Source organism: Vibrio sp. DNB22_10_4, from assembly GCF_052879755.1.
Window position 1 is genome coordinate 1 of sequence record NZ_JBNNXW010000020.1, and the last position, 54,479, is coordinate 54,479.

At 48.1% G+C, this 54,479-nt stretch carries 46 protein-coding genes and 1 pseudogene; 13 read left to right on the top strand and 34 right to left on the bottom strand.

The window, feature by feature from the left end; genetic code table 11:
* The 6 genes and pseudogenes from rpsF to kefG all read right to left on the bottom strand — a co-directional run.
* Positions 1–86, bottom strand: a pseudogene (gene rpsF, locus ACVA6Q_RS22920) (30S ribosomal protein S6); the annotation flags it as partial.
* Between the two features lie 199 nt (positions 87–285).
* Entirely contained in the window at positions 286–1,227 is a 942-nt protein-coding gene (locus ACVA6Q_RS22925) for an isoaspartyl peptidase/L-asparaginase family protein (protein WP_446649033.1), read from the bottom strand.
* An 86-nt stretch (positions 1,228–1,313) separates the two neighbouring features.
* On the bottom strand, positions 1,314–1,880 hold the full coding sequence (gene slyD, locus ACVA6Q_RS22930; protein WP_446649034.1) for a peptidylprolyl isomerase: 567 nt from the start codon (positions 1,878–1,880) through the stop codon (positions 1,314–1,316).
* 118 nt (positions 1,881–1,998) lie between these two features.
* The gene (locus ACVA6Q_RS22935; RefSeq protein WP_338165463.1) at positions 1,999–2,202 is read right to left on the bottom strand and encodes a YheV family putative zinc ribbon protein; all 204 of its coding nucleotides are present in this window, start codon (positions 2,200–2,202) and stop codon (positions 1,999–2,001) included.
* A 32-nt stretch (positions 2,203–2,234) separates the two neighbouring features.
* Positions 2,235–4,031 (bottom strand): glutathione-regulated potassium-efflux system protein KefB, encoded by a 1,797-nt coding sequence (kefB, locus tag ACVA6Q_RS22940; protein WP_446649035.1) that lies wholly within the window; start codon positions 4,029–4,031, stop codon positions 2,235–2,237.
* On the bottom strand, positions 4,015–4,629 hold the full coding sequence (kefG, locus tag ACVA6Q_RS22945) for a glutathione-regulated potassium-efflux system ancillary protein KefG (protein ID WP_446649036.1): 615 nt from the start codon (positions 4,627–4,629) through the stop codon (positions 4,015–4,017). The genes kefB and kefG overlap by 17 nt, the downstream gene beginning before the upstream one ends.
* 300 nt (positions 4,630–4,929) lie before the next feature.
* On the opposite strand from kefG, the gene ACVA6Q_RS22950 reads away from it, so the two are divergent.
* The gene (locus ACVA6Q_RS22950) at positions 4,930–6,852 is read left to right on the top strand and encodes an ABC transporter ATP-binding protein (RefSeq protein WP_446649037.1); all 1,923 of its coding nucleotides are present in this window, start codon (positions 4,930–4,932) and stop codon (positions 6,850–6,852) included.
* Positions 6,849–7,328 carry a TIGR02444 family protein gene (locus tag ACVA6Q_RS22955; RefSeq protein ID WP_353497734.1) on the top strand — a complete coding sequence of 160 codons (480 nt, stop codon included), beginning with the start codon at positions 6,849–6,851 and terminating at the stop codon, positions 7,326–7,328. Before ACVA6Q_RS22950 ends, ACVA6Q_RS22955 begins: the two co-directional genes overlap by 4 nt.
* On the opposite strand, the gene ACVA6Q_RS22960 is transcribed toward ACVA6Q_RS22955, so the two are convergent.
* Positions 7,318–7,914: a LysE family translocator gene (locus tag ACVA6Q_RS22960; RefSeq protein ID WP_353497733.1), complete on the bottom strand. Its 597-nt coding sequence runs from the start codon at positions 7,912–7,914 to the stop codon at positions 7,318–7,320. The genes ACVA6Q_RS22955 and ACVA6Q_RS22960 overlap by 11 nt on opposite strands.
* A gap of 128 nt (positions 7,915–8,042) precedes the next feature.
* Between ACVA6Q_RS22960 and ACVA6Q_RS22965 the strand changes: the two genes are divergently transcribed.
* From ACVA6Q_RS22965 to crp, 5 genes are all read left to right on the top strand, one after another.
* Positions 8,043–9,431, top strand: a complete 1,389-nt coding sequence (locus tag ACVA6Q_RS22965; RefSeq protein WP_446649038.1) for an aminotransferase-like domain-containing protein — start codon at positions 8,043–8,045, stop codon at positions 9,429–9,431.
* Entirely contained in the window at positions 9,428–10,405 is a 978-nt protein-coding gene (locus ACVA6Q_RS22970) for a hydrolase (RefSeq protein WP_446649039.1), read from the top strand. Before ACVA6Q_RS22965 ends, ACVA6Q_RS22970 begins: the two co-directional genes overlap by 4 nt.
* Positions 10,406–10,478: 73 nt before the next feature.
* On the top strand, positions 10,479–10,691 hold the full coding sequence (locus tag ACVA6Q_RS22975; protein ID WP_353497730.1) for a YheU family protein: 213 nt from the start codon (positions 10,479–10,481) through the stop codon (positions 10,689–10,691).
* 127 nt (positions 10,692–10,818) lie between these two features.
* Positions 10,819–11,688, top strand: coding sequence for a phosphoribulokinase (locus ACVA6Q_RS22980; RefSeq protein ID WP_353497729.1), 870 nt, complete (start codon positions 10,819–10,821; stop codon positions 11,686–11,688).
* A 243-nt stretch (positions 11,689–11,931) separates the two neighbouring features.
* Positions 11,932–12,564 carry a cAMP-activated global transcriptional regulator CRP gene (gene crp / locus ACVA6Q_RS22985; protein WP_004410522.1) on the top strand — a complete coding sequence of 211 codons (633 nt, stop codon included), beginning with the start codon at positions 11,932–11,934 and terminating at the stop codon, positions 12,562–12,564.
* 211 nt (positions 12,565–12,775) lie between these two features.
* Here crp and ACVA6Q_RS22990 read toward each other — a convergent pair whose 3' ends face one another.
* The 18 genes from ACVA6Q_RS22990 to pilM form a co-directional block, all read right to left on the bottom strand.
* Positions 12,776–13,567, bottom strand: coding sequence for a 2-oxoadipate dioxygenase/decarboxylase family protein (locus ACVA6Q_RS22990; RefSeq protein ID WP_446649040.1), 792 nt, complete (start codon positions 13,565–13,567; stop codon positions 12,776–12,778).
* Between the two features lie 10 nt (positions 13,568–13,577).
* Positions 13,578–15,044, bottom strand: a complete 1,467-nt coding sequence (astD, locus tag ACVA6Q_RS22995; protein ID WP_446649041.1) for a succinylglutamate-semialdehyde dehydrogenase — start codon at positions 15,042–15,044, stop codon at positions 13,578–13,580.
* A 77-nt stretch (positions 15,045–15,121) separates the two neighbouring features.
* Complete coding sequence (gene astA / locus ACVA6Q_RS23000; protein WP_353497726.1) at positions 15,122–16,141, bottom strand: arginine N-succinyltransferase; 1,020 nt, start codon at positions 16,139–16,141, stop codon at positions 15,122–15,124.
* Positions 16,142–16,222: 81 nt separating this feature from the next.
* Positions 16,223–17,434 carry an aspartate aminotransferase family protein gene (locus ACVA6Q_RS23005; RefSeq protein ID WP_353497725.1) on the bottom strand — a complete coding sequence of 404 codons (1,212 nt, stop codon included), beginning with the start codon at positions 17,432–17,434 and terminating at the stop codon, positions 16,223–16,225.
* Positions 17,435–17,815: 381 nt separating this feature from the next.
* Positions 17,816–18,397, bottom strand: a complete 582-nt coding sequence (locus tag ACVA6Q_RS23010; protein WP_446649042.1) for an aminodeoxychorismate/anthranilate synthase component II — start codon at positions 18,395–18,397, stop codon at positions 17,816–17,818.
* A 139-nt stretch (positions 18,398–18,536) separates the two neighbouring features.
* A complete protein-coding gene (locus ACVA6Q_RS23015) occupies positions 18,537–21,155 on the bottom strand; it encodes an ExeM/NucH family extracellular endonuclease (protein ID WP_446649061.1) in 2,619 nt (872 codons plus the stop codon).
* 274 nt (positions 21,156–21,429) lie between these two features.
* Complete coding sequence (trpS, locus tag ACVA6Q_RS23020) at positions 21,430–22,446, bottom strand: tryptophan--tRNA ligase (protein WP_353497722.1); 1,017 nt, start codon at positions 22,444–22,446, stop codon at positions 21,430–21,432.
* Positions 22,447–22,603: 157 nt separating this feature from the next.
* On the bottom strand, positions 22,604–23,284 hold the full coding sequence (locus ACVA6Q_RS23025; protein ID WP_446649062.1) for a phosphoglycolate phosphatase: 681 nt from the start codon (positions 23,282–23,284) through the stop codon (positions 22,604–22,606).
* Between the two features lie 12 nt (positions 23,285–23,296).
* Complete coding sequence (gene rpe / locus ACVA6Q_RS23030) at positions 23,297–23,974, bottom strand: ribulose-phosphate 3-epimerase (RefSeq protein ID WP_252012666.1); 678 nt, start codon at positions 23,972–23,974, stop codon at positions 23,297–23,299.
* Between the two features lie 104 nt (positions 23,975–24,078).
* Positions 24,079–24,903: a Dam family site-specific DNA-(adenine-N6)-methyltransferase gene (locus ACVA6Q_RS23035; RefSeq protein ID WP_446649043.1), complete on the bottom strand. Its 825-nt coding sequence runs from the start codon at positions 24,901–24,903 to the stop codon at positions 24,079–24,081.
* A 158-nt stretch (positions 24,904–25,061) separates the two neighbouring features.
* The gene (locus ACVA6Q_RS23040; RefSeq protein WP_446649044.1) at positions 25,062–26,555 is read right to left on the bottom strand and encodes an AAA family ATPase; all 1,494 of its coding nucleotides are present in this window, start codon (positions 26,553–26,555) and stop codon (positions 25,062–25,064) included.
* Positions 26,556–26,659: 104 nt separating this feature from the next.
* Positions 26,660–27,745, bottom strand: a complete 1,086-nt coding sequence (gene aroB, locus ACVA6Q_RS23045; RefSeq protein ID WP_446649045.1) for a 3-dehydroquinate synthase — start codon at positions 27,743–27,745, stop codon at positions 26,660–26,662.
* A gap of 30 nt (positions 27,746–27,775) precedes the next feature.
* A complete protein-coding gene (aroK, locus tag ACVA6Q_RS23050) occupies positions 27,776–28,294 on the bottom strand; it encodes a shikimate kinase AroK (protein ID WP_353497718.1) in 519 nt (172 codons plus the stop codon).
* A gap of 185 nt (positions 28,295–28,479) precedes the next feature.
* On the bottom strand, positions 28,480–30,216 hold the full coding sequence (locus tag ACVA6Q_RS23055) for a type IV pilus secretin PilQ (RefSeq protein WP_446649063.1): 1,737 nt from the start codon (positions 30,214–30,216) through the stop codon (positions 28,480–28,482).
* Complete coding sequence (locus ACVA6Q_RS23060) at positions 30,216–30,722, bottom strand: pilus assembly protein PilP (RefSeq protein WP_446649046.1); 507 nt, start codon at positions 30,720–30,722, stop codon at positions 30,216–30,218. The genes ACVA6Q_RS23055 and ACVA6Q_RS23060 overlap by 1 nt, the downstream gene beginning before the upstream one ends.
* On the bottom strand, positions 30,712–31,296 hold the full coding sequence (locus ACVA6Q_RS23065) for a type 4a pilus biogenesis protein PilO (protein WP_353497716.1): 585 nt from the start codon (positions 31,294–31,296) through the stop codon (positions 30,712–30,714). Before ACVA6Q_RS23065 ends, ACVA6Q_RS23060 begins: the two co-directional genes overlap by 11 nt.
* Complete coding sequence (locus ACVA6Q_RS23070; protein WP_446649047.1) at positions 31,296–31,886, bottom strand: PilN domain-containing protein; 591 nt, start codon at positions 31,884–31,886, stop codon at positions 31,296–31,298. Before ACVA6Q_RS23070 ends, ACVA6Q_RS23065 begins: the two co-directional genes overlap by 1 nt.
* A 1-nt stretch (position 31,887) precedes the next feature.
* Positions 31,888–32,865, bottom strand: a complete 978-nt coding sequence (gene pilM, locus ACVA6Q_RS23075; RefSeq protein WP_446649048.1) for a pilus assembly protein PilM — start codon at positions 32,863–32,865, stop codon at positions 31,888–31,890.
* Between the two features lie 146 nt (positions 32,866–33,011).
* Here pilM and ACVA6Q_RS23080 point away from each other — a divergent pair, with 146 nt between their 5' ends.
* Positions 33,012–35,660, top strand: coding sequence for a penicillin-binding protein 1A (locus tag ACVA6Q_RS23080; protein WP_446649049.1), 2,649 nt, complete (start codon positions 33,012–33,014; stop codon positions 35,658–35,660).
* Positions 35,661–35,720: 60 nt separating this feature from the next.
* Here the strand turns inward: ACVA6Q_RS23080 and oxyR are convergent, their stop codons facing one another.
* The gene (gene oxyR / locus ACVA6Q_RS23085; RefSeq protein ID WP_446649050.1) at positions 35,721–36,608 is read right to left on the bottom strand and encodes a DNA-binding transcriptional regulator OxyR; all 888 of its coding nucleotides are present in this window, start codon (positions 36,606–36,608) and stop codon (positions 35,721–35,723) included.
* A 163-nt stretch (positions 36,609–36,771) separates the two neighbouring features.
* Here oxyR and ACVA6Q_RS23090 point away from each other — a divergent pair, with 163 nt between their 5' ends.
* A complete protein-coding gene (locus ACVA6Q_RS23090) occupies positions 36,772–37,500 on the top strand; it encodes a redoxin family protein (protein WP_446649051.1) in 729 nt (242 codons plus the stop codon).
* 66 nt (positions 37,501–37,566) lie between these two features.
* On the opposite strand, the gene ACVA6Q_RS23095 is transcribed toward ACVA6Q_RS23090, so the two are convergent.
* The 5 genes from ACVA6Q_RS23095 to argC all read right to left on the bottom strand — a co-directional run bounded on the left by ACVA6Q_RS23095 (position 37,567) and on the right by argC (position 43,580).
* Positions 37,567–37,920 (bottom strand): RidA family protein, encoded by a 354-nt coding sequence (locus tag ACVA6Q_RS23095; protein ID WP_446649052.1) that lies wholly within the window; start codon positions 37,918–37,920, stop codon positions 37,567–37,569.
* 372 nt (positions 37,921–38,292) lie between these two features.
* Positions 38,293–40,167, bottom strand: a complete 1,875-nt coding sequence (gene argH, locus ACVA6Q_RS23100) for an argininosuccinate lyase (RefSeq protein WP_446649053.1) — start codon at positions 40,165–40,167, stop codon at positions 38,293–38,295.
* Positions 40,168–40,456: 289 nt separating this feature from the next.
* A complete protein-coding gene (locus ACVA6Q_RS23105) occupies positions 40,457–41,674 on the bottom strand; it encodes an argininosuccinate synthase (RefSeq protein WP_446649054.1) in 1,218 nt (405 codons plus the stop codon).
* Between the two features lie 98 nt (positions 41,675–41,772).
* Entirely contained in the window at positions 41,773–42,561 is a 789-nt protein-coding gene (gene argB / locus ACVA6Q_RS23110; protein ID WP_446649055.1) for an acetylglutamate kinase, read from the bottom strand.
* A 14-nt stretch (positions 42,562–42,575) separates the two neighbouring features.
* Positions 42,576–43,580 (bottom strand): N-acetyl-gamma-glutamyl-phosphate reductase, encoded by a 1,005-nt coding sequence (argC, locus tag ACVA6Q_RS23115; RefSeq protein WP_353497705.1) that lies wholly within the window; start codon positions 43,578–43,580, stop codon positions 42,576–42,578.
* Positions 43,581–43,748: 168 nt separating this feature from the next.
* Here argC and argE point away from each other — a divergent pair, with 168 nt between their 5' ends.
* The 3 genes from argE (at position 43,749) to ACVA6Q_RS23130 (ending at position 48,643) form a co-directional block, all read left to right on the top strand.
* Positions 43,749–44,888, top strand: a complete 1,140-nt coding sequence (gene argE, locus ACVA6Q_RS23120; RefSeq protein ID WP_446649056.1) for an acetylornithine deacetylase — start codon at positions 43,749–43,751, stop codon at positions 44,886–44,888.
* Positions 44,889–45,070: 182 nt separating this feature from the next.
* Positions 45,071–47,704 (top strand): phosphoenolpyruvate carboxylase, encoded by a 2,634-nt coding sequence (gene ppc, locus ACVA6Q_RS23125; RefSeq protein WP_446649057.1) that lies wholly within the window; start codon positions 45,071–45,073, stop codon positions 47,702–47,704.
* Positions 47,705–48,103: 399 nt separating this feature from the next.
* On the top strand, positions 48,104–48,643 hold the full coding sequence (locus tag ACVA6Q_RS23130) for a PadR family transcriptional regulator (protein WP_446649058.1): 540 nt from the start codon (positions 48,104–48,106) through the stop codon (positions 48,641–48,643).
* Positions 48,644–48,719: 76 nt separating this feature from the next.
* Here the strand turns inward: ACVA6Q_RS23130 and metF are convergent, their stop codons facing one another.
* From metF to ACVA6Q_RS23145, 3 genes are all read right to left on the bottom strand, one after another.
* Positions 48,720–49,610: a methylenetetrahydrofolate reductase gene (gene metF, locus ACVA6Q_RS23135; protein WP_042477154.1), complete on the bottom strand. Its 891-nt coding sequence runs from the start codon at positions 49,608–49,610 to the stop codon at positions 48,720–48,722.
* A 430-nt stretch (positions 49,611–50,040) separates the two neighbouring features.
* Positions 50,041–52,476, bottom strand: coding sequence for a bifunctional aspartate kinase/homoserine dehydrogenase II (locus tag ACVA6Q_RS23140; RefSeq protein ID WP_446649059.1), 2,436 nt, complete (start codon positions 52,474–52,476; stop codon positions 50,041–50,043).
* 6 nt (positions 52,477–52,482) lie between these two features.
* Positions 52,483–53,652 (bottom strand): O-succinylhomoserine (thiol)-lyase, encoded by a 1,170-nt coding sequence (locus tag ACVA6Q_RS23145; RefSeq protein WP_446649060.1) that lies wholly within the window; start codon positions 53,650–53,652, stop codon positions 52,483–52,485.
* A 264-nt stretch (positions 53,653–53,916) separates the two neighbouring features.
* Between ACVA6Q_RS23145 and metJ the strand changes: the two genes are divergently transcribed.
* Entirely contained in the window at positions 53,917–54,237 is a 321-nt protein-coding gene (gene metJ, locus ACVA6Q_RS23150; protein ID WP_006071165.1) for a met regulon transcriptional regulator MetJ, read from the top strand.
* Positions 54,238–54,479: the final 242 nt, after the last annotated feature.

Here is a 54,479-nt window from a genome sequence, read left to right on the forward strand (position 1 = left end):
ATTGAACCAGTGTAACGCTCGATCATGCCAGCAACTTGCTCGCTTTGATCAGGGTGCACCATGAATACGATTTCGTAATGACGCATTGGTTGCTCCTTACGGATTATTAGCTTCCACGTTTGGCTCGGTCATCCAGAGGAAGCAAGGAACTAATAAAAAAGACCGAGAATTAAGGACCGCAAATGTTACATAAAGGGCGAATAATAAGCAAGCGATTTTGACGAGCAGGGGGATTGGTTCTTGGCCCTAGATACTAGAACCAAAAACCTAGGAGCTAACAAGCAGTTACTCATCAGCGTATATCTTAACGGTCAGCGCACCTTCCACATCAATCGACGCTCGGTACATCCCAGAACTATTCATTGCAAAATGCATGTCACCGCTTGCGTCGATGGCGATAAGGCCACCCTCTCCACCCATCTGTTTGAGTTCACCCTGTATCACGCTTTCTGAGGCTGTATGTACGTCTTCTTTGAGATAACGCATGCGCGCGGCGACATCACTGGCTACGGTTTTACGGATAAAGTACTCCCCCATGCCCGTAGTCGATACGGCAACGTTGTTGTTCTCAGCGTAAGTGCCCGCGCCTATGATGGCGGTATCGCCGACACGACCATATTTCTTATTGGTCACGCCGCCTGTGCTGGTAGCTGCCGCCAAATTGCCTTGCATGTCCAGCGCCACCGCACCTACCGTGCCGTACTTTTTATCATCAGGATATTTTGATTCCGATAGCGCAAACAGCCCTTTTTCTTTCATAGATTGAAGCTGCTCATAGCGGCGCTCGGTAAAGAAATAGTCTTGTTCTGTGTACTCATGGCCTTGCTCAAAGGCAAATTTTTCGGCGCCTTCGCCAATCAAGAGTACGTGGTCACTGCTGCGCATCACATCGCGAGCAAGTGCAATCGGATTTTTAATATGCCTGACACCAGCCACTGCACCTGCGTCTTGCTGAGTGCCGTGCATCACAGAGGCATCCATCTCGACCATCTCATTGTGAGTCAACACCGAGCCTTTACCAGCGTTGAAGTGCGGCGAATCTTCCATAATTTGCACAGCTGCCACTGCCGCATCGAGGGCATCACCACCCGCTTCCAATACCGCAGCCCCTGCTTTTACTGAGCGGCTTAGCGCATCGAGTATCTGTTGCTTTAACTCATCACTCATCTGCGTTTTAAGGATGGTACCGGCACCACCGTGAATTGCGATAGCAAAAGGCTGAGTCATACATCACTTCCTTATTCTTCGTTATATTTTACGAGTACTATAAACGACAAAGGCCTCCCAATGGGAGGCCTTTGAAAAGCGTGTGATTAGTGAGAACCACAACCGCCACCACCGCAGCAGCCGTCTTCTTTCTTCTCACCGTGGCCTTCACCACCACAACAGCCACCTTCTTCACCGTGACCTTCGCCACCTTGGTGAATGTGACCGTGCTCGATCTCTTCTGCTGTTGCATCGCGAAGTGCTACCACTTCAACGTCAAACGTTAGTGTTTGGCCAGCTAGCATGTGGTTACCATCAACCACAACTTCGTCGCCATCAACTTCTGTTACTTCTACTGGGATTGGCCCCTGGTCAGTATCCGCTAGGAAACGCATACCCACTTCAATTGTGTCAACGCCTTGGAATACGTTCGCTGGTACACGCTGAACTAGCGCGTCATTGTGCTCGCCGTATGCCTCTTCTGGAGATACAGTTGCAGTGAACTTGTCACCCGCTTCTTTGCCTTCAAGTTCCTTTTCTAAGCCAGTGATTAGGTTGTTGTGGCCGTGTAGGTAATCTAGAGGTGCGTCTACAGTTGCTTGGTCAACAACCACACCGTCTTCAGTTTTTACTTGGTACGCTAGGCTTACTACTGCGTTGTTAGCAATTTTCATGGATACTCCAAAGGATTGGCACTAAGACTAAACACTTAACTTCGCCTAGTCTTATCAAAACAATGCCGCCGTTAGGCGGCGTGTGAGCATATTATGGGGATAGAAAATAGAAACTCAATCATTCCGGCTTAAAAATACCGATTAATTCTTCATCACTTCGTTCAGATTTTTCTACAGCTTTAGGGGTTCTCTGCTCGGTGAACTCACAATCCACACACTCTACCCACTCAACATTATTCTCTATCCACCAGCGCAAACTGTCTTGAGTGGAGCATTTCGGGCAGCTTGCCCCGGCGATAAAACGTTTCTTGGTACTGCTCATGTTACTTCCTACTATCCAGACGACCTGACTTCCTAATCCCAAAAATTGCGAGACTGACGGTCTTTTTCCATTTCACGGCCAAAGATCTCTTCAAGCTCTTTACGAGCTTCTTTTGAACGTTGCGCCAGTTGTTTATCTTCACTGTGCTGCGGCAGCAGCTCCTTGAGCATGGAATTATCCAACTTTTTAAAATGCGCTTCTGCGCGTTTGGCCTCATAAGGGTGAAAACCCAGTTCAATAAGGGCTTGGCGACCTAAGTCAAGCGCCCCCAAGAAAGTCTCTCGAGAATAACGATCCACACCATGGTTCATTAATTGATAGGCTTCCACACGACTTCGAGCACGCGCTAGAACCTTGAGTGACGGGAAGTGCTTATGGCACATATCCACCACTTCCATGATCTCTTCCGGCGAGTCGGTACAGACAATAATGGCTTCGGCTTTGTCTGCGCCAGCAGCGCGCAACAGGTCTAGTTGAGTGGCATCCCCATAAAATACTTTGTAGCCATACTTCCTTAACAGATGAATTTGGCTCGCATCACTCTCTAATACGGTAATTTTGACCTTGTTGGCGTACATCAAACGACCAACGATTTGTCCGAAACGACCAAAACCAGCAATGATGACTCGTGGCTGCCTGTCTTCGACATCGGTTTTAATTGTGGTTTCCTGCTCTTGGTTCAGAGATTTTTCAAACCACTTTTTCTGTGCCATCAATAGCAGTGGCGTGGTCACCATGGACAAGCTCACCACCACCAATAGAAAAGCGGACTCTTCAGCAGGTAACAAACCTTGCGCGCTCGCGGCGGTAAAAATAACAAAAGCAAACTCACCACCTTGGCTCAATATCGCCGCCATCTTACTGCGCGCTTTAGGGCGAATACCAAACAACCTTGCTAACACGTAAAGTATTAGGCCTTTTATAACCACCAGTGACACAACAGCCAACAGCACCTTGAGTGGCTCGGAGACCAAAAGTCCTAAATTGACCGCCATCCCCACCGCAATAAAGAACAGACCAAGCAATAGACCTTTAAACGGTTCAATGGCTATCTCAAGCTCATGACGATATTCACTTTCAGCCAATAGCACCCCTGCCAAAAAGGTGCCAAGTGCCATCGATAGACCCAGCTTTTGCATAAAGGCTGCAATACCGATCACCAGTAGTAGCGCCGCCACCGTAAACAGTTCTCGCACTCCGCTCATCACGACATAGCGAAATAGAGGTCGAATTAAGTAATGACCACCGATTAGCAGCCCAAGCACACCTGCGAGCATCCACAAGATGTCCCCCCAGTTGCCCGCTGTGTTGCCAGCCAATACAGGAAGCAGCGCCAGCATAGGGATCACGGCGATATCTTGAAACAGCAACACTGCAAAACCTGATTGCCCTGTTTCTCCGCCCGCTAATCCTTGCTCTTCTATCACTCGCAATGCAATCGCGGTAGAGGAGAGTGCTAAAGCCATCCCTATCGCCAAGCTGGTCTGCCAAGTCAGACCAAACAGTGAGGCGATGGCCGATAACACCAAAGTCGTTACTAATACCTGTGCCCCACCGAGACCAAGTATTGGTACCCGCATTTGCCAAAGCTTCTTGGGGTTTAGCTCAAGGCCTATTAAAAACAGTAGCAGCACCACGCCAAACTCGGAGAAATGAAGGATCTCGTCGACATCACTAATAAGACCCAGTCCCCAAGGGCCAATCGCTACGCCCGCCAACAAATAGCCAAGCACACTTCCTAGGCCCAAGCGCTGAGCAATCGGCACAGCCACCACTGCCGCAGAGAGAAATATCACACCACTCTGTAAGAAATCATTTTCCATTGCCATCAGCTGCCCCCTTTGCCGTAAACGACGACATCATCAATGACTCGTCAAAGGGATGCATCAGCCACTGCCTGTAGAGCTCGGCATGCTGATAGCGATCCATATCATCCACACGGCGTGACCAGTAGAGAACCAAAGGCTCCATCCAGTGCATTTTGCACAAGGCTGCGCTGAGCTCAAACGGCTGCAATATCTGCTCAAGTGGGTACTTGTTATAGCCAGACTGGCTAAAGGCCGATTCTTTACCACCTGTGGTAATCACGCTGCGCCAATATTTGCCTTCCAAGGCACAATCATCACCAAACGCAAAGCCTTTGCCCAGCACTCGGTCAATCCACTCTTTGAGCAGCGATGGGCAGGAATACATATAAAGTGGGTGCTGAAACACAATCACATCGTGTTCGAGTAGCATCTGATGCTCAGCATTGACGTCAATAAAGAAATCAGGATACAGGGCATACAAATCACGCAAGGTGACGTTATCCAATGATTGGATTTTCTTGAGCATCACCTGATTGGCGATAGAGTTTTGCGGCTCTGGGTGCGCATAGATCACCAGAACTTTTGGGGATTGGTTTAAGTGTTGTAATTCTGACGTCATTCCTTGAAAACCATCTCCATACTTACGACTTCGTAAACTGCTCTCTAACAACAGCGAGAGTCAGTCACTCTTCTTTACCCTAATCTTTAAGGGTAGACAGTGATGATTGTTATTGAAATCATTCTGTTTTTGTTATCAGTTTGTTCCATCATATACCAAACTTCATCGTTCGTGCAGGTTAGTTTGCCCCTGATTGCCTTGCTATTTATGCCTTCTCCCAAGGGATAATGATCGACATTTCGCTGCTTTCCTCATAGTATTCGTGGGTCGAAATTTCAATCACTAGCTAGTTGTTTCCTTATGATCACCTTCTCTGATATTCAATTGCTTCGCGGCGGTAAACCACTGCTCGACCAAGCCTCTGCCACCATTCACCCTGGTGACAAAGTGGGTCTAGTCGGCAAAAACGGTTGTGGTAAATCCACCCTGTTTGCGCTGCTCAAAGACGAACTCTCCATTGATGCAGGCTCATTTAGTCAGCCATCCCATTGGGAACTCGCTTGGGTCGCACAGGAAACCCCAGCATTAGAGCGCACCGCTATTGAATACGTGATTGATGGCGATCGTGAGTATCGTGCACTGGAACAAAAGCTGGTAGACGCAGAGCAGCAAGACAACGGCACTCTGGTTGCTGAGCTGCATGGCAAAATCGAAGTCATTGGCGGCTACAGCATCCGTGCTCGGGCAGCAGAGCTTTTAGATGGTCTTGGTTTTAGCCAAGAGCAGATGACTTGGAATCTGACCCAGTTCTCGGGTGGTTGGCGTATGCGCCTTAACCTAGCACAGGCGCTATTGTGCCGCTCAGATTTGCTACTGCTCGACGAACCGACCAACCACTTGGATTTGGATGCTGTCATGTGGCTTGAGCGCTGGCTACAAAGCTATCCTGGTACACTTGTCTTGATCTCGCACGACCGCGATTTCCTTGACCCTATCGTCGGCCGTATTATCCATATCGAGAATCAACTGCTAAACGAGTACACGGGTAACTACTCCTCGTTTGAAGAACAGCGCGCGCAAAAACTCATCTTGCAACAAGCTCAATACCAGAAGCAGCAAAAGCAGATGTCGCATATGCAGAAGTACATTGACCGCTTCCGCTATAAAGCATCAAAAGCACGCCAAGCGCAAAGCCGTATCAAAGCGCTGGAACGTATGGAAAAAGTGCTGCCAGCTCAATTTGATAATCCATTTAGCTTCGAATTCAGAGAGCCTGCGGCACTGCCAAATCCAATCATCATGATGGATGAGGTTTCGGCGGGTTACGATGACAACATCATTCTTGAAAAGATCCGTCTAAACCTGGTTCCAGGTAGCCGAATTGGTCTTTTAGGTCGTAATGGCGCAGGTAAATCCACGCTGATCAAACTGCTGTCAGGCGAGCTTGGCGCTAAAGAGGGCGATCTTAATTACTCTCAAGGCGTTAAAATTGGTTACTTTGCTCAGCACCAACTGGAAACCCTGCACCCAGAAGAGACGCCGCTGCAACATATGATGCAGATCGCGCCGCAGCACACCGAGCAGCAGCTTCGTGATTACTTGGGAAGCTTTGGTTTCCAAGGTGACAAAGCGCTTGAAAAAGTCGCGCCGTTCTCCGGTGGTGAAAAAGCCAGACTGGTACTAGCGCTTGTTGTATGGGAAAAACCAAACCTATTGCTACTCGATGAACCGACCAACCACCTTGATCTGGATATGCGCCAAGCACTAACACTGGCTCTGCAAACCTTTGAAGGTGCCATGGTCATCGTCAGCCACGATCGCTACTTACTGCGCGCGACCACCGATGACCTATACCTAGTCCACGATCGTCAGGTAGCGCCATTTAATGGCGACCTCGTTGACTACTATAAGTGGCTGACAGAGCAGCAAAAAATTGAGCGTAAAGAGGCTCAAGCCAATGAGCCAGATAAAGCCTCAAATAACAGTGCAGCCGCTAAGAAAGAGCAAAAACGCAAAGATGCCGAGTTTCGTAAGCAAACCGCGCCAATTCGCAAAACACTGACAAAGCTTGAGGAAAAAATGGATAAGTTATCCGCCCTCATCGCTGAGGCAGAGGAGCAATTGTCTGATACTTCTCTGTATGATGCGGAAAATAAAGCTAAACTTAATGAAGTACTTGCCAAACAAGCCTCCAGCAAATCCGAACTTGAAGAAGTCGAAATGGACTGGATGGCGCAGCAAGAAGTTCTTGAGCAGATGGAACAGGAATTCAATCAATCATGACCCGCGAGCACGCATCTTCAAATCTCACTCTAGAGCACCTATGGCAGTTCAGCCTGCAGTACTACGGGGTGCGAGAGGTAAAAGAGGCGTGCTTAAATCTGCAAAATCACTACCACGGCAACGTCAATTTGCTGTTGCTACTGAAGTGCCTAGACGAACAGGCACTTCGCTTCAACGCCGAGGATTGGCATCACGTCCAATCCTGCCTCGGTCGCACTGAAAAACTGCTACATCAATTTCGCGATATTCGCCGTCAGCTCAAGCACAGTGTGGTTGATAGTTTATATCGTGAAGCGCTTGAGTTTGAACTCAGCCTTGAGAAGCAACAGCAATCCGACCTTGTTGATTGCATTAATGCGTTAACGCTCAGCCCCAAACAGGATGAGGCACTCGTACTCGGCTACTGTCGCCAACTTGGCGCTGAGCACCTCGGGCTTATTTTCTCCAAGCCAGTCAGCGAACTCGCTACCAAATAAACACCACACATGATGCAGTAAGCAGCGCCATACTGGAGTTAAAGCGGCGCCATGCCGTAGGTGTTGCCAGCCAGCGGCGGATAAAGGTGCCAAACCCCACCCATACCGACGACGTTTGTATCTGAACAAGCAAAAAGATCACCGAGATCCCCACCAGCGACCACCAATAGTAGTCACCGCTCAATGCAAATGAACTCACGGCGGTTACCGACATCACCCAAGCTTTTGGATTCAAATATTGAAATGTCATGGCTTCAAAGCAGGTCATAGGTTTGGCTTTACTATCAGACTCTCCCTTATTGATCCCTGCGGTCAGAATTCGCCAAGCCAAATACAGCAAATAGGCGCTGCCCAGCCATTTAAGAACTTCCTGAACCATCGGGTAAGTCTGGAAGATCACGCCGAGACCTGCGCCATTCAATAAGATCAAGCTGATCAGACCGAGACCAATCCCAACAAAGTGCGGGATCGATCTAACATAGCCAAAGTTAGCACCCGAGGCCGTTAACATGACATTGTTAGGACCCGGTGTCCCCGTCATGACCACGGCAAACAATGCCACTGATAGCAAAAATGACCAATCCATCCCTTTTCTCCCTCTACGATAAAAATTGTATCGATACAATTTCCATAAATACGTTGATTTATTGTTAATTCGAGCACAAAATAACCCTAACAAAGCCATACACCAGACGCAAAGGGTTTATTGTCACCATGACAATCGAGACGATTACAGTATTCAAGCAAGATCCAGCGCCGATCTACAAACAGATCGCTGATCAGATCGCCACAATGATCGAAGATGGCGCTCTCAAAGCAAACAGTAAACTGCCCACTCACCGCTGGCTTGCAGATAAGCTCGGTGTCACGGTAGGAACGATTACCCGAGCCTATGCGGAAGTAGAACGAAGGGGCTTGGTGGAAGCAAAAGTCGGTGCTGGCACCTATGTCTCTGATACCAATAAACCCAGCTGGGTATTCGAGCAAAGCACGGTGGCGCAAGGTGAAATGAACTTTGGTTATAATATTCCGCCTCTGCTCGACAGAAGCGATATGCTAAAACAAGCTATGCAGCGCATCTCAAGTTCGAACTCGCACCTCAACCAATTGATGCTCTATCAACCACCCGCCGGACTGGATGCTCACCGAACCATAGTCGCCAATTGGCTCAATAATAAAGGCATCAAACTTCCCGCACATAGGATGCTATTTAGTTCAGGCGCGCAGCATGCGATTCAGATGGTGCTCGACACCTTCACTCGTGCGGGCGATACGGTCTTGGTCGAAAAGTACACCTACCCGGGTGTGATTAGTTTGGCGCGTCAGAATCAATTGACGCTCAAGGGCGTGGACATGGATGAATTTGGCATAACGCCAGAATCGTTGGAGGTATGCTGCCAGCGCTACTCGCCGCGATTTATCTACTTAACGCCAACGCTGCAAAACCCTACCACTGCCATTATGTCTGAAGAGCGCCGCCGCGATATCTTGCGCATCTGTGAGTCTTATGATGTCTACGTGATTGAAGATGAGATCAACGGCCTGCTGATAGAAAAAGCCCCGGCTCCCATGGTTAACTTCGCGCCTGAGCGCGTTATCCATATTGGTGCTTTCTCGAAATGTCTCGCACCGGGTCTGCGGGTGGGCTATATGAGCGCCCCGGAAAAGCTTCATCAACATCTGGTGATGACACTGCAAAACCACAGCTGGATGATAAGCCCGCTACTCACTGCCCTAACCTGTGAAATGTTGCTCTCTGGTGATGCAGAGCGAAACCTCACTATCATCCACAGCGAAATGAAAAAGCGTATTGCCATCGCGGTAGACACGCTAGGCGAGTTTGACCTTCGTTATCAACAAGGCGGCTTTCACGTTTGGCTAACCCTACCTGAGCACTGGCGGCTGAGTGAGTTTGTTAGTAGAGCCGCAGAGCAAGGGGTTGTCGTCAAATCGGGCGAGCTGTTTGCACCTCCTGGTGGCTCGGTAGCGCCTGCCGTGCGTCTATCACTGAGCTCGCCACAAACGATCGAGCAGCTACAATTAGGCGTAGATATTCTAAAAGCACTATTGCAATCCAATCCCGTAAGTGAATTTACGTTATGAGCAGCAAATACTTTATCGCCGCCAAAGGGCTAGCCAATCCACACATCCAGACGCTGATCCCACGCTTTGTACGACGCAAAGCGTTATTTGAGCCAATATGGGAAACCCTGGATACCCCAGATGGCGACTTTGTCGAGCTCGCGTGGAGTGAAGATCCCCATAGACAAAGTGCCCAAAACAAACCTGTGTTTATTCTATTTCATGGCTTAGAAGGCTGCTTTCACAGTCCTTATGCCAACGGACTAATGCACGCATTTGCTAAGCAGGGCTGGCTGTCGGTCATGATGCACTTTCGCGGCTGTGGGCCAAACCCGAACCGACTTGCCAGAGCTTATCATTCCGGTGAGATTGGTGATGCGAGACAGTTCATTGAGCTTTTGGATCATCGTTACCCAAATAGTAGAAAGGTTGCCGTAGGCATTTCCCTTGGCGGCAATATGCTCACCAACTATCTCGCTCACTACGGCGATGATACTAAGCTCGATGGCGCAACCGTCATCTCTGCTCCACTCGACTTGGCAGCGTGTGCTAGACGTATTGAACAAGGCTTCTCTAAGGTCTATCGCTCTTACCTGCTCAGTTCGATGAAAAAGAATGCGCTCAACAAACTTCATCTGTTAAGCGAAGTCCTCGGACTGACCGAAGAGCGCATTAAGAACATGAAAAAGCTTTACGAGTTCGATGATTTGATCACTGCTCCGCTGCATGGATTTAAAAATGCCGACGACTACTATCAGCGCTGCTCTGGGCTACCTCGCCTAAGAGAAATCACCGTACCGACTCGGTTTATTCATGCCAAGGATGACCCCTTTATGACACACGAGGTCATTCCAACTTTTAGTCTTCCAAGCCATATCAATTACCAACTGCTTGACCGAGGTGGTCATGTCGGCTTTATGACGGGCAGTTTGCGACGCCCGCGCTTTTGGTTAGAAGAGAGCTTACCAAGCTACTACCGACACTTTATTGACTAGCCAAAAACAGCGATAGATCCCTTTGTGAATCAGCAGTGCTATAATCCTGCAGTCATAGAATTGAGAGGTATTTATGATCATCCCATGGCAACAGATTGACGCAGACACGCTAGATAACCTTATTAAAGAGTTCGTGCTGCGCGAAGGCACCGACTATGGTGAGTCGGAAATATCGCTAGATGATAAAGTTCGCCATGTTCGTAGCCAGCTCGAAAGCGGTGAGGCCGTCATCGTTTTCTCTGAACTGCACGAAACCGTCGACATTAAATCGCGTCGCTCGCTGTAATTTTTCGGTAGCTGCGCAAGTAGCTGCTATATTGAAAGGCTATTGAACTGAAATTGGCCTACAAGGTCTAACTCCTTATGTGAGTTAGCAAATTTATAACGACAATTACAAATACACAGGAAGTGTCATGTCAGCAAAACACCCGATCATTGCTGTAACGGGCTCCTCTGGAGCTGGAACCACCACAACGTCAGAAGCATTTCGCAAGATGTTCAACATGATGAGCGTCAAGCCTGCATTTATTGAAGGTGATAGCTTTCACCGTTTTACTCGTCCAGAGATGGACATCGAGATCCGCAAAGCCAAAGATCAAGGTAAACACATCAGCTACTTTGGCCCCCAAGCGAACGACTTCCCTGCGCTTGAAGAGTTTTTTCGCAACTATGGGCAAAATGGTACTGGCCAGTTCCGCCGCTACCTACACACCTTCGATGAGGCCGTGCCTTATAATCAAATGCCAGGCACCTTCACTCCATGGCAAGACCTACCTGAGAATAGCGATGTGCTGTTTTATGAAGGCCTACACGGCGGCGTTGTAGATGGCGATGTCAATGCTGCGCAGCACGTTGACCTGCTTATCGGCATGGTGCCTATCGTTAACCTCGAGTGGATCCAAAAATTCGTACGAGACACCCGCGATCGTGGTCACTCTCGAGAAGCGGTCACTGACTCAATTGTTCGCTCGATGGACGACTACTTAAGCTACATTACACCGCAATTTTCACGCACACACATTAACTTCCAGCGCGTCCCAACCGTGGACACTTCAAACCCGCTCAATGCGAAAGGCATTCCGAGTTTGGATGAGAGTTTTGTGGTGATTCGCTTGCGTGGTATCAAGAATGTCGACTTCCCGTACTTACTAGCGATGATTGATGGTTCGTTCATGTCACGTCACAACACCATCGTAGTGCCGGGCGGTAAGATGAGTTTTGCGATGGAGCTAATCGTCAGACCAATACTTCAGCAACTTATAGAAACGGGAAAAATAGGTTAGGAAATGTGAGCCAAATCAGCCTGTTTTTTTGTATCGTGATCATGTGCACAGTTTTGTATAGATAAATACGCTTTTGACACGATTAAAATCAAGAAAAGCGGCGCAAAAAAGGATACTATTTCTAGGAAATAGAAGATCGCTTGCGCCATCTTCAAAGTGCTTTTATGCTAGTAGGTCTTAACCAACGGGCTTGCTAACAAATATGGAAAGCAGCAAGCATACCCTGCAGAGGAAGTAAGATATATGGTTCTAGGTAAACCTCAAACCGACCCAACGTTAGAGTGGTTCCTTTCACACTGCCACATTCACAAGTACCCATCAAAGAGCACGCTTATTCATGCGGGCGAGAAAGCAGAAACGCTTTACTACATCGTCAAAGGCTCTGTAGCGGTACTGATTAAAGATGAAGAAGGCAAAGAGATGATCTTGTCTTACCTAAACCAAGGTGACTTCATCGGTGAACTTGGCTTGTTCGAAGAGGACCAAGAACGTACGGCATGGGTACGAGCAAAATCACCTTGTGAAGTTGCGGAAATCTCATTCAAGAAGTTCCGTCAGCTTATCCAAGTTAACCCAGACATTCTAATGCGCTTATCTGCTCAGATGGCAAGTCGTCTACAAGTGACTAGCCAAAAAGTAGGTGACCTAGCATTCCTAGACGTAACGGGTCGTATTGCACAGACGCTACTTAACCTAGCGAAACAACCTGATGCAATGACTCACCCAGACGGCATGCAAATCAAGATCACTCGTCAAGAGATTGGCCAAATCGTTGGTTGTTCTCGCGAGACAGTAGGTCGTATTCTTAAGATGCTAGAAGAGCAGAACCTAATTTCTGCCCACGGTAAGACAATCGTGGTTTACGGTACTCGCTAAGAGCACGTAACAAGATTTAAAAAGCCACCCTCGGGTGGCTTTTTTGTTTCAAATTTATCGTCACCCCTGCGCAGGAATGACGGGCCTTGAGATATCACCCTAACCCCGAATAGTCGTCACCCCTGCGCAGGCAGGGGTCTTCTTTAAGCGCGCACCAAGCCTCTAGTAGATTCCTGCCTGCGCAGGAATGACGGCGCTGTAGGGTTTATCGTTACTGATGCGTACTTTCAAAGATTTTATCTGCCGATGCAGCAACAAAACCTTGGTAAAAACTGCCATCGGCTAGCTGGTAACGTTTAGCAAACTCATAGAAGCCACCTGGAATCAACTGATCACCATCAGTAAATGCCACGGACACTTTGTCTGCCATGGTCGAGGATTGCTCTAGCAGCACCTCTGGTGAGCCTTTCACTTCCCCGCCCGATTCATTAATCGCAAACCCAGCATCACGAAGGTGCTGATTGACCTCAACTACTTCGGCAAAGCAGTCAAGCTGATTCACGCTCACCGTGAAGTGATTGGCGCCATAACCGTGAGCAGCAAGCCATGAGGCATACTCACTTTCTTGTGCCAACATTTGGAAGTCTTGATAGCTTAAGTCCCACAAACGGCCACCATATAAGAACTCAGCAGAGGAAAGCTTAGGGCTGTCCACCTGTGCCACTAACTTAGCCACGATATCTTGAAGCGATTGAGAGCACTCTTCTACTCGCAACTCGCTGATAAACACCTTAGGAAGCAAAGCATCGCTATGTTCTAGGTGTATCGCAGTCAGCTTTTTGGCTTCAAAGTCGTAATGGCCACTGACCTCGTAACCAAGATCTAGAAACGGCTTAGCTAGTGTGTCGATACCCAGTGGCGCGACATTAAAGGTTCGCAGCGCAATATGGTCATTGATAAGCGACTCATCTTCTCTAAGCAAGTCGTGCACCTTATGTGCCGATGGGCACAAGCGAGTGATATAGTCTTGCCACAAGTGGCCAAATAACGCGTCAACAGTCATAGCACGCTCCTTATAGTTCGATGCCAGGGCTTAAAGTCGCAGGAAGAACGGTGTTATCGCCCTCCATTGATGCCATAGGGTAAGCGCAGTAATCTGCTGCATAAAACGCACTTGGACGAAGGTTGCCAGACGCGCCCGGACCGCCAAACGGCGCATCACCACTGGCTCCTGTAAGCTGACGGTTGCGGTTTACAATGCCTGCTCGGATGTGGTCTGTGAAATATTGCCACTCCTCATCACGCTCTGAGATAAGCCCTGCCGACAAACCAAATCGGGTATCGTTGGCCAGCTCTACCGCTTGTTCAAGAGTTTCGTAGCGCACCAGTTGTAGCAGCGGCCCAAAGTACTCTTCATCAGGAAGCTCATCGATATCAGTGGCATCTAACAGTGCTGGCGTCACGAAGGCGGCTTTCAAGCGTTTTGCTTCTACTAGGCTCTTACCGCCTAGCTTCACCAACTCAGCTTGCGCTGCAATAATATGGTCAGCGGCCTGCTCTGAGATCTGCGGGCCCATAAATGGCGCAGGCTGTGCAAACGGCTCATCGATACGGATCTTATTAATAGCAGACACTAGGCTTTCTACTAGTTGATCACCTTTTTCACCAAATGGCACATAAAGGCGTCGTGCGCAGGTACAACGCTGTCCAGCACTGATGTAGGCCGATTGCAAAATGGTGTACACCGCCGCATCAACATCACCAAACGCTTCACTGACGACAAGCGGATTGTTACCGCCCATCTCGAGCGCCAGCATCTTGCCAGGCTGACCAGCAAATTGACGATGCAGGATATGCCCTGTGTTGGCGCTACCAGTAAACAGCACGCCATCAATGCCTTTCGAATCAGCAAGAGCGATACCCGTCTCTTTACCACCTTGAACAAGGTTAATAACACCGGCAGGCAGTCCCACTTCCTCCCAGATTTTCATTGCAAGTTCGCCGACTAGTGGAGTTTGCTCTGAGGGTTTAAAGACCACTGTGTTCCCTGCCAACAGCGCTGGCACGATATGGCCATTTGGCAAGTGTCCCGGAAAGTTATAAGGACCAAACACTGCCATAACACCAAGTGGCCTGTGACGGAGGACGATTTGGTTTCCAGCTGCTTTGCGTTGGTTCTCACCAGTGCGTTGATGGTAAGCACGTATCGAAATGGCAATTTTACCGGCCATCGCGCCGGCTTCAGTGCGGGTTTCCCATAACGGCTTGCCCGTTTCTTTGGCAATCGCAATAGCAATCTCTTCACTACGTTCTTTAACCTTGTCGGCAAACGCCAGCACAATAGCCTCACGTTCCGCAAACGGTCTTTTTTTCCACTCAACAAACGCCTTGCGAGCGGAAGATACTGCCTGATCTACTTGCTCTGGCGTCGCGGATTGACCTTCCCAGATAATATTATTGTCGTATGGTGACAGTGACTGAAACGCGTCACCGAGACCCGCTACCCAGTTGCCCGAGATCCATTGAGTTTGTTGAGACATAGTGAAGTTCCTTTGGTCTTTTAAATGTGGCCGCTGTGAGCGGCCATCTTATTGCTTGTGGAGGCGAGTAACGTCGCTTATTGAGCCAGCATACGAACCATGTCGCCATCAGCAACATTCAGTGCATCCGCCGCCTCAGGAGACAACAATACGGTGCCAGACTCGGCGTCAAACGCCGCTTTAGCCGCCGTCGCACGGAAGTGCTCAAAAGAAGTATTAGCAATCAGGTAGTCCTGTGAACTGGTGTGCTCAGAGACCGACACCTTAGCGCGAAATGAATCTCGTACCGCTTGGATATTACGAAGATCGCATTCAACCGTTGGACCTGCATCGAAGATGTCGACATAGTTTCGACAAGTAAAACCTTCTTTCTCAAGTAGTTTTAATGCAGGACGCGTATTTTCATGCACTTGACCGATAACCGCTTGCGCTTCTTTACTCAGCAGATTGATGTAAATAGGTAGCTTTGGCATTAGGTCGGCAATAAAGCCTTTTTTTCCGATACCGGTTAGATAATCTGCCATCGTGAAATCGATCGAGAAGAAGTGCTCTTGTAACCACTGCCAAAACGGTGAGTTACCTTCTGCATCCGACACGCCGCGCATTTCTGCAAAGATGGTTTTAGAAAAGCGCTCTGGGTGCTCTGCCATCATCAAGAAGCGACACTTCGACATTAGGCGTCCATTCAGACCACCTCGAAACTCCGGACGCAAGAACAAGGTACAGATTTCACTACAGCCAGTGTAATTGTTGCCAAAGGTCAAAAGCTTCACCACGTTGTTGACGTTCAGCTTTGGCGATGAGTGCACCACGGTACTTATGTGATAAGAGTAGAAAGGAACATCCCAACCAATCGCACCTTCAATACCCGTTGTCCCTGCGACTTCGCCGGTTTCGGTGTCAAAGCCAACCATCAAATAACCTTCGTCGGTAGGCGCTGTGACATCATGCTTAGCAAAGCTGTATTCAGAGTGGGTAATTCGGTTTGTCAGAAGCTCTTCATTAACGGGAAGAGAAGTAAAACCGTGGCCTGATTCTACCGCGCAAGTATGTAGCGCATCGTAGTCAGACATAGTGATAGGACGAACAACAAGCATCAATAATCCCTCCTGACGCGAACTCTCTCGGAACATCCAAATCCGAGAGAGTATCTAAAAGCCGACTTATCGGCTGTCTGCTTAAACTAGCGTACCAATGGCTTTGTCTAGTTTAGCTAATCCTTCTTCAACTTCTTGTTGAGTGATAACCAGTGATGGTGTGAAGCGCACCACGTTGGCACCGGCAACCAGCACCATCAAACCTTGTTGGCCTGCAGCAACTAATACGTCACGAGCTCGGCCTTGCCACTCTTCGTTAAGCGCAGCGCCAAGTAGCAAGCCTTTGCCACGAATTTCACTAAATAGGTCATATTTCGCGTTGATTTTCTCAAGACCTTCACGGAACCAAGCCTCACGCTCAGCAACGCCTTCTAGTACGTCCTTGCGAGAAACTACATCAACAACCGCCTCTGCTACCGCACACGCGAGCGGGTTACCGCCATAGGTTGAACCATGGGTTCCCACCTTCATGTGAGCGGCCAGTTTTTCTGTGGTTAGCATAGCTCCGATAGGGAAGCCGCCGCCCAGAGATTTAGCCGTGCTCAGAATATCAGGCGTGATACCAAGACCTTGGTAAGCGTAAAAGTTACCGGTACGGCCGTTACCTGTTTGTACTTCATCAAAGATAAGTAGCGCATTGTACTTATCACAAAGCTCACGAACGGCTTGAACGAATTCAGGTTGCGGAGAAACGATACCGCCCTCACCTTGTAGTGGCTCCATCATCACCGCACAGGTTTTCTCAGACATTTGCGCTTCGAGCGCCGCGATATCGTTATAAGGAATGTGTGTCACGTCACCTGGCTTAGGACCAAAACCATCGGAGTAGGCCGCTTGACCACCCACTGTCACGGTAAAGAAAGTACGGCCGTGGAAACCTTGGTTAAACGCGATGATTTCTGACTTTTCAGTGCCATGTACATCCGCTGCCCAGCGACGCGCAAGCTTAAGCGCTGCTTCGTTCGCTTCTGCACCCGAGTTGGCAAAGAACACGCGCTCAGCAAAGCTCACTTCAGTCAGTTTTTTCGCAAGGCGCAGTGCAGGCTCATTGGTCATTACATTACTTAAGTGCCAAATTTTGTTGGCTTGCTCTGTAACAGCATTCACCATCGCAGGGTGGCAATGGCCTAAACAGCTCACCGCGATACCACCAGCAAAGTCGATATACTCGTTACCTTGCTGATCCCAAACACGTGCACCCTCACCCTTAACTGGAATCATCTCCATAGGGTTATAACAAGGCACCATTACCTCATCGAACCACTCACGAGTTACCGCTTTTTCCGTTGTCATAACACATTCCTTCTTATTACTGCGTGTGGACGAAAAGAGACTGGCCTTTAACGAGACGGTTTTAGGGGAACCTTCTCTTTCCATTGTCGACAGAACATTTTCTATCGACTTTCCACAGATGCAGCATTGTATTTACATTTATTTAACCATAGCAATAGTGAAAAAACCTTTTTAGGCGCACTTTGCGCCGGATTCAATATCGCCTTGTGAGTATTTATGCATCATAAATGAATTTGAATGAAGTGTTTTTTGACGAAGGGGCGAAGAAACTGCTCAGGTAAGGTGTTTACTCGCTTTACATCAGTAAAAGCGAATAAATTTGCAAATCCATAAGTTAAACTTATGAGGGATAAGAAAACAAAAAAGAGTGATCTAGATCGACTATTTCTGCAACAGGAAGTTACGCAAAAGCTCATGCCCTTGCTCAGTTTTGATGGATTCTGGGTGGAATTGAACAGCGTGAATGTTGAGGCTCTTGTGACGATACCCCATGATTTCGTCAAACTCGCCATTCTCAAGCTCGGTCCAGGCGGTTACTTCAAAGCAGTCAGGTAGACTGTCGCGAGCCACAATAAGCGAGTGATAGCGCGTCACAGTAAGAGGATTATTAAGTCCAGTGAACACACTCTGGTTGGTATGCCGAATCGGTGACGTCTTACCATGCATCACCTGCCTTGCACGCACGACTTCGCCACCAAACACCTGTGCTATCGCCTGATGACCTAAGCAGACACCAAGCAGTGGCAATTTGCCAGCAAAGTGTTTGATCACCTCGAGCGAGATCCCTGCTTCATTGGGTGTACAAGGACCAGGGGAAATAACCAAGTGGGAAGGGTTTAAAACCTCGATACCGGCAATATCAATTTCATCGTTACGCACGACTTTGACCTCTGTGCCCAATTCAGAAAAATACTGAAACAGGTTAAAGGTGAAGGAATCGTAGTTGTCGATGATGAGTAGCATAGCGCTCGCGGTCACATTGAGTTTGTAAAAATAAGGCGGTATTTTGCAACATGACAGCAGAAAGGCAAGAAAAAATGGGAAGAAAACCGCGGCGAGACCTAAGGTCCCACCGCGTAGCTTTAGATTTGATTGGAATGCGTTAGCGACTTAGCTGGCGACGGCGCCATCCCATAAGACCAAGCACTGACAAAGCAAAGACCCCAACTGAGCCGCCATTTATGTTGAGATCAATGACAGCAGGATCATGATCTGACGAGCGGAAATGATCTTGATACTTAGGCAGATCGCCTTTGTACTCATCGTTATAGTCAAACAAGGTCGATTCCGCTGCATTGATGTGCCATTCAGTCGCATCAACCACGCGCTTCGATAAACTCGGACTAATTAGGATATGGTCTAGCGCGCCTACTTCGTCATTGTAAGAATAGCTCCAACCATCAGGGTGCATTTCACCTAACACGTTGACAAAGCCATAATTGTGGTCGATAACAGCCCCCTGATCGCCAAACTGTTCATCTTCTCCAATGAAGGTATTGCGAGCAGCGCGAATGACTTTGCCATATCGCTCAGCCGTGTAGTCTGTCAGCACTAGCAAAGGATCTTCTTTGCCGTAGGCATTGAAATCACCCAACACCACCTTATGCCCCTTGATTTGAGCAAGCGCATCACCCAACGCCACTGCTGCCGCTACGCGAAACGCCTCACACGAGCCTTGCTGATCGATATCTTGACCACCTTGTCCGCCTTCAGACTCGGGTGCCGCATCTTCCCAACATTTGGAGCCTTTTGATTTAAAGTGATTCACCGCTACGGTAAGCTTCTCTTTACCACCCTTCACCTTGAAGGTTGGTGCAAGGGTATTACGCTGATAGTTCTTACCATCTTCAATCACTTTGCCATCATCATCCAGAATCTCCGGAGCGACTTGGCGCGGCATCTCTATCACGTTGACCTGTTTGAGTTTTACCTTACTTGGGCGATAGATAACACCCGTAGTAATCGCATCGGTACCCACAGCATCTAACGCATCAATTACACCATCTTGGTTACTATCGGCAGACACAAACTCATAGCGCTGTTTGCGATTATCCACTCGCGCGTTCAGCTCATTCACCAACTGAGCGATGGCACCGTTATCGCCAAATCCGTTGTTCTCTATTTCCATCAACCCAATGATGTCGGCATCTAAACGCAGCAGAGCTTGTAAGATTTTCTCTTGTTGTACCTCGAACTCACCTAGGTTGCTCGCCCCGCGATTACTTCCAAAGCGGTTCTCATCCCCACCAAATGGCGAGGTGAAATAGTTGAGTACATTAAAAGTCGCAACGCGCAGATCTTTCTTGTTCCATGGTTGCTCGGCTAGATTAGGCTGCTCGGTACGCGGCGTATTGCGAACAAAATTATCGTTAGAGATGGTACTGGTCACGTACAAGCGATAGTCACCATAGCTGTAGCCAATCACACCCTCGATATCAAACAGGGTATCGTTGATACGAATGTAGTCTTCAGTGCTACCATCTTGATCCACATCACTGCGACCAAACTCAGGGTAGTAAGGCACCACGCCATTGGCGGCGGGCGTCGGTGACTCTACGAATAGACGGCGTAGTGAGTTATCTTCACTCTGTGCCTTAGCCTCATCCGATCCAGCTGCGTATCTTTGGTTCGGATGTAGATTCACCCTCTCGTGGGCAAGCACCATGTTATTACGACGTGCGGAATAGTCATAACCAAAGGTACGGCTGACGCGCATATCAAGGGCTTGTGGCAGATTCACCAACATTCCCTCGTAGCGCTCAAGGGTCTGCTCAAAGTTCTCATCAGATGCCAACACCTCAACCTGTGTCGCCATAGGAGCCGCTTGCTCAGCTTGCTTAACCCAGTCTTGCTCGTTGAGTTTTAGCTGCGTTTGACCATAGAACTCTTGGATCTGACCGCGAACACACACCACATCTCCAGCCGCAAGGCTTGGGTTAGACTGGGTGTAAACATACAAACCATTTGATGTCAGCGGGTTATGGTCATCTTCTAGAGCCTGTAAATAGAAGCCTTGGTTAATGCCCGTGCTGACCGCTGATACCACTCCTTGAACAAAGAACTGCTCGTCAGTGATATAAGGATAGCCATCGATGTATGGCGAGCTACTCCCCTCTCCCTGAATCGCCTGAATCGCGGTAAACTCCGGGTCATTACCATTATCTAGACACTGAAAGGCTTGCGGAGGCTCAAGAGCTTCAAGCTCCCCGAGCCCAGTAAGATCATCTTTCGCTAACGTTGCCCATTGCTGCGCAATGTAGACACTCGATGGCTGATAGGCATTTTGGTAGCGAACTAGGGTTTTATCTTTGCCGAAGGTCTCCCCCATCGCACCAACCATGTCCAGCACCTGACCATTGCTATCCAACAAAGCAATAGGGTCATCGCCATTAAAGTTCAGCGCTTGATGGGTTGTTGCAACCGACGTTAGAGCCAGCACTGCCTCATTGGCCTTGGAATTCGCAAACACCAATACCGAATGTGCTGGAATGGTATAACTCGACAAGTCGAGTGAATCCCAGGATTCATTGCCATTGGGTGACTTCGCCAGTTGATAACCTGTCAAAGTGGCATCACTATCACCTGAGTTCGCTATCTCAACGGCTTTGTTAAAGCCACCACCTTCAACATACTGCGAAATAAAAATTTCGGCGTTTGCTCCGGCCGCTAATGCGGATGAGACAGCTAACGCCAACCACTGCTTTTTGTTTGTGCGTGTCATCATTCACCTCGAATTGAATGGCAATTTGTCCGTTGCCATGATTGCACTTTGTTGTATATTAGCTTGCTATTTTCGAGACGAGTGTTGTCATTTTTATTGCAAATGAATAATGAACATTCAGTTAACTGAGATATCGATCAAATTTAAAGTACCAAGTTTGCCAACTGTGCCAAACAATCAACAGGATAAGTGAATACGCAAAAAAAAAGCCCCTTGGCGAACCAAGGGGCTTTTAATTCAATGATTTAATTATCAATAATTAAGCGAGTTACGCCTATGGGCGAGCTACAAAACCTACCGCTTTGTACGCCTTCGCTAGCATCTCTGCTGCGCGAGCAGATGCCTTATCAGCACCTTGGCGCATCACTTCATCCATGTAAGCACGATCTTCACGAATACGACGGTACTCAGATTGGATTGGCTCAAGCATGGCTACCAGTGCTTCACCGACATCTTTCTTAAATGGACCGTACATTTCAACGCCTGCGTATTGCGCTTCAATCTCTTCAAACGTTTTACCAGTTGCCGCAGAGTACAGACCCATTAGGTTAGAGATACCCGCTTTGTTATCCCAATCGTGAGCAATGCGCGGCGGCGTCTCAGTGTCTGTTTGCGCCTTGTTAATCTTCTTAAGAATCGACTTTGGCTCTTCTAGCAGCGTGATAACGTTTTTACGGTTATCGTCCGATTTAGACATCTTCTTAGTCGCATCTTGCAGGCTCATTACGCGCGCATTCACAGTCGGAATGTACGGCTCTGGTACTTCAAAGATTGGCGATTCAGGGCTGTAGATGTTGTTAAAGCGAGTCGCGATGTCACGCGCTAGCTCTAGGTGCTGCTTCTGGTCACTACCTACTGGCACTTGGTGTGCACCGTATAGCAGAATATCCGCAGCCATCAATACAGGGTAGTCGTATAGACCCACGTTAACATCGTTAGCGTAACGCTGAGATTTGTCTTTAAACTGAGTCATACGATTCAGTTCACCCATTTGGGTGTAACAGTTAAGAAGCCAACCAAGTTGAGCATGCTCTGGTACGTGTGACTGAACAAATAGCGTGCTCTTCTTTGGATCAACACCAACCGCAAGGCAGATTGCTAGTGCGTCTAGAGTTGCTTCATGCAGCGCTTTCGGATCTTGGCGAACCGTGATGGCATGAAGGTCAACAACGCAGTACTGGCAGTCATAGTCGTCTTGCATTTGTTGCCATTGACGTAGAGCACCCAAGTAGTTACCGATACTTAGTTCACCTGACGGCTGAACACCACTTAATACAATGGGTTTGCTCATGATTATGATTCCTTTGACTTCTTGACGAGATAATTTAGGAGAATGAAAAACCGCGTTCTTTTAACGCGGTTTTAGCAGTGTACTCATTGGCGAGTATTTTGCCAGTGTTTTATAACTAGGGGATAAAAGACACTGGCTTCACGGCATATTGAGGAAGTTAAGCGTCGATACCGACTGCTTTAAGCACATCCGACACAATATCAGCGACAAAATCTGGCTTGGCATTGGCAATTGGCTCGCCATGGTTGTAACCATAAGTCAAACCAAACGCGTGACAGCCCGCGTTGCGCGCCGCAAGAATGTCATTCTTTGAATCGCCAACCATCAGTACCTGCTCCGCAGAGACTTGTTCTTGTTCCATCAACCAGTGCAGAGCAATAGGATCTGGCTTGCGCTTTTCAAACGCATCACCACCCAACACGTGCTTGAAGTACTTATCCAGCTTGTGCTGTTCTAGTAGCTCTGGAACAAACTTTGATGGTTTGTTGGTAAGCAGAGCGACAGTAATACCGTTGGCAACCAAGGTATCCAGCGTTTGATGCACCGCTGGATAAAGGTGGCTAAGTTTGTGACCACTCGCTTTGTAAAAGTCATCAAATAGAACACGCGCTTTCGCGAGCAGCTCAGGTGATAAGCTCGGATCGACATTGATGCTCTGGCTTAGCGAGCGACCAATCAAGATATCAGCACCATTGCCAACATAATCGCGAACTTGCTCTTCGGTTACTGCTGGGTAACCAAGTTCTTGAACCGCTTGGTCAGCGGCAAGTGCTAAATCTGGCACGCTATCAAGCAGCGTACCATCGAGATCGAATACAACCAGTTTAATTGCGCTCATCATGACTGCCCGTTACTTACTTTCTACTTTAGCAAGTTCAGCACGCATCTCATCAATCACCTCTTTGTAATCTGGACGATTGAAGATAGCGCTACCCGCAACAAACATGTCCGCACCCGCTTCTGCAATTTCACGAATGTTGTCGACTTTCACACCGCCATCAATCTCAAGGCGAATGTTACGACCAGACGCATCGATACGCTTACGAACTTCGCGCAGCTTATCTAGCGTTGAAGGGATGAACGATTGACCGCCAAAACCAGGGTTAACCGACATCAGAAGAATCAGGTCGACCTTGTCCATGATGTAATCAAGGCAAGAAAGCGGTGTTGCAGGGTTTAATACTACACCCGCCTGACAGCCGTGCTCTTTGATGAGCTGAAGCGTGCGATCAACGTGCTCAGACGCTTCGACGTGGAAAGTGATCATGCTTGCGCCTGCTTTGGCAAAGTCAGGTACGATGCTGTCGACAGGTTTCACCATTAGGTGAACATCAATTGGAGCAGTGATGCCGTAGTCGCGCAGCGCTTTACAGATTGGCGCACCGAACGTTAGGTTAGGCACATAGTGATTATCCATCACATCGAAGTGAACGACGTCAGCACCCGCAGCGAGTACTTTTTCGACATCCTCCCCCAAACGAGCAAAGTCTGCAGAGAGAATGGATGGAGCAATAAGAAAGTCTTTCATACCTAACCTCAGTGAAATGGATTGCAAGCAAGTCTTTACATAACAGTAACAGTGCGCGCAATTCTACCGAAGCAAGGGGGTAAATCCTAGCCCTTGGCTAGGAGTTATTGATCTCGTGGTTCAAATAATGCCAACAATTCATCGACTTTATTGCGACCGGCGCCATTGCGGCTGATGGTTCGCTTCACTTTAACCACATTGAGTTGGGCTCCATGATACAAGCGGCGCGTCAGCGTGGTGTCGTGGTTAGAGATCAGTACAGGAATACCACGGTCAAAAGCCGCATGTTCAGCCACATCGGCAAGCGCAGCCTGATCGTCCAAGGTAAAACCATTACCTGCATAAGAGGTAAAATTGGCGGTGTTGGAAAGCGGAGCGTACGGAGGATCGCAGTAAATCACGCTGCCTTTGCGAGCGCGCTTAAATGTCTCAGGGTAACCCTCGCAGACAAACGTTGCTTTCTTCGCTTTCTCTGCAAAAAACTCCATTTCGTTCTCAGGGAAGTATGGCTTTTTGTAGGAGCCAAACGGCACGTTAAAGCCACCCTTTTTGTTGTAACGACATAAGCCGTTAAACCCAAAACGGTTCATGTACAAGAACGCTACCGAACGAAACATAATGTCGTCGGTTTGGTTAAACTGAGCGCGAATTTCGAGATAGACTTCTTTACGATTGTGCTCTGCGGTAAATAGACGTTTCGCCTCAGCAATGTATTGCTCTGGCTGCGTCTTGAGTAGGTTGTAAAGATTGATAAGATCAGGGTTAATATCGGCGAGCAGGTATTGCTCATAATCCGTATTAAGAAAAACAGAGCCTGCACCAACGAAGGGTTCTACCAGTTTTCTAGCGTCTGGCAAATGCTTTTGAATGTCTTCAACCAAGCCATATTTTCCACCAGCCCACTTAAGAAAGGCACGTTGCTTCTTCATTACTTGCTCTATTTACTGCCACCCCAAAAATTAAGGCTGGGGAATATATCATAATTCAAATTGTTATGTTGACCTTTCTGGTAGAAAGGTCAACAGCGCTTGGTGTAAATGTTGACTGAGTCGCCGTTAACTAGCTCACAGTCGACTAGCTCGAAAGCTTATTCAGTCCAGCGAGCAATTTCACGCTTCACTTGGCTCAACGCTTTTGGCCATGGACCAAGCGACTGTAGCTCTGCTGGGAGCTTCTCCGCCGCATCTCGCGCTTGCTGAATCGTTGCGTAATTATCGTAAGTGACGATATACCACTTTTCCTCGCCACGCAGAGTCGGATAAATGCGCACCGGCTTATCAAAACTATGCTGGTTCAAAAATAGCTGCACATCTTCTAGCTCTGTCATCGCTGCAATCTGTAGCGTGTAGCTGTTCGAGGCTAATGCATTCAGCTGGTCTCTCGCAAACGAGAATGTAATAGGCGTTTGAAGCGCTTCTGTCACACCATCATCAATCACCACCTCTGGTGGAGGCTCAATAGCCACTGGCTGAATATTACTCGTGGTTTTTGCACTATCCACCGCTTGCTGGATTTCTTTAGCTTGCTGCGCGGCAATGTCGGTCTTATCTTCTAGTAAAGCATCTACCACATCAGAGGTGATCACGACACGCTCACCAGTCTCCGCGACGCCCACACTAGCCGTTTCTGACGTCACCACCGGTGGCAATGCCTCGGAATCATCCGTGGCGGTCAAGTCTGATCGCATCTCTTGATTGGCTTTTTGCGCTTGCTCTTCACTTGCAGCATCCACTGGCTGCTCTAAAGCCGGGATCACGGTTTGTTCACTCGCCGTCTCGACTGGTGCAACACTCGGTTTTGGAGCTTGCAGTAACCAGCGATAGCCTAAGAACAGCAGCAACAGAATAACGGCAACGGTGACGGCAATCTTCGCGGGCGAGCCCACCAATGAACGAATAATCACTTTCTTTTCCACTTTGTGCTCTCCTAGCGCCAAAATTTCTCCCGGAAGCGGTCTGATATTAGTAAACGCGCTTTTGATTCTTTTTTCAACGCTTTCATCGAGATAGCGTAGAACCAAACTCTCAAAAAAACGCTCAGCCTCAGCCTCTGGTAATTCATCAATATCCAGCTCAACCGGCTTGATATCCAGTCCATGACTTAATCTTGCAAGCTTAGTCGATACTGAATCACTCGCGGTAAACAACACCACGCTGATGTTTTGCTTAGGTGTGGAAAGCGCAGCGCTATAAAGCAGCCAGAGTTCAGCCAATAGTGCTTGAGACGCATGGTGGGCGTTATCGACCACAATAACGATGTTACACGCTTCACCATCTAAAATGCGCTCGATACTGTCATTGAGTGAATCGGTGGTGCTGTACATTTGATGTGGAAACAGCTGCCTGAGAATATTACCGCGATTGACCTCATCCTCCTGGTTAGGCAGGCAGGTCACTAACGACTGGTTTTTGTCATACGACCACGCTTCTAGATAGCGATGAGCAAGCCAGGTTTTTCCAGCTCCCGCTTCACCTTTGACGACCACAAAGTTTGAAGCAAATTGCGTCAACAGCTGCATTCTTTCAAGCAACTGGGTTTGTGAATCGAGTTCTAGCACTCGCAATTCATAGGACAAACTCATCCCGGTTTTCTACCACCAATCCAAACTAAAAAAGGCTCCAACTGGAGCCTCTTATTCTATTCGCGGATGTCGCCTAACCTCAACTCTCTATCGTTAAGTATTGGCTACTTGCGACATAAATCAATCGCTTGCTCAATCAGATCACTTGGTACATCAGAGACCACTTGCGCGCTGCCGATAGAGGTCGGCAACACCAAACGCAACTTACCCGATAACACCTTTTTGTCGCGCATCATGTGCTTGATGAAATCATCAAAGCTCATTGACTCAGGCGTATGTACGGGCAGTTTCGCTCGCTCTAGCAAAGCAATAATACGAGTGACTTGCTGCGGCGTGATATCACCTAGCAGTTGAGCGGTATGAGCCGCCATCGCAGTGCCAGAAGACACAGCCTCTCCATGTAGCCATTTACCATACCCTAGTTCCGCTTCGATAGCATGACCAAATGTATGACCTAGATTCAATAACGCACGAATACCCGACTCTTTCTCATCTTGAGCAACCACTTCAGCTTTGATCTGACAGCATCGCGCAATCGCATAGGTTAACGCTTGCTGGTCAAGAGCATAGAGTTTGTCGAGGTTTTCCTCTAGCCACTCAAAGAACGACTCATCATAGATGATGCCATACTTGATCACTTCGGCCATACCCGCTGCAAACTCACGCTCAGGTAACGTACGCAAACAGTTGGTATCGATGATTACCGCTTGAGGCTGATAAAAAGCACCGATCATGTTTTTACCCAGCTCATGGTTAACCGCTGTTTTACCACCAACCGATGAGTCCACTTGCGATAACAAAGTGGTTGGGATCTGCACAAAATCAACACCGCGCTGATAGCAAGCTGCCGAAAAGCCGACAAGATCGCCAATCACACCACCACCCAGTGCGACTACAACGACATCGCGACCGTAGTTGCCCGAGAGCAGATGGGTTTGAACCGTGTTAAAGGTATCAAGAGTTTTGTATTGCTCACCATCAGGCAGTTCAAGCAATGAGGTTTTGCAACCTTTGCTTTCCAACTGTTTAAGAATCACCTGAGCATAAAGAGGGGATACAGTGGTGTTGGTGATCACCACGACTGTTTTTCCGTCGGGAATTTGGGCAAATTGAGCCGAGTCATCAAATAACCCGGCACCAATTGAAATTGGGTAGCTGCGCTCACCAAGCTCGACCGTAATCCGTTCCATGGTTTGCTCTCCTAATGAAAAAGGTTTCGATTAACCTTCTTCTAGCATTTTTACGATTTGGTTGGCTACCACTTTTGCACTTTGATCGTCAGTACGAACCACATAGTCCGCCACTTCTTTGTAAAGATCATTACGCTCGTCCGCTAGGCTTTCTAGTACTTCGCGTGGGTTATCCGTTTGAAGTAATGGACGCTTCTTGTCGCGATTAGTGCGAGCAAGTTGTTTTTCGATAGTGGTTTCTAGATAAACAACGATACCACGAGCCGACAAGCGGTTACGGTTGTCTTTGCTCTTCACAGAACCACCGCCAGTAGCAAGTACAATACCTTGCTGCTCGGTTAGATCGTTAATAACGGTTTCTTCGCGCGCGCGGAAACCGTCTTCACCTTCAACGTCAAACACCCATGCGATGTCTGCGCCAGTGCGCTCTTCAATTACAGTATCAGAATCAACAAATTCCATATGAAGTTGTTGAGCTAGGTGTCTACCGATTGTACTTTTGCCGGCACCCATAGGGCCAACAAGAAAAATATTACGTTTCTCAGCCATGTTCAGCATTAATTTACAACGTTAATTCAATGACATCGCCACAAGAAAAGACCGAAAAGGAACCTCGGAAAAAAGGGCTTGTGGCACCGATTCCTCACAGATAAGTCGTGATAAGACCCGAAATTATCAAGGCAAGGTGGCTTTAATGCAACTTTATTTTTAATCCTTTTCAATTAATGACCATTTTACAAAGGGTTACCAAGATCTGTGAGTACTGGTGTTGGGGTAATAATCTTCGGAGTCACAAAGATTAGTAGCTCACTCTTACCGATATTTTCATAGGTTCGTCGAAATAATGCGCCCAAGCCTGGAATATCACCTAAAAGTGGCACTTTATCGATTTTATTGGAAAAGGTGTGTTGGTAAATTCCACCAAGCACCACAGTCTCACCGTTATTCACTAGAACCTGAGTACCGATACGCTGAGTGTCAATGGCGACCGTTTCTCCCTCTAGTGTTTTCAGTATTTCCCCCACTTGATCTTGGGTAACATCGAGGTCAAGTATTAACCGGTTATCCGGGGTAATTTGCGGCGTAACAGTCAGCGAGAGCACCGCTTTTTTAAACTCCACAGCAGTGGCGCCACTTGAGGTAGATTTGAGATACGGGATCTCTGTCCCTTGCTCAATATACGCCGACTTCTTATTGGTGGTGATCAACCTTGGGCTAGAGATAATTTCTGCTTTTGATTCGTTTTGTAGTGCTGAAAGCTCAAGGTCGAGCAAGGTATTGGTACCAAGACTCGCCACTTGAAACGCAATACTTGATGCATTATCAGATAGCGCTGGCAAATTGACGTTCAAAAAATCATCTATCTCAAGTTTTTCGCCACTACCTGCGGCAACAAGATTGCTTTCAATAGAGCCGCCAACAGTCGTGGTGCCATTGGATGAACTCACTCCCCAGCGGATCCCCAGTTCTTCAATGTTACCTTCTCTAATCGTCACCACTCGTGCTTCAATTTGAACCTGTTTTACGGGTATGTCGAGCTCAGCAATAATGCTCTTAATAACTTCTATATTGTCAGGAAGATCGCGAAGCAATAGTGAATTGGTGCGCTCATCGACCGTCACAGAGCCGCGCTCAGATAGCATGCTGAGGGTCTCATTTCCACCGACCATGGCGGCCATTTCAGAGGCTTTGGCGTAATTAATCTTGATGATTTCTGACGCCAACTTACCAATTTTTTCAGTCAGTTGATGACGCTCTAGCTCAAGCTTTTCCTGTCGGTCAAGTTCTGCCTTTGGCGCCACCAGCACGACATCCCCTTTGACTCGTTTATCAAGGCCTTTAACGCGCAGAATAATATCAAGTACATCGGTCCACGGCACACTATCAAGACGCAGCGTCAAATTGCCTTGCACCGTATCTGAGACAACTAAGTTAAAATCATTGTACTCAGCAAGTAACTGCAGCACGTTACGAACTGGCATATCTTGAAAATTGATCGAGGTAAGCTGACCTTTGTTGCGCGACTCCAATGCCTTCTCGTCAGCGCGAGCTTGGCTAAGCTCAACAAACGTAACGCGAAGCTGGTTATCAGCTACCACGTATTGATAATCAACCGTTTGTTTGGTTCTCACGACTAAACGCACATCAGGCGACTCATCAAAAAGTTCGATGGTGGTGACGGGTGTGGCAAAATCGGTGACATCATAAATAGACAAATGCTCAGGCGTCACTTTCGTTTGCCGAAGCATAATGCTCAGACCATTGTCGCTGCCACTGACATCAACAGCGCTGCCCTGCTCGGACAGAGTAACCGTCAATACCCCCTGACGCTGCTCGTTGAGTTGAAATGAAACGTTGGTAATTTCATTAGCCGCAAGTTCGCCACTTGCCAGCAAGCCAATGCTCAATGCAAGACCACAGATAAGAAAATTGATGCCCTGCACCACTAAACGTTGCACGTGTTTCTCCATTACTTCAATGCCAGCTTTATTTGCCTTTGGTACCAGCATCCCAATCCATCGGACAAGGTCTCGCCTACAATCAGCGCATTTTCGGTTATTTGTTTGATTTGACCGTTGTTCTCGCCAAGAAAATGCCCCTCTTCCACTTTCACTACACGTCGATTGGGCAGCATCACCAAGCCGGTCATCTTGCCGTTTTTACTCATGATCCCTTTGACCTGTAGCTCGCTAATTCGATAGAGCTCTAATCCTTGTTTGGTTCTGGTCTTCGGTTGCCAACAGCTCTGCCCGCGATCAGGACTCTGCTGGGTTGCCAATTTCGGCAAACCGAAAGGCGATTGACTGCTCGACTCTTGGAAGCGTACTACCTCAGAAGACTGAATCAATCGCGCCGCCATTTTTTGCGGCTCAGAACTCGATTCTGCATTTAAAACAAACTGTTGCAATGAGTCTTGATTGGCGTTGCAACCAAACAAGCCTAAAGTTATCAATATAGCTAGCGTACTATTTTTCACCTTCAGCCTCCGCAATAAACTGGTAGGTAGTGGCATTGACACGAAAGTGCAGAGTGCTGCTTTCCAAACTGACTCTCTGCCATTCAGCATTTTCGATCAGTACAATGCGAGGCAGCTCAGCAATTGCCTGAGCGTAACGGCCGATATCGTCATAACTTCCGGTCAGCTCGATATCTAAAGGAAGCTTTAATAAAAACTTCTGCGGCTGACGCTTACCCCAATTGATACGAGTGAAGGTAAGATGATTGTTGAGGCCTTGCTCGTTGATGTCTGCGAGCAAGCTTGCTAGCTCTTGCTGAGCAGGCAATTGACGCAAAAGCCTGTCGTAATGGTCAGAAAGATCGCTAAGATGCGCTGACATCACAGGCAACATAGCGGCCTTGCGAGCGACAACCTGCAGCTCTTGCTTCAGTTGAGTTTCTTGTTGTTTGTAGTAATCGAGGTCTTCAAGGCTGGGCTTCACCGAAAGCCATCCACTGACCAGCGCCGCCATCACAAACACTATACCGACCACGACAAGCTGTGGTATCAACGGCCAACTGCTCAATTCATCAAGTTCAAGGTCGAGTGACATTAGTTCACTCCTGTTTGCGGCTGATTGGCTGGATTGGCAAGTAGCGCTGCACCATCAATAGCAAACGACAGCTCAAACGCTTGATATTTATTGCCAAAACGCTCGCGATCATGAACGATAGAGTGCAGCACTACGTTATTGACCATCGTCGATTGTTCAAATCTATCCAGCATTTGAGCGAGGAAAGCGGTACTTTCCCCAATGCCGCTGACCTTAAATTGTTCACCTTGCATACGGATCTTGTCTACATAGACTTGCGAAGGAATAAGAGTCGGCAGCAAATTCATTACCGCTGTTGTCTTATTGCGCTGCCGCTGCAGCCCATCAACGTAGTCAAGGCGAGCTTCTAGAGACTGCTGCTCACTTTTGGTCGATGACAATGCACGGATTTGACGTCGATAGTCATCAATTTCACCTTGCAGATAAGCAACCCGCTGTTGTTGAGCACTGACCTCACTTGTCAGGTTCAGATTTAATAGATGTGACGTCGAATAACCAAGAAGCAGCGCCGCAACAAGCATCGCGATAAAGCGCTGTTGATGTTTCTTACGCTTGGCTTCTCGCCAAGGCAATAGGTTGATTATCTTCATATCAATGTCTCTTTAGCCAATTGAGACCATTAATTGCCGCCCCGACCGCAGAGGCATAGCATGGTGACAAAGCTTGGCCCGATTTGGTCTTACTTGTCGATAATCGCTGAAGATCAATGCAAGCTATTGGACAGGACAAGGCCTTAGTGACGCGATCGATCACGCCCTCTTGCTGCGCGTGTCCTCCCATCAAAATGACACCATCAATAGCCTCTTTCCCGGCCACCGAACGATACAATTGCAGTTGAGAAGCAACCCGCCCAGCAACAGACTCAAACACCACTTCAGATAGCGACTTGAACTGACTTTCTGCACGATTTTGTAGTTCGGGGATAGGTTCCAGTACCCATGATTTTGCCAACTCTGGAGAAAGCGCCGGCGGTGGAAGTAGTGTCGCTTGTACGCAGCCAAGATCCAGCACCGCATGATTTGCCAACGATGGTGTGTGAGCGCAAACCCAGCTCTGGACGCCGCGTAGTGCTCCATTGTTGGTGTCCATCAACTTAGGACGAAAACCAAGCTTAGTGATCACATGAGACCAACTATCGACGATAGATTGTTTGGTCACATGCACTCGATACGCCTCTACCGCAACATTGTCCTCTTCGGTTTCTTTAATAAAGTCCAAAGCAATGTCATCCATTGGGTACGGCGTCTGATGATTCATCGCTTGCTCAATGGCAAGCTCCTGCTCCTGCCCTTCAAGACCCGCCTCAAGTGTGACGACTTTGCTGATCACTGCACTTTCTGGCAGCACAATAGCGGCACTACTACGAAATAACGGCGCAATCTTTCGCAGAATTTTAAGTTTCTTAACACTATCTTGATGTTTAAGGGCGTGGGGATCGGAGAAAATAGCATCACATCCTTTAAGCTCCAGATGGTTAACCAAGGAGATATCTGTCCCATCACAAACCAAGACAACAGCTTTGGCACTGTGATGACCAATATCTATCCCGGTGATCCATTTTCTTGCCATGAAAAATAACCTCAACAAATACATAAACAACGTGAAAAGGTTGAGATCGACGCTCAAATAAGCGTTAATTAACCCTATAGGTATATTTTTGTCCTAGCCTACAAGTAATTACCTACTCGTAACCCCAATTAATTAGGAAATTCTCGGTGAAGTTCATAAAGAGACTGTTGGTTCTTGCATTCATTTGCATACTCCTTGGAGTCGGTACAATTTTTGGGTTTTACTACTACGTAAAACCTGAGCTACCTGATGTCGCCACTCTTAAAGACGTCCAACTACAAACACCGATGCAGGTGTTCAGCCAAGATGGGAAGCTGATCGCACAATTCGGCGAAAAACGCAGAATTCCAGTATCTTACGATGAGATCCCACAAGAACTTATCGAAGCTCTCATTGCGACAGAAGATAGCCGCTATTACGACCACTTTGGTTTTGACCCAATCGGTATTACCCGTGCGGCCGTGGCCGTTATCGCGTCCGGTAGTGCTTCGCAAGGTGCAAGTACCATCACTCAGCAGCTAGCTCGTAACTTCTTCTTGTCGAACGAGAAGAAAATCATGCGTAAGGTGAAAGAGATTTTCATCGCCGTACACATCGAGCAACTTCTTAGCAAACAAGAAATCATGGAGCTCTACGTTAACAAAATCTTCTTGGGCTACCGCTCATACGGTTTTGGCGCGGCAGCACAGGCGTACTTCGGTCGTAACCTTGATGAACTTACTTTGAGTGAGATTGCGGTATTGGCCGGTCTTCCTAAAGCACCATCGACCATGAACCCTATCTACTCTGTTGAACGTGCGACCCAGCGTCGTAATGTCGTGCTTTCACGCATGTTGTCTGAAAAATACATCACTCAAGCTGAATTTGATGAAGCGCGTGCGGAGCCAATTATCTCTCAATACCATGGCGCTGAGATCGAGCTAAGCGCTCCATATGTCGCAGAGATTGCTCGCGCTTGGATGGTTAGCCGCTACGGTGAAGAAGCGTACGAATCAGGCATGCGAATCACCACCACGATTGACTCAAAACTGCAAAAAGCAGGTCACATCGCGGCAATTAAAAACCTTCTAAACTACGACGAGCGACACGGTTACCGCGGCGCTGAAAAAGTGCTGTGGAAAGCAGGTCAAACCGCAATGACTGGCGAAGAGATTGCCAAGCATCTTCGTCGCCAGCCAACCTATGGTGAGCTTCGTCCTGCGGTGGTCACTAAAGTTGCCGATAAATCCGCTACGGTTTATGTAAAAAGCTATGGTGAACAAACTATCAGCTGGGAAAACATGAACTGGGCACGTAAATTCCGTACCGATGATCGTCAAGGTGCAGCACCAAAAGCACCGAGCGATATCGTGGCCGTGGGTGAACAAATTTGGGTTCGCGCCGCGGATCTCGATATCACTCCAGATGTGTCTCCTGAAGAAAAAGAAGCGCAAACGGAAGATGACCAAGTACCTGAGCCAATGGCTATCACGTGGCGTCTAAGCCAAGTGCCTAATGCCAATACGGCGTTTGTTGCTATCAACCCAGAAAACGGCGCAGTGCTGTCTCTGGTGGGTGGTTTTAACTTCGTACACAGTAAGTTTAACCGCGCAACACAATCGGTACGACAAGTAGGTTCGAGCATTAAGCCGTTTATCTACGCTGCCGCACTGGATAAAGATATGACGCTGGCAAGTCTTGTGAACGATGCGCCGATCAATAAGTGGGATAAGAGTGCAGGCACCGCTTGGCGCCCTAAAAACTCGCCTCCAACTTACACAGGCCCAACACGTCTGCGTATCGGTCTAGCGCAATCAAAGAACGTTATGGCGGTTCGTGTACTGCGTGAAGTAGGTCTAGATGAGACTCGTGATTACCTAACTCGATTTGGTTTTGATAAGTCTAAGCTACCTCGCTCTGAGACGATTGCTCTTGGTGCTGGCAGTTTGACGCCCGTTCAAATGGCACAAGGCTTCTCTGTGTTCGCCAACGGTGGATACTATGTAGAACCATTCTACATCAGTAAAGTGGAAGACCCATTCGGCAAAGTTGAGTTTGAAGCAAACCCGAAAGTGGTGTGTCATCAGAACTGTCCGGATATGCAAGCTCCTGAGTTTGCCAAGGCAGCAACAGAAGGCGCAGCGCCGAGCATTGAAGAAGCAACCAATGCCTCTGAGATTGAGCCACTGGACATCGCGCAATTTAACGAAGAAGACCTAACGGAAACCGACGAGCCGCGCTATGCACCAAAAGTGATTTCAGAGCAAACCGCGTTCCTAACGCGTGAAATGCTCTACAGCAACGTTTGGGGCGGTGGTAACTGGCGTGAAGGCACTGGTTGGAACGGTACTGGTTGGCGCGCTCAAAAGCTTAAGCGCCGCGATGTGGGCGGTAAAACGGGCACCACAAACGACTCGAAAGACGCGTGGTATAACGGTTATGGTCCAGGTATCGTCGCAACCGCTTGGGTTGGTTTCGATGACCACCAAAGAAAGCTTGGCCGCACAACGGCAAACGCGAACTTAGGTAAGGATCAAATCACCGGTGCTGAGGCAGGTGCAAAAACGGCTCAACCTGCATGGGTGGGCTTTATGGGCATGGCGCTTGAAGGTCACGATGTAGTCGGCAAGCAGGTACCAAACGATATCACTCGCGTGCGTATCGACCGTGACTCGGGTCTTCTCACCAATAAGACCGATGGTTCAACCATGTTTGAATACTTCAAGATTGGGACTGAACCAACTGAGTACGTACAGGAGAGCCTAACGGATACCTTGTACTCTAGTGATGAGTCTGGTGGTGAAAGCCTGTTCTAGATTGGACTTAACAAGTAAAAAGGGGCGCTAAGCCCCTTTTTTATCATCTGAATTTCAGCACTAAGCACTAAGATAACGACTAATCGACTCCGCCAATTTCTCAAAACGCGCACGCAGCGGCGAGCCTGGGCGATATGCTAAAACAATACTGCGAGACGGCGTCGGATTCACCGCAGTCACGTAACACACACCATCCTTTTCCTTCTCTTTAGGAAGAGACAACTCAGGCAGCAGCGTAATACCTGCCCCTGCCGCCACCATGTTACGCAGCGTCTCTAAGCTGGTTGCTTTAAATCGTTCATCATCTGTCGCACCAGCTGCAAAACAGAAGCCTAGGGCTTGGTCTCGCAGGCAGTGTCCATCACCGAGTGACAGCACCGTTTGCCCTTTCAGCTCATCCATCTCTATCTCATCGCGTTTTGCCCAAGCGTGATCGCATGGCACAGCAATACTCATTGGCTCATTAAAGACTTCAATCTCTTTAAATGGTGCAGTTTCTGGGACTGACGCCAGCACTAAACAATCGAGCTTACCTTCTTCCAACTGTCTTACCAATTGATGTGTTTGAGCCTCATGCAAGAAAAGTTCAAGGTCGGGAAATGACTCTTTCAGCTTTGGTACTATGCGAGGGAGTAGATATGGACCCACCGTGGGAATAAAGCCAATATGCATCGGCCCCATCATCTCACCGCTTTGCCCCGCAGCCATCTCACGAAACGTCTTTACTTCCTTAAGGATACGCTTTGCTTGCTCAACCAACTGCAAACCGGCATCCGTAAATAACACTCGGCGACTACTGCGCTCTAGCAATGAGGTACCAATCTCATCTTCCAATTTGCGGATCTGACCACTTAGTGTCGGCTGACTAACAAAACAGGCTTCTGCTGCTTTGCGGAAGTGCTTGTGCTCAGCCAGGGCTACTAGGTATTCAAAATCACGAATGTTCATCGCTTGCTCCGATAGAATTTGACTATCGATACCATAACAATAAACGATTAGAACTATCAAACCATTTTTTTGATAATAGTCCCAACGAAGCAAAGCGATAAACGCTACTCTCTGTTAGCAACGCTAGACTCACAAGAATTTAATTATCCAAAAGGACATTAGTATGTTTGCATCTAAAGAAGGCCAAGCGGTACCTCAAGTGACATTTCCAACTCGTCAGGGTGATGCATGGGTCAACGTAACAACAGATGAGCTTTTTAAAGACAAGACGGTTATTGTTTTCAGCCTACCTGGTGCTTTTACACCGACATGTTCATCAAGCCACTTACCACGTTACAACGAGCTATTCTCAGTATTCAAAGACCACGGCGTGGATGAAATCCTATGTGTATCGGTAAACGACACCTTCGTTATGAACGCATGGAAGTCAGATCAAGAAGCAGAAAACATTACCTTCATTCCTGATGGTAACGGTGACTTCACCGATGGCATGGGTATGTTGGTTGAGAAAAACGACCTTGGTTTTGGCAAGCGTTCATGGCGCTACAGCATGTTGGTGAAAAACGGCGTAGTAGAGAAGATGTTTATCGAGCCAAACGAGCCAGGCGACCCGTTCAAGGTATCTGATGCAGACACCATGCTGAACTACATCGCGCCAAGCTACAAAACTCAAGAATCCATCACGGTATTCTCTAAGCCAGGTTGCCCATTCTGCATGAAAGCGAAGCAAAACCTGATTGACCACAACCTTCAGTATGAAGAAATTGTGTTGGGCAAAGATGCAACCACAGTGACTCTACGTGCAATCAGCGGCCGCACGACCGTACCGCAGGTGTTTATCGGTGGTAAGCATATTGGTGGTAGTGAAGAGCTAGAAGCTTATTTAGGTTAAGCTTCTTACCTATAAAAAAATGCGAGCCAACTGGCTCGCATTTTTTGTTTTTCTACCTGCCAATTGCTAGCTAGCAATATCAGCAGCAATCACAGAGATCTCTACCAGCAAGGCTTCACGAGCCATATCGCCAGTGACACAAGCACGTGCTGGCGCATGGCCTGCTGGTACCCATGCGTCCCATACCGCGTTCATTGCTTGGAAATCTTGCATGTCTTTAAGGTAGATGGTCGCAGACAGCATATGCTGCTTGTCGCTGCCCGCTTCAAGTAGCAGAGCCTCGACCTTATCGAGCATGGTTTGCGTCTGTTCAGTAATGTCTTTAGTCGCGTCTGCACACACCTGACCACAAAGGTAAATGGTGCCATTGTGTTTAACGATACGGCTCATGCGCTCTTTAGTATGAAGGCGTTCAATCATAATGTTATTGCTCTTTTTTGGGCTATCCGAACGATAGGGCTGAAACAGGAAGGCATATTCTATCGGATACCAAGCGCAAGCAACACGCCAACATTGTGACATGCTTGGCGAACCGAAGTTTTTCTCCGCTGCAGGCAAAATCAAATGATTAGATTAATCGAAAGTGAAAGGTTGAGACTGGGGAAAGAAATTTGAAAAGCACCAAAAAGAAAAAAGCCCCGTAACCAACCTTGGTTCGGGGCCTTCTTAGATTCTTCTAAGAAAAAGCAGTGGTACTTTAATAGACCGTGCCTTTTCTTGTTTGTTCCCAGAAAAATGATCTTTTTTTAAAACTTTTCCGATCTTTTCGTTACTCGCCTACTTTTCAATGACTTAAGCAACGTTCATCTTGGCAATAATTTGCTCTACCAAGTTCACTTCCAACGCCACCTCATCACAAGCATGCTGTCTCGGACATTGGTCACAGTCTTTCAGAACTTTCTCAGGCAACAGCGTCTTCGATGTTGGAATGAAGTCGTGCTTCATAAAGAACTCTGGCGTACGAGTCAGAACGAACACTTTCTTAATCGCCATCTTACGTGCTTTCTCTACCAAGTGCTGAACAATCGCCGTGCCCTGCCCTTGACCTTGCCAGCCTGCTTCAACACCTAGAGAGCGGATCTCTGCAAGTCCTGAGTCATACACGTAGAGCGATGCACAACCGGTGACTTCACCATGATGTTCTGCGACGGCGAATGAGCCAATGTCACGTACCAGTTCGTTACGACTACGAGGTAGATTTTCACCCAGGTTCGCCCAGTAAGCCACCATGCTCTCTAGTGCATCGATGTCCGTCAGACGAGCAGAGCGCACTTTCACTGCCGAGTTATCACGCGCTGTTAGACGTTTCTCAGCTTGATCTACCGCGTAAGCGACTTGCTGCGGCGCGACACCACCTAGGGCATTACGTTTCTCTAGGCAGCTCTCAATCGTTAGGATGTCATAAACATCTTTCTCAATCACTGAAGAGAACTCTTTGAGCTCTTCAATGGAGAGCTCTTCTAGTGCGCAGCCTTTGGCAATCGCACTGACGACCGCCACACCTACAATATGGTGCGCTTCACGGAATGGAATACCTTTAGCAACTAGGTAATCCGCAAGCTCGGTAGAGTTTGCATAACCTTGCTTCGCTGCTTCTAGCGTACGCTCGCCGTTTACCTTGATACCATCGAAACACAGCGCGGCCATTTCCATGCAGTCACTCCAAGTATCGAGCGCATCGAACAGACCTTCTTTGTCTTCTTGCATATCTTTGTTGTACGCAAGTGGCAGGGCTTTCACTGTCATCATCATGCTAGCTAGCGAGCCATAAACACGACCGGTTTTACCACGGATAAGCTCTAGAGCATCTGGGTTCTTTTTCTGAGGCATCAGAGAAGAGCCAGACGTCACGGTGTCCGCAAGTTCAATGAAGTTCGACTCACCTGAGTTGTAGAAGATCATATCTTCAGCCAGACGCGATAGGTGCAGCATAGAGATAGAGGCGATAGACATCAGCTCCATCACGTGGTCACGGTCGGATACCGAGTCCAAGCTGTTGCGTGTCGCTCTTCTGAAACCAAGATTATGAGCTAGCTGCTCACGATCCATTGGGTAAGCCGTACCCGCTAGCGCACCTGAACCTAGTGGACAGGTATCTAAACGCTTAATCGCATCATCTAAACGAGAGTAATCACGCTCAAACATCTCAACGTACGCTAAACACCAATGAGCAAACGTCACAGGCTGAGCACGTTGAAGGTGGGTATAACCAGGCAGAACGGTATCTTGGTGAGCTCTTGCGACCTCAACCATCTGCGACTGCAGTCTGTCGAGACCAAGCAGAAGTTGCTGACCTTGCTGACGACACCAAAGTTTCAGGTCGGTCGCCACTTGGTCGTTACGAGAACGGCCGGTGTGCAGCTTCTTACCTAGGTCGCCCACTTTGCCAATCAGCTGTTGCTCAACCCAGCTATGGATATCTTCCGCATCCGATCTTAGGATCTGCTTTGGATTTTCCATCACTTCGAGTTTAAGCTCGTTCAGTGCTAGCTCTAGCTTCTGCTGTTCATCTTCAGTAAGAACACCGACTGAAACCAACGCCTTTGACCAAGCAATTGAGCCAACAATGTCTTGCTCAGCAAGTCGGTAATCAAAGCGCAATGAATCATTGAAGTCTTTGAATCTCGTATCTGCTGCTTGGGTAAATCTTCCGCCCCATAATGCCATCGTGTCTCTCCTAACTGCTCAGTCTGCGTCGCTGCTTCTATGGTTACTTATTGTAAGAATAAACCGCTATTCTCGCTGAGTGAATTAAATGCAACTCAGTGTCTTTGTTGATAGGGTTCAAGGTACGACAAACCGAATTAAAAATAAAGTAAAAATTCACTTATTTCACATAAATATTCAAAGCGATGCTATTTCAGGTTTTTGTCGCCCAATTTTATCGTCCAAATAAAAAGAAACCCATTTGATAACAAATGGGTTTCTAGATTTCAATCAGTATGATGAAGCGATGTTATTTTTTCTTCGCTTCGTTCAACGCTCTGATACGGCTTGATAGCGAGTAAAGACGGATGAAGCCTTCAGCGTGGCTTTGGTCGTACACTTCATCTTCACCGAACGTTGCGAACTCTTCTGAGTACAAGCTGTTTACGCTGCGTTTCTGAGTCACAATCGCCTGACCTTTGTAAAGCTTAACCACAACTTCGCCGTTCACGTCTTGTGCCAGCTCTTCCGACGCCGCCAAGATAGACTTACAAAGAGGAGTGAACCAACGGCCGTCATAAACAAGGTGTGAGGCTTTCACGCCTAGCTCTTCACGGAACTCAAACGATGTTTTATCCAGCACTAGCTGCTCAACCGCACGCAGTGCTTCCATCATGATGGTGCCTCCTGGCGTTTCGTAGCAGCCACGAGACTTCATACCGACCAGACGGTTTTCAACGATATCGATACGACCAACGCCGTGCTTCACGCCTTTCTCGTTTAGGTAAACCAGAGCGTTGTATGGCGTCATCTTCTCACCGTCAACGGCAACCACTTCGCCTTTTGATACTTCTAGCGTCACGTATTCTGCTTGATCAGGCGCTTGCTCAGGATCCACTGTCCATGCCCAGCAATCATCGTTTGGCGCATTCCATGTATCTTCTAGAACGCCGCCTTCTGTTGAGATGTGCCATGCGTTTGCATCACGTGAATAGATCTTAGTCAGTGATGCGCTGCAAGGGATGTTGCGCTCCGCTAGGTAATCTAGACACTCTTCACGGCTGACGAGATCCCACTCACGCCAAGGCGCAATCACAGTTAGGTCTGGGGCTAGAGCTGCAAATGCACCCTCAAAACGTACTTGGTCATTACCTTTACCGGTACAACCGTGGCACAGTGCATCAGCACCGACTTTACGCGCCACTTCAACCTGAGCTTTAGCAATGATCGGACGCGCCATTGATGTACCTAGCAGGTATTTACCTTCGTAGTACGCGCCCGTTTTTAGCGTTGGGAAGATGTAGTCAGCGACCATTTCTTCTTTTAGGTCCGCGATGTAACACTCAGAAGCGCCTGACGCTTTCGCTTTTTCTTCGATGCCTACAAGCTCTTCTTCGCCTTGACCTACATCAGCAACGAATGCGACAACTTCACAGTCGTAGTTCTCTTTTAGCCATGGGATGATCACTGACGTATCTAGACCGCCAGAGTAGGCAACAACAACTTTTTTTACAGATGGTTTACTCATGTCTCTCTCCTTGTCCGAGCCTGATTTTGGCGGTCAGCTTCTCGGGGTTACTTCACTTTAAATTCGTTAATCGTAAATTTGATTTACTTGCTAATAATTTAGTTTGGGACGAACTGTGTGCCGATACTCTTACCCGCAAACAATTCGACTAATTTTTCAGGGTATCGCCATGTCGCCACTTCAATAGGGCGACCTAGGTCGTTGGCCGCTTCCAGTGCGGCTTGCACCTTAACAATCATGCCATCGGTAATGACTTTGCCTTCAATCAGCGCATCCGCTTCTTGCTTAGTCAGACTTGGTAGCAGATGACCTTTGCCATCCAGCACGCCGCTCACATCAGACAACAGCACTAATTCTGCATCCAATGCGCCAGCCACTGCCACTGCCGCTTGGTCGGCATTAACGTTCATCAGCTGACCTTGGCTATCTAGACCGATTGAGCTAATGATTGGCAGCGCACCAGCAGCCAGAACCGCTTGAAGAACCGCTGGGTTACCCGGTTTGGCATTGCCTACCGCGCCAAGCTCAGGGTCTAGCTCAATCACGTCACAAAGACCGCCGTCAGCAAGGCTCAAACCTACCGCATTAAGGCCCGCTTTAATCGCATCGCCTTGTAGTAGCTTATTTGCAGTCCCCGCAAGCGCGCCCGCAATCAAAGGGATCTGGTCATAAGGGGTCACGCGCAAGCCTTGCTTCTTAACGGTTGGCAGGTCGAGCTTCTTCATTAGGTCATCGACGAGATAACCGCCACCGTGAACAATGACGATACTTCGCTGCGCTTGCTGGCTGTAATCAGAGATAGCCTTAAATAGTTGTCCAAGCGTATCTGAGCACGACAGTGCCGCGCCGCCTAACTTGATCACTAATGGTGTATTTTGCTGACTCATGCTGCTCTCCTCGACTAAACCAACGCGGTTAGCTGTGCAAACTGATTTTTGATATTCAAACACTGCATCGCTTGACTCGATGCACCTTTTAGCAAGTTATCAATCGCCGACACTACGATGATGTGTTGGCCTTGAACCTTATAACCGATATCGCAGAATGGCGTGTTCTCAACATCTTGAATTCTTGGGATAGTTTCCCCTTTGACGCGCACGCCTGGTTTGCCTTCATAGGCTGTCGCAAATGCTGTGGCGACCTGCTCCTCAGTCACGCCTTCATTGAGCTTCATGGTGATAGTCGCCAAGATGCCACGCTTAAAGTTGCCTAGATGTGGAGTAAAAATCACATCACAACCCAAATGCGTTGCAATCTCTGGTTGGTGCCTGTGATTAAAAATGCCATAAGGCTGAAGGCTGACTTCGCAAAAGCTGTTGGTCATCGACGCTTTACGACCAGCACCAGTAACACCACTGGTTGCGTTGATAACTGGCCACATAGTGCTATCCACAAGGCCAGCTTCCAGTAGTGGTTTAATCGCCAGTTGTGAAGCCGTTGGGTAGCAACCCGGTACTGCCACGAGCTGCGCGCTTTCAATCTGTTTCGCATTCCACTCGGCAAGACCATACACCGCCTTGTCCAACCAGTTTTCGTGCTGATGCTCAAAACCATAGAAGGTGGTATAAAAGTCATCGGCTTTCACACGATAAGCGCCTGATAGGTCAAACACTTGGCAACCTTGTGCCAAAAACACCGGCGCCAAATCGTGGCTCACTTCGTGGGCTGTTGCCAAAAATACAATGTCACACTCGCTTGCCGCTTTTTGCACATCGACCAGCGGCTGCACTGGCATTTCAACTAAGCCAGCCAACTTACCATGCAACTGCGAAATCGGTTTGCCAGCATCGACACTATTGGCGGACACGTACAAACCTGATAGCGTGAGCTCTGGGTGTTTGGTCACCATCAGAGCCAGTTCCGCTCCTGTGTAACCTGTTGCGCCAATAATGGTAGTTTTTAGCATGACTATGATTCCGTAAGTAAGTCGATTTAACGTTGTTAGTAAAAACTGCAATTAATGATTATAAATATAGTAAAAATGCCATTAATTGATTTTTTATTCATTAATTATGATTTAATATGTGTTTTACAGTCTTAAGATTAATCTGTCAACAGTAGAAGCGAAGATAATATGCAATTACCTAGTTTTTTAGAGGTCTACAAAGGCCTGATCAGCACACCTTCGATTAGCTCCACTGACCCAAGCTGGGATCAAGGCAACGAGAAGGTGATCGAAAAGCTGGCGACATGGATGAAAGACCTAGGTTTTGAGGTTGAGGTCATCGAGGTTGAACCGAACAAGTTCAATATGATTGCCAAGAAGGGACAAGGCGAAGGCGGTCTACTGTTGGCAGGTCACAGTGATACCGTGCCATTTGATGAAGGTCGCTGGAGTTTCAACCCGCATGACCTGACCGAAGCCAACAATCGCTTCTACGGCTTGGGCACCGCGGATATGAAAGGCTTCTTCGCGTTTATCTACGAAGCCGTCAAGAAAATCGACTGGAGCAAGCAAACCAAACCGCTTTACGTGCTGGCAACCTGTGATGAAGAAACCACTATGCTGGGCGCAAGGCACTTTACCGACAACGCGCCGTTCAAACCGGATTACTGCATCATTGGCGAACCCACCAGCCTAGTACCGATTCGTGGCCATAAAGGTCATGTAGCCAATGCGATTCGAGTGACGGGCAAGTCTGGACACTCTTCCGATCCTGCTTTAGGCGTTAATGCCATCGAAATCATGCATGAAGTCATGTACGCAATGATGAAGCTGCGTGACAAGCTAGTGAAAGAGTATCACCACCCTGGTTTCGCTATCCCTAGCCCTACCCTTAACCTTGGTCATATTCATGGCGGCGACAGCGCCAACCGAATTTGTGGCTGCTGTGAGCTGCATTACGATGTTAGACCGCTGCCCGGCATAAGTTTAGATGGTTTGGATAACCTACTGCGTGATGCACTCAAAGAAGTGGAAGCAAAATGGCCAGGGCGATTAACCATTACCGCTCTGCACGAACCAATCCCTGGGTATGAGTGCGACCATAAACACCCATTTGTTGGTGGAATGGAAACATTGTGTGAAACCCCATCAGAAACGGTCAACTATTGTACCGAAGCACCATTTTTGCAGCAGCTGTGCCCAACCTTAGTGCTCGGCCCTGGCTCAATAGACCAAGCCCACCAGCCTGATGAGTTCTTAAGCTTTGATTTTATTGATCCGACCATCAATGTCTTAGCCAAAGCAATGAGGCAGTATTGCTTCGAATAAACCATATTCTGTAATAAATTTTCAACAATTCAACCTTTTAACTCGACCAAGTGTGCGTTTTTCGTGCCAGCACGATAAATGCAAACTTGGTTTACTTTATTTGACTCGCACTAACATTTTTCGCTAGATTGTGAGGCTGATAAGGAATAACGGATGTAGTTAAATTACAAGGCAGGACGACTATGAACGAAAAATATGCCCCATTGAAGAGCAATGTTAGGATGCTAGGGCACCTGTTGGGTAACACCATCAAGGAAGCGCATGGAGACGAGATCTTAGAGAAAGTGGAGAAGATTCGTAAACTTTCTAAATCCGTAGTACGCGCAGGCAATGAAGCCGATCGTGACATTCTCATTGAAGAGATTAAGAGCCTGCCAAATGAGCAACTGACCCCTGTCGCTCGCGCATTTAACCAGTTCCTAAACCTCACCAACATCGCCGATCAATACCACACGATCTCGCGCAGCTGCGAAGCCGATGTCTGTGAACCAGATCCAATCTACTCGCTATTTTCTAAACTTAGCCAGCAAGATGTCAGCAAGTTTGACACCATTCAGGCCGTTCGTGACCTCAACATTGAGCTCGTACTGACTGCTCACCCGACAGAAATCACTCGCCGCACCATGATCAACAAACTGGTCAAAATCAACGAGTGTCTCTCTAAGCTAGAACTTAACGAGCTGTCAGATAAAGAGCGCAAGAAAACCGAGCGTCGTTTAGAGCAGCTTATCTCACAAAGCTGGCACTCAGATGTGATTCGCCAACAACGTCCAACGCCTCTCGATGAAGCGAAATGGGGCTTTGCCGTAGTTGAGAACTCACTATGGGATGCGGTTCCTGAGTTCTTACGTGAGTTTGATGATCGCTTGAAAGGCTATCTAGGCGAAGGGTTACCTATTGATGCGTGCCCAGTACACTTCTCATCTTGGATGGGCGGTGACCGCGACGGCAACCCATTTGTTACGCACAAAATCACTCGCGAAGTGATGCTACTGTCACGCTGGAAAGCGGCTGAGCTTTACCTAAAAGACTTCCAAGAGCTTATCACTGAGCTTTCCATGGTTAAGTGTAGTGACCAAGTTCGCGATCTTGCGGGCGATGCACACGAACCGTACCGCGCTATCCTAAAACCAGTTCGCAAGCTTCTTGTGAACACCATGGAAGTGCTCGAAGCGCAAATTAACCATCAAGATGTGCCAAACAAGCCAATCCTTGAAGACATCTCCCAGCTTTGGGAGCCGCTCATGGCTTGCTACAAGTCACTTCGCGAAAGTGGTATGGCAATCATCGCCGATGGCTCTCTACTCGACACACTTCGCCGCGTGAAGGCATTCGGTGTTCACCTAGTACGCCTCGATATTCGCCAAGAAAGCACACGTCACTCAGATGTCATCTCTGAGCTAACGCGCCACTTAGGTCTAGGCGACTACGATCAGTGGAGCGAGCAAGACAAGGTTTCATTCCTAATTAACGAGCTAAGCTCGAAGCGCCCACTGCTACCACGCGACTGGGAACCTTCAGAGCCAGTACAAGAAGTTCTCGATACCTGCCGTGTGATCGCATCACAATCGCGTGAAGCGTTTGGTGCTTATGTTATCTCTATGGCACGCACGGCTTCTGACGTTCTAGCCGTTCACCTTATCCTTCAAGAGTGTGGCTGTAAGTTCCGTATGGACGTCTGCCCACTGTTCGAAACACTCGATGATTTGAACAACTCAGAAGCGGTAATGAAGCAGCTGTTCGAGATCGACTGGTACCGTGGTTATATCCAAAACCATCAGATGGTGATGATTGGCTACTCTGACTCAGCGAAAGACGCCGGCGTAATGGCGGCGGGCTGGGCTCAGTACAGCGCGATGGAAAAACTGGTAGCGGTAGGTGAAGAAGCAAGTATTGATATTACTCTATTCCACGGCCGTGGCGGTACGATTGGTCGTGGTGGTGCGCCAGCGCACGCTGCCCTGCTGTCTCAGCCACCTAAGAGCCTTAAAGGCGGCCTGCGTGTGACTGAGCAAGGCGAGATGATCCGCTTTAAGCTTGGTCTACCAGAAATTGCGGTTAACAGTTTCAATCTGTACGCAAGTGCCATTCTGGAGGCGAACCTAATGCCGCCGCCTGAGCCGAAACAAGATTGGCGCGACCTAATGGAAGTGCTTTCTGAAGTCTCTTGCGATGCGTACCGTAAAGTAGTTCGCGGCGAGCCGGATTTTGTCCCTTACTTCCGCCAAGCAACGCCTGAACTAGAACTGGGCAAACTGCCACTTGGTTCTCGCCCTGCGAAACGTAACCCGAATGGCGGCGTAGAAAGCTTACGTGCGATTCCATGGATCTTCTCATGGAGTCAAAACCGCTTAGTACTGCCTGCATGGCTTGGTGCTGGTGAAGCGATTCAATATTCTATCGACAAAGGTCACCAAGCGCTGCTAGAAGAGATGTGTCGCGAATGGCCATTCTTCTCAACACGCCTAGGTATGCTAGAGATGGTTTACACCAAGTGTAATATGGAAATCTCTCGCTATTACGATAAGCGTCTTGCGGATCCTGAATTGTTGCCTCTCGGCGATAAGCTTCGTGGTCAATTACAAAAAGACATCGTTGCGGTACTGAACGTAGAAAACCACAACCACCTAATGCAAAGCGACCCTTGGGGACAAGAGTCCATTCGCCTGCGCAACATCTATGTTGAGCCACTCAACATGCTGCAAGCTGAGCTTCTGTACCGTACTCGTCAGAGTGAAGAAACCGAGTCAGAGCTAGAAGAAGCACTCATGGTGACCATCGCAGGCATCGCTGCTGGTATGCGAAATACTGGCTAAACGATATATTATCTTACAAAAGAGACAAAAGGTCGCACATTGCGGCCTTTTATTTTTGCTGGCATACTTACTGAGAGTTTTGTTAGTTTTTTGAAGTGGTATCGCATTCTATTCCACTTTTTGCTTATATAATTCAGATATAATTACACTCCGCTGTTCGATAAAAATAAAAATACGACGTCGACGGCGCAGGTCACATGTTCATGTGGCTGTCTAGGTGACAAAGGCTTTAAACACGGTTATTGGCACCCGCTTTGGCGAGGTGCGCTGTTCTTTGCGCGAGTTTCCTGGAATCAACCAAGATTCCAAGGCGCTTGCATGGTGTAATCGTTCAACCACAAACGCACTTAAAAGAACAACATAACTATTACTAAGATTTTGACCATTTGGATTTAAGACATGTCACTACCACACGTTATCCTTACTGTCCTAAGCACTCGTGACGCAACGGGCTACGACATTACTAAGGAATTTTCTGCTAGCATCGGTTACTTCTGGAAAGCAAGCCACCAACAGGTCTACCGCGAACTGAATAAGATGGCGGACAAAGCCCTAGTTACTTGCAAGCTTGAACCTCAAGAAGGCAAACCGGATCGTAAAGTTTACTCAATCACAGATGCCGGTCGCAGCACGCTTGGCGAGTGGTTTGAGCAACCAACCGTACACCCAACCGTTCGTGATGAGTTCTCAGCAAAACTGGCTGCCTGTGCCGTTCAGCCTTCTGCTGCTTTCCGCATCCAACTTGAAGAGCTTATTGAAGAGTCGAAGAAGCTGGTTGCACACTACCGCGAGATTGAAGCGGCTTACTACGCAACACCAAGCACTCTAGAGAAGCACGCACGCCTTGAGCGCCTAACTCTTCGCCGTAACCTACTTGCACGTCAAGCATGGTTAGACTGGGCAGAAGAGGTACTAGCGGAGCTAGAAGCGCTGGCGTAATCCAGTTCTTAGTTAACGCATAAAAAAACGCCAACCTTTTCAGATTGGCGTTTTTTATTTGTCATTGAATAAGCATTTATGCTTCTGGACGAACACCGAGCGTGTGGCACAGTGCGTAAGTCATCTCTGCACGGTTTAGGGTGTAGAAGTGGAAGTCCTTTACACCTTCACGGCTAAGTACACGAACCATGTCGATGGCTTGGCTAGCGCCTACCAACTGACGCGTCATTAGATCATCATCTAGGCCTTCAAACTGCTTTTGCATCCAACCAGGTACTTTCACCTTATTCATTGCTGCAAAACGTGACGCTTGCTTAAAGTTAGTCACTGGCAGAATACCCGGAACAATCTCTACATCAATACCCGCTGCCACACAACGGTCACGAAAACGCAGGTAGCTTTCAACATCAAAGAAGAACTGAGTAATCGCACGGTTAGCACCAGCATCGACTTTGCGTTTTAGGTTAAGAAGATCCGCCTGAGCACTTTTCGCTTCTGGGTGAACTTCTGGGAAGGCTGCCACTGAGATATCAAAATCATGGCGAGACTTTAGCAGCTCCACCAAATCAGACGCGTACATGTCAGGCTGACCGCCACCTTCTGGAATATCACCACGCAGCGCTACGATGTTCTTGATGCCGTTCGCCCAGTAATCTTCTGCGATATCGATAAGCTCATCACGTGATGCATCAATACAAGTTAGGTGCGGCGCTGCCACAAGACCAGTCTCTGATTTGATTTCTTTGATGATAGAGTGAGTACGATCACGCTCTCCCGAATTAGCACCGTAAGTCACCGAAACAAACTTAGGCTTAAGCGTTTTTAGGCGGTGAACCGATTTCCACAGCGTCTCTTCCATTGTCGGCGTGCTCGGCGGAAAGAACTCGAATGAAACATTAATATTGTCCGAAAGCTCAGCAATATTCTGGTTCAAAGCATCAATGTGGCCTGCGTGTGTGTATCCCATGGTCCTCTCCCTAATCACCAAGATTGGTTATCCCATCCAATCTCAGATAAAACCTGTCTGTCTTTAAATGATGATTTTTAATTTTTGACGTTTAGACGTCTATATGTCTACAGAATGAAATGAATAGGTTTTAAAGTCAATAGAGGGATTATGAATTTTTTTCATGTGGTGGGTTAGGGAAATTGAAGATGGTGGGGTGGGTGTGAGGAGGATGGTTGAGTTGGCTAAGGTGGGTGTTGATAGTTTCGCAGCGCTGGCGCTTACCCCTCCTAGCCTCCCCTTATAAAAGGGAGGAACTACAGGCTCGCTGCGCATCGCGTTTTTAATCGCCTCTAAAAAGGCAATGCGACGAAGTCGCGAGCCGTCATTCTCCCCCTAATATAGGGGGAGCTAGAGGGGGTCTAGCTCTTGATCTTGCTTTTGCCCTCAATCAAAAAAAGCTAGACATCAAATTCAAATCCGACTGAATCGCCCCAGCCGTCACTTCACGGCCCGCACCAGGGCCACGAATCACCAACGGATTATCCTTATACCACTTACTCTCAATCGCGAAGATATTGTCACAAGGTAAAAGGTTCGCCAGCGCATGCTCTTTCGATAGTGCTTCAATCCCTACGCGCGCTTTACCTTGTCTATCCAGACGAGCAACGTAACGCAGCACTTTCTCTTCGCGCTGAGCTTTTTCTAGGCGCTCTTGCAAGATTTCGCTCAGCAGTGAGGCTTTCTCAAAGAAGTCTTCGAGTGATAACTCAGCAAGCTCTTCAGGAACCAAAGACTCTACTTCAACGGCATCAGGTTCGATATCCAAGCCCGATTCGCGCGCTAAGATAACCAACTTACGCATCACATCTGAGCCATCAAGGTCAGAACGGGGATCCGGCTCTGTTAGACCCTGTTGCCACGCGAGATCAACGAGCTCCGCAAAAGGGACTGAACCATCAAATTGCTGGAACAACCAAGACAAGGTGCCAGAGAAAATGCCCGATAGCGCGACGATATCATCACCACTTTCACGCAGGTCACGAACGGTATGGTTTATCGGTAACCCTGCGCCCACCGTGGCATTATAAAGCCAGTGACGTCCGGTTTTCGAAAACGCATCTTGCACCGCATGGTAATCATTGCTTGGGGCTGAACCTGCGACTTTGTTTGCTGAGATAAGGTGCAGACCATGCTCAGCAATGCTAACGTATCTTTCTGCTAATGCCGCACTCGCAGTGACGTCTAAAACCACACCTTCGTCATAGCCTTGAAGTCCAGCTAAACGTTGTAGCCAGATGTCGCCTTGGTATTCAGTGGCTTCATCTTCGTAGCGTGCAAGTACCTGTTGCTCATCGATACCCTCTTCATCAAACCAATAAGTCTGACTGTCGATAACGGCGACTAGGTTGAAACTCATGCCGCGACGTTTTTCAAGCTCGCTTTTCTGCTCTTTGAACAGCTCTAACCAACTTGAACCAATGTTACCTTTACCACACAGCGCCACCGCAACGCGCTTTTGCGCTTGGAACAGCTGAGTGTGTACCGATTTCACCAGCGGCTGAATGTCTGATTTTCGCAGTACAGCGGCTAGACTCAATTGCGACTCAGCTTCTGAGAAAAACTCCACTGGTGCATGTTTTAGCTGCTGATAAAAACCAAAGCAATGATTGGCGTTTTTAGTCACGCCAGCGCCTACAGCGGCAAGCATGGAGTAACCTTCTTTAAGCTTAATCTCGGCTTCGATCGCCAGATCTTGCAGCTCAGTGAGAGCACCAGAGGCAATCTCTGCGGTGTAGGCAAGACGGAGACGATATTGGTCAGCTTGCGCTTCAAACGCCAACGGCGCTAATTGCGCACGCTTAAGACCGTTAAGTACTTCGGTTTGAGCACGCTCAAAGTCGTGACCAGCTGCAAATGCAAGCTCAATTAGCAGTACTTCATCAAGTGAAGTGATAATCTTTGCGCCGCGTCCAGAGGCCAGCACACGTTCAATACGCGTTGAGCCCGACTCCGGCTGATAACTGCAGCGAAGACTCAAATCCATGGCACTTTGCGCGACAGGCTGGAGAGTACGACTGTGAAGCACTGGGGCAGCTAAACGCGCCAATTCACTGGCTTCATCCAATCGCAGTAATGGTAATAAGCAGGCGTCATTAACCACACGAGGGTCAGCGCTGTATACGCCTGCTACATCGCTCCAAATAGTCACGCAAGAAACTTCAGCCAATGCGCCAATCACAGTTGCGGAGTAGTCGGAGCCATTACGACCGAGCAGTACGGTTTCACCGCATTCACTTTGCGCCATAAAACCAGTAATCACCACACGATGATGTGCATGCTGAGCCAATACTTCTTTAATCAGCGGATACGATTTAGCGCGATCTACCTCTGGCTGAGTGCCGAACTCAGCACGTAGAAACGCTCTTGCATCTTGAGCCACTGCCGGGAGATCACTTTGTCTAAGCAGCGCCGCTAAAAGGCGTGAAGACCACACTTCACCGTGACCTAGCACAGCAGCACGCTCGGCATCGGTCAGTGGATAGCTAAGCTCACCCAGTGTACTGAACTCATCTTTCAACTGAGAGACAAGGCTTTCTGCTTCTTCACCAGTCAACAGCGATTCCACCAGCTCAATCTGAAACTGACGCAGTGCTTGAAGATGTTCATGAGCAATGCGCCCATCTTTGTTCAGTGCATCAAGAAATTCGATAAGGCGATTGGTGGTTTTACCTGCCGCCGAGACCACAATGAGGTCTTCCTCGTTAGAGTAGTCTTTTAAAATAGAAACGACGCGGCGATAACACTCAGGATCGGCTAAGCTGCTGCCGCCAAATTTGTGCAGCTGCTTGTTACTCTTTCCGTTTAGGGTACTGCTTTGATTCATGCCAGCTTATCCTCCAAACGCAGATGCTTTCTCAAACGCCTGAGCAAGGTCATCAATCAGATCTTGCGCATCTTCTAGGCCAACAGAGAGGCGAAGTAACTGTTGAGATACGCCCGCTTCTGCCAATGCCTCTTCACCCATTGCACGGTGTGTCATAGATGCTGGGTGGCAAATCAGACTTTCTACACCGCCCAATGATTCCGCGAGCGAGAATAACTCCAACTCACCGACAAAATATTTCAGCTGCTCAAAGCTACCTGCAAACTCAAAACTCAGCATAGAGCCAAAACCAGATTGCTGCTTCTTAGCAATTTCATGACCTGGGTGCTCAGGCAGGCTTGGGTGATAAATCACTTTCACCAATGACTGCTGCTTTAGACAATCGAGGATCTGTTGCGCGCTTTCTTCGTGAACACGCATACGCGCCCCAAGGGTGCGAATACCGCGCAGCGTCATATAACTATCAAAAGGTGTGCCCGTCGCGCCGATACAGTTGCCCCACCAGCCTAGTTCTTCCGCGTGCTCTTCTGTCTTAGTGATCACCACACCGCCAATCACATCAGAGTGACCGTTGATATATTTGGTGGTTGAGTGGATAACAAAGTCCGCACCAAGCTCAAGAGGCTTTTGGTACACAGGTGTCAAAAAGGTATTGTCTACCGCCACTAGCGCGCCAACTTTCTTGGCTTTTTCACACACGGCTGCAATATCAACGACACGCACAAGCGGATTAGATGGTGTTTCAAGTAGGATTAGTTTCGGTTTTTTCTCAAGCGCGGCATCAAAAGCCTGCTCATCGCTTTGATCAACAAACTGAACCTTGAAGTCACCCTTCTGCGCACGAGTGTTGAATAGACGGTATGTACCGCCGTAGCAGTCGTGAGGAGCAATAATGGCGTCTTCTGGACCTAAGAAGGCCGAGACCCAAAGGTTCAGAGCAGAGGTACCACAGTTGGTCACCACCGCACCTTTACCAGATTCCAGCTCATACAGAGCGGTTTCGAGTAAACCTCGGTTTGGGTTTCCTGAGCGGGTGTAATCGTAAGTCGGCACTTCCCCAAACGCAGGGAATCCGTAGTTAGTAGAAAGATAAATAGGTGGCACCACAGCGTGATGCTGGGTATCCGATTCGATACCAGTACGTACGGCTATTGTCGCTGGCTTCCGATTGCTCATAGAAACTTCCTTTCTCAAATCGCATGGCTAGAGCCACAGTGTCTACTTTTACCGGTAATATGGGAACCGGCAAACGCCACAAACGTTAAAGAATTAACATTGCATTAAAATAAATGTCCACATTCGTTGCCCCACTTTACTTTCCAAAATGTGAGACGTCAACACTTCTAGACGTCTATATGTCTTTGCTTATGGCAGTAAATCCCGCTAAAATTGCAGGATACTTATTACTACTATTTATGATTAACAGAGCGAAGGTGTGTAATGGCAGATTGGAATGGTGAATACATTAGCCCATATGCGGAGCACGGTAAAAAAAGCGAGCAGGTAAAAAAAATCACAGTGTCTATCCCGCTGAAGGTGCTAAAGGTATTGACCGATGAGCGTACTCGTCGCCAAATCAATAACCTACGCCATGCAACCAACAGTGAGCTATTGTGCGAAGCGTTCTTGCACGCCTACACTGGCCAGCCGCTTCCAACCGACGAAGATTTAAGAAAAGACCGTCCTGATGACATCCCAACAGAAGCGAAAGAGCTGATGACAGCGATGGGGATTGAGTTTGAAGCGTTTGATGAAGAGTAAGTAGCATTCTACTTCTTAAGATCATATCTCCAAGTTCATAAGAACTTCCTCCGCTAGCTTTTGTTCAATGAGCGTAGCAACACAGATCTAAAGATATCGTCATCCTAAAGCTATTGTCACCCCTGCGTAGGCAGGGGTCTACTCAAAGCATGCACCAAGCCTCAAGAAGATTCCTGCCTGCGCAGGAATGACGCACGCTATAGAGTCACCACGATCAAAATTATCGTCATCCCAAAGCTATC

What these genes read in the sequence shown, in the direction of transcription:
- ACVA6Q_RS22960 (WP_353497733.1), bottom strand. Translation starts at nt 7,914, where the DNA reads ATGGATTGGTCATTTTTGCTATCAGTGGCATTGTTTGCCGTGGTCATG.
- ACVA6Q_RS22935 (WP_338165463.1), bottom strand. Translation starts at nt 2,202, where the DNA reads ATGAGCAGTACCAAGAAACGTTTTATCGCCGGGGCAAGCTGCCCGAAA.
- astA (WP_353497726.1), bottom strand. Translation starts at nt 16,141, where the DNA reads ATGCTTGTTGTTCGTCCTATCACTATGTCTGACTACGATGCGCTACAT.
- metJ (WP_006071165.1), top strand. Translation starts at nt 53,917, where the DNA reads ATGGCAGATTGGAATGGTGAATACATTAGCCCATATGCGGAGCACGGT.
- ACVA6Q_RS23035 (WP_446649043.1), bottom strand. Translation starts at nt 24,903, where the DNA reads ATGAAGAAGCAACGTGCCTTTCTTAAGTGGGCTGGTGGAAAATATGGC.
- kefB (WP_446649035.1), bottom strand. Translation starts at nt 4,031, where the DNA reads ATGGCAATGGAAAATGATTTCTTACAGAGTGGTGTGATATTTCTCTCT.
- ppc (WP_446649057.1), top strand. Translation starts at nt 45,071, where the DNA reads ATGAACGAAAAATATGCCCCATTGAAGAGCAATGTTAGGATGCTAGGG.
- slyD (WP_446649034.1), bottom strand. Translation starts at nt 1,880, where the DNA reads ATGAAAATTGCTAACAACGCAGTAGTAAGCCTAGCGTACCAAGTAAAA.
- ACVA6Q_RS23140 (WP_446649059.1), bottom strand. Translation starts at nt 52,476, where the DNA reads ATGAATCAAAGCAGTACCCTAAACGGAAAGAGTAACAAGCAGCTGCAC.
- ACVA6Q_RS23065 (WP_353497716.1), bottom strand. Translation starts at nt 31,296, where the DNA reads ATGTCACTCGACCTTGAACTTGATGAATTGAGCAGTTGGCCGTTGATA.
- oxyR (WP_446649050.1), bottom strand. Translation starts at nt 36,608, where the DNA reads ATGAACATTCGTGATTTTGAATACCTAGTAGCCCTGGCTGAGCACAAG.
- ACVA6Q_RS23105 (WP_446649054.1), bottom strand. Translation starts at nt 41,674, where the DNA reads ATGAGTAAACCATCTGTAAAAAAAGTTGTTGTTGCCTACTCTGGCGGT.
- ACVA6Q_RS22975 (WP_353497730.1), top strand. Translation starts at nt 10,479, where the DNA reads ATGATCATCCCATGGCAACAGATTGACGCAGACACGCTAGATAACCTT.
- ACVA6Q_RS23145 (WP_446649060.1), bottom strand. Translation starts at nt 53,652, where the DNA reads ATGAGCAATCGGAAGCCAGCGACAATAGCCGTACGTACTGGTATCGAA.
- argC (WP_353497705.1), bottom strand. Translation starts at nt 43,580, where the DNA reads ATGCTAAAAACTACCATTATTGGCGCAACAGGTTACACAGGAGCGGAA.
- pilM (WP_446649048.1), bottom strand. Translation starts at nt 32,865, where the DNA reads ATGGCAAGAAAATGGATCACCGGGATAGATATTGGTCATCACAGTGCC.
- ACVA6Q_RS22980 (WP_353497729.1), top strand. Translation starts at nt 10,819, where the DNA reads ATGTCAGCAAAACACCCGATCATTGCTGTAACGGGCTCCTCTGGAGCT.
- argB (WP_446649055.1), bottom strand. Translation starts at nt 42,561, where the DNA reads ATGAGTCAGCAAAATACACCATTAGTGATCAAGTTAGGCGGCGCGGCA.
- aroB (WP_446649045.1), bottom strand. Translation starts at nt 27,745, where the DNA reads ATGGAACGGATTACGGTCGAGCTTGGTGAGCGCAGCTACCCAATTTCA.
- ACVA6Q_RS23090 (WP_446649051.1), top strand. Translation starts at nt 36,772, where the DNA reads ATGTTTGCATCTAAAGAAGGCCAAGCGGTACCTCAAGTGACATTTCCA.
- crp (WP_004410522.1), top strand. Translation starts at nt 11,932, where the DNA reads ATGGTTCTAGGTAAACCTCAAACCGACCCAACGTTAGAGTGGTTCCTT.
- ACVA6Q_RS23040 (WP_446649044.1), bottom strand. Translation starts at nt 26,555, where the DNA reads ATGAGTTTGTCCTATGAATTGCGAGTGCTAGAACTCGATTCACAAACC.
- metF (WP_042477154.1), bottom strand. Translation starts at nt 49,610, where the DNA reads ATGGGATACACACACGCAGGCCACATTGATGCTTTGAACCAGAATATT.
- ACVA6Q_RS23010 (WP_446649042.1), bottom strand. Translation starts at nt 18,397, where the DNA reads ATGCTACTCATCATCGACAACTACGATTCCTTCACCTTTAACCTGTTT.
- ACVA6Q_RS23070 (WP_446649047.1), bottom strand. Translation starts at nt 31,886, where the DNA reads ATGAAGATAATCAACCTATTGCCTTGGCGAGAAGCCAAGCGTAAGAAA.
- ACVA6Q_RS22990 (WP_446649040.1), bottom strand. Translation starts at nt 13,567, where the DNA reads ATGACTGTTGACGCGTTATTTGGCCACTTGTGGCAAGACTATATCACT.
- ACVA6Q_RS23095 (WP_446649052.1), bottom strand. Translation starts at nt 37,920, where the DNA reads ATGATTGAACGCCTTCATACTAAAGAGCGCATGAGCCGTATCGTTAAA.
- argE (WP_446649056.1), top strand. Translation starts at nt 43,749, where the DNA reads ATGCAATTACCTAGTTTTTTAGAGGTCTACAAAGGCCTGATCAGCACA.
- ACVA6Q_RS22970 (WP_446649039.1), top strand. Translation starts at nt 9,428, where the DNA reads ATGAGCAGCAAATACTTTATCGCCGCCAAAGGGCTAGCCAATCCACAC.
- rpe (WP_252012666.1), bottom strand. Translation starts at nt 23,974, where the DNA reads ATGAAAGACTTTCTTATTGCTCCATCCATTCTCTCTGCAGACTTTGCT.
- astD (WP_446649041.1), bottom strand. Translation starts at nt 15,044, where the DNA reads ATGTCTCAACAAACTCAATGGATCTCGGGCAACTGGGTAGCGGGTCTC.
- ACVA6Q_RS22950 (WP_446649037.1), top strand. Translation starts at nt 4,930, where the DNA reads ATGATCACCTTCTCTGATATTCAATTGCTTCGCGGCGGTAAACCACTG.
- ACVA6Q_RS23055 (WP_446649063.1), bottom strand. Translation starts at nt 30,216, where the DNA reads ATGGAGAAACACGTGCAACGTTTAGTGGTGCAGGGCATCAATTTTCTT.
- ACVA6Q_RS23025 (WP_446649062.1), bottom strand. Translation starts at nt 23,284, where the DNA reads ATGAGCGCAATTAAACTGGTTGTATTCGATCTCGATGGTACGCTGCTT.
- ACVA6Q_RS23015 (WP_446649061.1), bottom strand. Translation starts at nt 21,155, where the DNA reads ATGACACGCACAAACAAAAAGCAGTGGTTGGCGTTAGCTGTCTCATCC.
- ACVA6Q_RS23005 (WP_353497725.1), bottom strand. Translation starts at nt 17,434, where the DNA reads ATGACAACGGAAAAAGCGGTAACTCGTGAGTGGTTCGATGAGGTAATG.
- trpS (WP_353497722.1), bottom strand. Translation starts at nt 22,446, where the DNA reads ATGAGCAAACCCATTGTATTAAGTGGTGTTCAGCCGTCAGGTGAACTA.
- argH (WP_446649053.1), bottom strand. Translation starts at nt 40,167, where the DNA reads ATGGCATTATGGGGCGGAAGATTTACCCAAGCAGCAGATACGAGATTC.
- ACVA6Q_RS23130 (WP_446649058.1), top strand. Translation starts at nt 48,104, where the DNA reads ATGTCACTACCACACGTTATCCTTACTGTCCTAAGCACTCGTGACGCA.
- ACVA6Q_RS22955 (WP_353497734.1), top strand. Translation starts at nt 6,849, where the DNA reads ATGACCCGCGAGCACGCATCTTCAAATCTCACTCTAGAGCACCTATGG.
- ACVA6Q_RS22925 (WP_446649033.1), bottom strand. Translation starts at nt 1,227, where the DNA reads ATGACTCAGCCTTTTGCTATCGCAATTCACGGTGGTGCCGGTACCATC.
- ACVA6Q_RS22965 (WP_446649038.1), top strand. Translation starts at nt 8,043, where the DNA reads ATGACAATCGAGACGATTACAGTATTCAAGCAAGATCCAGCGCCGATC.
- kefG (WP_446649036.1), bottom strand. Translation starts at nt 4,629, where the DNA reads ATGACGTCAGAATTACAACACTTAAACCAATCCCCAAAAGTTCTGGTG.
- aroK (WP_353497718.1), bottom strand. Translation starts at nt 28,294, where the DNA reads ATGGCTGAGAAACGTAATATTTTTCTTGTTGGCCCTATGGGTGCCGGC.